This is a genomic window from Pseudomonas lini (assembly GCF_964063345.1).
Taxonomy (GTDB): Bacteria; Pseudomonadota; Gammaproteobacteria; order Pseudomonadales; family Pseudomonadaceae; genus Aquipseudomonas; species Aquipseudomonas lini_B.
Genome location: NZ_OZ061318.1, coordinates 5,790,478 through 5,847,592, shown reverse-complemented (window position 1 = coordinate 5,847,592; position 57,115 = coordinate 5,790,478). Strand labels below are relative to the sequence as shown.

Sequence of the window (57,115 nt, the reverse complement as noted above, 5' to 3'; positions counted from 1 at the left end):
GTTCTCGGCGAACTGGAAATTACCACCCGCCTGATGATCACCGGCGGCGAGGCCAAGGAAGAGGCGCGCCTGAGTCGAGCCGATCGCAGCTTGATCCGCGAGTGCATCCTGGATGCGGCACAGACCTGTATCGCAGCGGAGCGCCAGGTACTGACCCGCGACGTGCGCGACGCGTTGCTGCGCGTCGCCGCCGACACGCACTTGCCGGAGAAACGTCGTGAGCGTGCCCAGGAAATGGGCGAGTCCATGGACCTGTTTTGCCAGGGTTTCGAGGGTGAACTGTTCGATCGTGAAGGCACGCCTTGGCCCGAGAGCGATGTGACCATTGTCGATCTGGCCACCTACGCTCGCGAAGGCTACGAGGCACAGATGTCCATCAGCTACATCAGCCTGATGAACACCGTGAATAACCTTGCCGAACGAGACCAGTACCTGGGCCGACCGATCATCATGGTCACCGATGAGGGCCATATCATTACCAAAAACCCGCTGCTGGCGCCCTTCGTGGTCAAGGGCACGAAGATGTGGCGTAAGCTCGGCGCGTGGTTCTGGCTGGCGACGCAAAACCTTGCCGACTTCCCCACTGCGGCGCAAACCATGCTCAACATGATCGAATGGTGGATTTGTTTGAACATGCCGCCATCAGAAATCGAAGAGATCGCTCGCTTCAAGAATCTCACGTCGGCACAGAAAGCCCTGTTGCTGTCCGCCAGCAAGGAGCCGGGCAAATACACCGAAGGAGTGGTGCTGTCGAAGAAGCTCGAGACGCTGTTTCGGGCCGTGCCGCCAAGTCTTTATCTCGCCCTGGCCATGACGGAGCCCGAGGAAAAAGCCGAACGCTGGACACTGATGCAGAGCACCGGCTGCTCGGAATTGGAGGCGGCTTACCGGGTAGCTGAACGGATCGATAGGATGCGAGGAATTAAGTGAAACGGAGCTGATCCTAGGTTTCGATCAACCCGGCAGCAAATCCTTGAAAACCTTCTCCACGTAGGCTTGCATGAACCAGTCAGGGAGCTCATCAGCCCTGAATTCAAGGTCAGTCCCGTCTGTTACTTCAGCGAGCAGCACCAGATCAGCGCCGGAGTTATCAAATATATAAGCCCGGTTCGAGGCTGCGATGGCTGCTGGCAATAGGTTCAGGCAACGACCGTAGCGCTGCACAATTTTTTCCGTGGGGACTGGGTGCCCACCTGCCGCGACACGGTTCTTGACCCTGTTGATATTGATGTCAGGATCTTCAGTGGCGACAAAGTAGAGGTAGGTTCGATATCCCGACGCTTTTGCCTTAAGCATAAAAGCGACTTTGTCCTCGCTAGACATCACCGTTTCGAAGGTGAAAGACAACTGGGCTTCAAGGAGCTTGTGCCGCATGAAATCAGAGAGCACGGAAGCAAAATAGGAGTTCATCGCGACGGACTGGAAATTCAGGCCGTTATTGCTGAAGCCTATTTTGGCTGCCTCTTCAACGAGCTGGGTCGACCGAATCAGTCGGTGCGCCTTGATAAAGCCGAGAACCTCGTCACCTTCGACTTCCAGTTGAAAATCGCTGAACTCCAGGCGTCCGCCCTCTTTGGCAGCCTTTTCGATTTCATCCGGGTTGATGTAGATCCCGATCAGGTGGGAAGGGACGGCACTTTTCATTGTGCTTTTACCGGAACCATTAGGGCCGGCAAACACCCTCAGCCGAGGGACGGTCATGAGCAGCGGTGCACCTTGATAATCCCGCCCAAGGTCACTTTATGCTTGGGCTTGGCCACTCGAATAACCTTGTGCTTACCGTCGGCAGTCGTCTCAACGAGCTTGCCGTCCATGACTTCCATCACGCTGCGTCCGGCCGCCAGCGCGTTGATATAGGCCGTATTGATCGCACCTTCAGCCATGGCTGGGATTTTACCCTCCAGTCGGCTCACCAGATCGTCACTCAACACTTGGTCGGCTTTCATATCGCGCTCCACGTTCTCAGAGCGTGCAGAATCTGCACTTATCAGAATCCTAGCTACGTAAATCTGTTTATCACAGACCAACGCCATTTCTGTCAGATCTCCATTCTAGAGGAATGGAGCCTGGAACCATACCTTCCAATAAATTTTCCCGTGTAGGTCATATCGTCAGGGTTGGAGCCGCACGGCTACGGTGAAACGCCTTGAAGCCGTTGCTGAATTCTCAATAAAAATCCTGCTTCGAAAGCATCCTGAGATTCTCCTGCCGGACAAGTCTTCCGTGCCTGCGCCAGTTCCCACCACAGCGGTACGTCACCGGGTGTATTAAGCCAGGCCTGGGCGCATTGCACGCCACGTTCGATCATAGGCGCAAATTCGCTGCCCCACGGTGTCAAAAGGCTCGGGCAGCCGTCCGCCGCCGGAATTGAAACGTAATTTTCGTCCATAGACACCTTAGCTTTCGATTATTTATTAATGCTCGGTCTGTTCTAAGCAGCATAGAAACAAAATTGACACTCGGCTTAAGCATCAAAAAAGCCCGAATCAGAGCCAATGTAGACTATATCCCGTGGATTGAGAGTCCCTCAAGGCGCAGTTTGCGCGCATGACTCAAGACTACGAACAGCTTCGTCTGCAACTGGCGGAAAACATCCGCTCGATGCGGCGCGTGAAGAACCTTACCCAGGAGCAATTGGCGCTCATGGCCGAGGTGGATCGTACCTATGTGAGTCAAATCGAACGGGGGGTAGGAAATCCGTCGTTATTGGTCCTCTGCAAACTCGCCAACATTTTCGAGATCAAAACGGATCAGTTGCTCATCGAGCCTGACGCGCTTGCTCGTACGCTGAGCGCTGAATGACTATCTGCTGATCTAGAAGGTCGCTGTAAACCGACTATCCTGCGTTCGGCTTTCTCACTGACACCCCTCTTTCGATCATTGAACCTGTCCAGGCCATACACCCAGAGCCTGGATCATGTCTGCTGCCTGCCCGCATATTTCGCCCCAGAAGTTACATCCTTTGGTGCTGAGCATTCTGCTGGCATCCGGGTCAAGCGTGGCGCTGGATACCGGCAGCATTACCGCCTCCGTACTTTCTCCAGACTGCCTCGAGTACAAAGTCGTCGGCATCTGCTTCTGGTTACTCTGTACCCCCTTCGGCTGCACGGTTAAAACCTCGACCAAGGTTCGTCATTTCATTCCTGAACTGGTGGTCTCGAGCTATGCCACCACCGGTGCCAATCCTTGGACCGAGATGGCCGCACTCTCCTCTCCCATCAGCGGTGCGGAAGGTGGCGGTAACCTGATCACGCCGAACACCCAACGCGATAACCTGCCTCGTTTCAAAAATGTTGATGGCATCGGCCACCCCGGTGGCTGGGCCACCACGCAACTTGCCTCGCAATCCGGCTACGCCTGCGCCAGCGGCGCCACTGCGTTCATGCCCTACTACTTGAGCACTTTGGACTCACTGGCCTGGCGTCATGGCATCCCTGAAAGCCTTTATCCCGAGTCGCTCTTACCGGGAGTCCGTGAGATCGGTCGTCAGCTCGCGGGCAACATGTGGGGCAACGTCTATCCCCGGCAAGGATTTCTGGTACAACCCGACGACTTCAAAGCCGCTGCGGTGATGGCGCAGCGGGCAGGTGATTTCATTACTCGCAACTGGCAGCCGCATGTGTACTTACCGCTCACACCCGCGCCACGCGACGGTTACTGGCCTCCCGGCCCGATAATTGAAAACGATGCTTCGACTCACAAATGGCAGTTGCTCTACCCTCAGGTTCAACCCACATGTGCCATTTTCCCCAGCAATTCGGTGCAGAGCGCGGATGGCGGCTACGCCTGGTCGCTGTGGCGCCCCTATAGCTGCTGTAAGCGTGAGGGACAGACCTTCCTGTTTAGCATCGACTTCGAAGGCGGTGCTTCATGAGTGGGCTTTTTGCAGGACCATGGTTGGGCCCGAGGAGTTTGTTGCTCTGCGGACTGCTCGCCGTGGCCACGCATGCCCACACCGCCGAGGACGATTACCGTCTAGGCACTCAAGGCGAAGTGCTCGACGACAGGGTGATGTACACCATCGGTGGTGGCTCGGCAACGGGCTCGCCGAGCTCGCTCTATCGTCCCAACGGGCTCGGTGTCGGCGGATCCTGGCAAGCGAACATGATGTGCGGAAACATGAGCCTCACCAACACCCTGCAAAACCAACTAAACGGCGTCACCGAAGGCTTCCAGCAGATCATGGGCAGCATTGTGCAGAACGCGACCCAGGCGGTGATGTCGCTGCCGGCGTTGATCATCCAGCGCGCTAACCCCGGGCTTTATGAGCTGTTGAGTAACGGGGTGATGCAAGGGCGCATCGACTTCGACCGTTCCAAGCTGACCTGCCAGGCCATGGCCGAGAAGATGGCGGATAAGGTCGGTCAAGCCGGCTGGGGCGCATTGGCCAAGAACCAGGAGATGCAGGGCAACCTCGAACAAACCGGCGGTGATGCGGTGGCCGCGGTCAAAAAAACCGAGGCCCGTAACGGCAATAATGGAGTGTCTTGGGTCGGCGGGCAGAAGGCTGGAGGTAGCGGACAACCCCCCATCCGGGCAACCTCCGATGTGGTGCGCGCGGGCTACAACCTGCTGCATAACCGGTCGGTGGATGACAGCGCCTCGATCAGTAGCAGTGATTGCCTGGACGGCGCTATTTGCCAGGCATGGACCTCACCCCGAGAGGAATCCGAATGGGCTGTTCGAGTGTTGGGCGAGACCGAAGTCGCAACCTGCGACACCTGCGAAACTCTGCGGGCTACCGCTGGCAGCGGACTGACGCCGCTGATCCAGGAGGCCTACGGTGAACATCTCAAGACCCTGCAAGGATTGCTGTCCGGATCTCTGCCGCCGAACCCTGACAATCTGGGCAAAGCCTCCAGCCCGATGCTGCCGGTGACCCGTGGTGTGATCGAAGCCCTGCGCGACGATCCTGATCAGGAGCTCCTGGCGCGGCGCCTGGCCAGTGAGACGGCCCTGTCCAGCGTACTCGACAAAGCGCTCCTGCTATTACGCACGCTGCTGGCAGGCAGCCACGAACCTAACATCGCTTCCGCCGAACCGGCCCAAACGGCCTTGACGAAAAACATCGACACGCTGGAGCGTGAAATACGCCTACTGCAGACTGAGCTGCAGGTCCGACAAATGTTGGCTACCAATACCGCCAGCCTTGCACTCGATCGACATGCCGGAGGTGCTGATGCGTCGCGTACCGTCGAGCAAGGCGACCCTGAACCCGGCCGACTCAACGACGCTGACGCCAGGCGCAAGTGAGCCATGAAACGCTCACTGCTATTCACTTTGCTTTCAAGTCTCTGGGTTGCAGCAGTGATGATCCTGACCGCCGCACTGGTCGCCTGGATCGGCCGCACTGCGCTGGGCAGTTTCGAGGTCTGGCAGCAAACTTTGGAATCGATACGGCCTTATCTGCGGTTGTGGCGCGCCCTGCTCTACGGCGTCCTCTTTGCACTCTGGTGCGACCTGCTGAGGCGCTACCGACATCGACCACAGGACCGACTGCGCGTGAACCGCGCCGGGACATTCGGGCTCTTGCTCTTTACCTGCGTCGAGCTCACTCGATTGTGAGGTCACCACCATGCTCATGAGCACCAACAGCTACCTGGAGTTTTACCTCTCCCTGCTGGCATGGATCATCAACAACGGTATCTGGAACGTCCTGTCCGATACTGGCCTGTTCGCCGCCCCCTTTGGTGCAATCATCTTGCAAGAATGGTTGTCAGCCCGTCAGCAAGGCGCGGATGAAGGCAACAAAGGATTGCTCTCGGTACCTCGAATCGAGAACCGGCTTTGGCTGGCCTACATTGTCGTATTGTTCGGCTGCGCGCCGGTCTTTCCGCTAAACCTCGCTTCAATGGCGTTCGACGATGCAGCGAGCCAACGCTGCGGTGTCAGCGTGGCCAAGCCAGCGGAAACCGCCTGGGGTACCACTTTCAACACCATCGGAGAACGCTCTGCCAACGTGCCAATCTGGTGGTTTCTGGTGCACGCCTTGAGTAAAGGAGTGACCGCAGCGGCCACCGCCTCCATTCCCTGCGCACCGGACATCCGACAGATGCGCATGGAGATCGACAGTTCTCGCATTGATAACCAAGTGTTGCTACAGGAAGTCGCCGATTTTACTCGCGACTGCTACGGCTATTCCCGCTCTCGGCTGTTCACCAATCGCCCGCAGTTGGACAAGGCACAAAGTCATGATGCGTCCTGGGTCGGCTCAAGCTATTTTCTCGACACTCCGGGCTACTACGACACCGATCGCTCACGGACACCGCGTGTCAGCTGGCCCTATGATGAAACCCGCGATGTTTCATTGCCACGGCTGGAGAATGGCGCAGGCTACCCCACTTGCAAACAGTGGTGGAGTGATAGCGGTATCGGGTTGCGAGCGCGCTTGATCGAGCAAGTCGATCCTTCGCTGCTGACCCAGCTGAAAGGCTGGTTGACTGGCCGCTCAAGCAACGAGATCGAGGATGCCACCCTGCGCGAACTGGTCAGCCCACGCCAACAATCGATGTCCATGTCGCCCGGACAGGTGTACCAGGACTATGGCTCCCGTGCTCGCGGTGGGTCGATCAATCAGGGGCTCAATAACCTGGCCACCAACACTGGGCTGGCCCTTGGCTCGTTCAGCAACTTCCCGGCAATGAATGCACTACGCGCGGCCCTGCCGATGGTGCAGGCTTTCCTGATCATGGGCGTCATCATCAGCCTGCCACTGATCCTTCTGGTCAGTACCTACCAGCTAAAGACCGTCATGACGGTGACGTTCGCGCTGTTCACGCTGCACATGCTGACCTTCTGGTGGGAGTTGGCCCGTTGGGTCGACTCCAGCATGCTCGATACCTTGTACAACCAAGTGTCGGCGTCCAATCAGGTGCTGTTGTCGCTGCCCACATCCGGCTTTATGGACGGAACCGTCACGGCGCAGGTGATTGAGTATGTGATGGGGGCGATGTTCATCGTACTGCCGATGTTGTTCCTTGGAGCCATGAGCTGGACGGGATATGCAGTAGGAAATGGGATTCAAGGCATGTTGGCCAATGGCAGCAAAGCCGCAAGTGATTCAGCAAGCAAAGGTACAGATCAAATAATCGGGGCTGCTAAGCGCTCAGTTAGATGACTTGCTATCGCCGATGTAGTGCCCGTTGTCGTCGAAGTCACCGATGTAGAGGTCGGCACCGAGATAGTCTGGGCCTGTTTCCGCCTCTTTAAGATCCCCATCAATGGCAGCCTTGGACAACAGGAGACCAATCACAGCGATCATCGTTACGACAGAAGCTACCAACCAGAAACCGATAAAGAGCAACCCAAGGATGAGTGCCAGCTTCGTAACCAGAAAGCTCCCACGAACCAATAGCCCACCCAGAGGCATACCTGTCGCCACCGCACGTTTAGCCATACGAGATTCAAATCCTTTCAACCTACGATAAACACGTTTTACCGACATACCGCATGCATATGCCCAGCGGTGTGCGCGGGAGATTTGAACTGGCTGCTGAGCCGGCATGATTGGGCCCTCTTCTGAGCGTGTTCCTGTGGAAATTGAGACTACAGCCTACTACTGAAAATCGCCCATGCTTAACCGTTTATCAGCTTGCTCGGTCAAAAAACTCTTCACTGGAAGACAGAAGACGCAACTCGTGCACCAGCGCCTCTATGGCCGTTGACCCATCCATATCATCCAGCTACATAGAGGGTACGGATCGCTGTTATCGACAGCACCTTCCCAGGTAGCCAGAGCCTTCAAAGCTACGTCACTCCGGTGATGGTTCCCCCCAAGTGCGATTAGCGTTCGGTGGCTCGCACGATCACGTTTCACGGGTGATGAACGCCTACTGCTCTCCCGAGCTTCTTTCGAGCTCGGCTCGTCCCAAACCCTCTTGTTTTTCTTCAACCCACTGCGGGGAAATTCTTTCCCCTATGGGACAGGTTTCTTCGCGCTATCAACGGAGGCACACCATGTCCGACTCACTCACAAGCAAAGCACTGAACACTCTGCGCTTGCCCGTTGTGTTCACTCCAGACGCGTGGCAACACGCAGTATTGCTCGATGGTTCAAGTCATCCTGAAAAGCTGCAGCTCGATAGGCTGAGCAACGTCGTACGCGCAGCCTTCAAAGCTCACCTGGCCGATCCAAACACACCCTACGTGGTGTTCGAGGTAGCCAAGTTCGGCTCAGTGAGTGATGCAGAACATGAACCACTGCTGCGACTGAGCCTCAGCCTGCTTCAGGCATCAGACCAACCTAACGCCTTACTGATAGCGCTTGCGGAAGAGCAGCAACGCTAAACGCAAACGGCCATACCCGGCCACTGATCCAACTCAGGCTATACGCAGTCCTGCATCAATCCAATCAACACCCACCGGGGAACCCTCCCCGACGGGCAAGGCGTTCCTGCGGTTTTTCGAGGGAAATGCCATGCGCAATATCTACCAAGACGTGACAGACAAGATCGTTACCGCGTTAGACCAAGGCGTAGCGCCCTGGATCAAACCCTGGTCCTCAAATGGCTCAACTGACTTCGCTCATCACCAGCCCTATCCCATCAACGCCATCACGCAGCGTCCCTATTCGGGCATCAATTTACCGTTGCTTTGGGCCGAGGCCAGGTTGCAGGGGTTCACTCAAGATCGCTGGCTGACCTTCAATCAAGCCAAAAAAGCCGGCGGGCACATCCGTAAGGGTGAGCACAGCACTTTGGCAGCGCTCTACAAACCGATGGAGCGCGAGGAACAAACCGAAGCAGGCCAACCCGTACTCGATGAAAACGGTCAGCCAAAAGTCGCTCACTTTGGCATTCTCAGGACGCATTTTCTGTTCAACATCGAGCAAACGGAAGGGCTCGAAACGCTTAACGAAACCGTGCTCGAGACGGAACCGAGCGATCCCGTCTTCCCCAACGCTGCTGCGGAAAGTTTGTTGCTAAGTTCGGGCGCAAATATCATTCATCGATTTGCCGACGAAGCCTTTTACCACCCGATCAGGGATCTCATCCAACTGCCGACAAAATCGCAATTCCACGATCAAGGTGGATACTACGCCACCGCACTTCACGAGCTGACGCACTGGACCGGACACCACTCTCGGTTGCAGCGCGAAGGCGTGACCTCACCTTGCCCATTCGGCTCGCCAGATTATGCATTTGAAGAGCTGATCGCCGAAATGGGTGCCGCTTTTTTATGTGCCTACGCCGGTATACAGGGAGAGCTTCGGCACGAGGGCTATATCGACTCCTGGCTCGGCCTGCTCAAGTCTGACAACCGCGCGATTTTCCGCGCCAGTGGCCAGGCCCGATGCGCCTCGGAGTATGTGCTCGACCTGGAGCAGCAACAGAAGCAGACGGTAATGGATAATTCGCGATGCATGAACGATGGAGCTTGATCGTTACCTCACTGCTGCAATCGCTTCACAGGGTCCAACACGAGTTGGACCCTTTTTCTATGCCCAGAAAAATCCCCACACTGCGGAGCTCTGACGCAAAGAACATGAGGTAATCCCGTAACCGCAGTACACCGTTACGTATCCAGATTCTCAGCCAGGTAATCCACCAGCTCGAGTGGACTTCGGCTGTCGATCACCTTGTAGATCAGATCGCGTTTGCTGCGCGGCAGCTTCTTGACCACGCTCTTCGCCGAGGCCCTAACAGCTTCGTCTGTCCCATGGATACGTGCCGCGAGCAGCAGCACGAGCGTGGCGTCAGTGAGATTCATGACAAGACCCAATAAAATTCGCACCGCAGTGTACCGACACTTTCCTTTTTCGTACCAGCATGCACATCCAATAAAACGGCACCAGGACAAATCAATATTCCGATTGCCGCACAAAGGGACACACGGCAAAAGGACGGGTAAGGGTTGGAAGGGAATGGGGGAGTCAAGGGTAAGAGCCCTATCCGAAAAGGCTAAAAGGTCACTGACTTGCCAGTTCCCGGGAGGACCATGATGCTCAGTCTGTTTCGGCAAAAAAGGCAAAAGCCTCCTCCGCCACCCACCGGAAACGTCGCAGATGGGTACCTGTCCATCGAATCGTCCCAGGGCTTGTTAGCAGCCGAGCATCGCCGCCAGTTGCTTGATCGCATTTGGCAGTACACCGCCCTCTCCCATCCGCAATTCAGCCAGCTCTATTTAAATCCGATCCATCGCTACGCCGAGCTGGTCCAGCAGCTTCCAGCTAGCGAGACGCACCACCATGCTTATCTTGGCGGCATGCTCGACCATGGGTTGGAGCTGGTCGCTTGTAGTTTGAAATTGCGTCAGTCGTATCTGCTTCCCACCGGCGCCGCACCTGAAGACCAAGCCGCCCAGACCGATGCCTGGTCAGCTGGCATTGCCTATGGAGCATTGCTCCATGACATCGGTAAGATCGCCGTGGACCTGCTGGTCGAACGCCAGGATGGCCGCGTCTGGCATCCTTGGCAGGGTTCCCTGGATCAGCCGTATCGTTTCCGCTATCTCAAGGGGCGCGACTACCACTTGCACGGCGCGGCCGCAGGCTTGCTCTACAACCAGATTCTCGACCGGCCAATCCTCGATTGGCTCAGTGGATTTCCGCCACTGTGGGCCAATCTGCTGTATGTCCTGGCGGGTCAGTACGAACGTGCCGGCGTGCTGGGCGAATTGGTGATTCAGGCCGACCGCGTTTCCACCGCGCAGAACATCGGTGGCAATCCAAGTAAGGCGCTACAAGCGCCGACTCATTCGCTGCAACATCACTTGATCAGTGGATTGCGTCATCTGGTTCAGCACGAGCTGAAACTCAACCAGCCAGGTGCCGCCGGATGGCTGACTCAAGACGCACTCTGGCTGGTCAGCAAGACGGTTACGGACAAGCTGCGAGCCTATCTGCTGTCGCAATCGATTGAGGGCATTCCCTCTTCCAACCTCGCGGTGTTCGACGAGCTGCAATCGCATGGATTGGTTGAGTCCACTCCGGAAGGAAAAGCCATCTGGACCGCGCTTGTGGCACAGGGAAATTGGCAGCAGAGTTTCACCTTTCTGCGCCTTCAACCGGCACTGATTTGGGGGAACGAAGACCGGCCCGAGGCTTTCAGTGGAACGGTGAGCATTGCGGCTCATGAACACTCAGCTGACTCCCCGATACTAACGCTAACGCCCGAGACAGCCAGTGCAAAATCAGGTCAAAGTCAATCGCAGCCGGATACCTTGACGGTAGAGGATGCCGATTACCTTGGCACGCTGCTGGACATGTTCGAGCGGGATGAGCCTGAGGCCAGTGACACACTGTCAGAAAGCGCTGTCCAAGCTTCAACGCTTCAATCGGATAATCCAGGCCAGACATTCCTGAATTGGGTCAAGGAAGGCATTCTGAGCCATAAGCTGATCATCAATGACAGCAAGGCCAAAATCCACACGGTGGGTGGCAGCGTATTTCTGGTGACGCCTGGTCTCTTCCAACGCTATGCGCAGGAGTTTCCAGGCGTTTCGCAGGGTTCAGATCAGGAGGTTGAGGAATGGCGCTGGGTACAGAAGCAGTTTGAGAAACTAAAGATCCACAAAAAGCGTGACGACGGTTTAAATATCTGGGTCTGTCAGGTGGAAGGTCCCCGGAAGAAAGCAAAACTCAAAGGCTATTTGCTAGAAAAACCAGCACTATTGTTCGAAGCCGGGCCTGTGCCTGTCGGCAATCCTTTTCTGAAAATCGAAAGACATCAGATTCCCATAGCATCCCCACTGGACTGAGTCGACCTCCGTAGGGAAAAACCAACTCCACTTTGGAGCAAAATGGCGTATTCCCGGTCTGCAAAGTGTTGAAAATCGGACAGCAAGGGGCCCGGGCATCAGAGATTCAGATCAGATTAGGTCGGTAGAAACTGGATGCAATCATGGAAGCACTAGGAGAATGAACTTGCTATCTGGTGTTGCCCCGTCGCACTACTTGGAAGTCCTGCTCTACAACGAGCCGAGCGAGCAGTTTGGTCACAGTCATGCCGACTCTTCCGTTACGTAATGACTGGATTCAGCAGGAGGCGGCCAAGAGCGAGTTGGTGTGTACCAATGAGCAATACGACCTACTGCGAACTCGTAGGCCTACCTCATGGGAGGGCGATTATCAACGCCGCTATCAAGCTGTGGAATGTGTGGTGAGGTGCTTCGCCAATCATCTGTAGAAAGGTCAGCGCAATCAACAAACTGGAGAAGTTCTAATGGCAGGGCAAGTCATCTACCTTTTCATGTGGGGATATCAAGTTAGCTACAGAATTCACATTCGCTCGCTGGCTCGAAATGTTTTGAAGGAGCTGGGCGCACCGGCGGAGGCAGAAGTGCTTCTCGTCGGCGCTCGTAGCCCTGAAAGCAAAAACCCTAACCCGGTGTGTGTCGAGCCCGAAGATGGGAAATGGCCGCTTACTCTATTTGATGGCTTGCTCGATTCGGTCGAGTCGACTTATCGCGATCACAATCTGCAGACCATCTTTTACAGCGACGAGCCGAGCATGCGCGACAAGCCGGAATGGATCCGTCGCGACTCCGTACGCACATCGGTTGGCGAAGCACTCAAGGCCTTCGATTCCGCGCATGACGTGACATCGTTCTGCGGTGAGGTTAGGCGCATCGGTGATTACTACGTCACTCCGATCGTGCAGATTCCCAATGCAACCTTCAAGCAGTTCCCCCCGCTGCCTAACAAGCCGATTGAAAATCGGCAGCAGGGATATGGATTTCGCAGCTTGATACACGCGGCAGTGTACGCAGTTCTTCGGGAAGCAACTGAAGAGTTACACAACCCAGATCCCGGGCGTTTTACTCATCGCAGCATGAGAGATGCCGAGGAAGTCGTGCGTATGGCAGCAAAGGACTTTCTGCATACGCCGGGACTTTCGATCGAGCGGCGGTATTTTCATACCGATCTCTTCGATTCCTTGAACCTCATTTCCTCCCTCATGTACGAAGGTGCAAAAGGTGTCGGTCATCTCATCCTCGTCGACCCCAACAACGAAAGCGTCGAGTTCCTCGCTCAATTCTCTGCACCAGTTTCTTTTCGTGAGCCTCGATGGGTTCGAAAAGTTTTGCAGATGGCTACGCTAGGGGTTGGAATTATCGCGGACAGCCGCCACATCTATGGACTTGGGCAATTGAAGGGTTCGCATGACTACAGCGCACAAGATGCATTTACGGTTGCGTTCATCGATCACTATCTATGGGAGCTGCGCTACAGAGACCAAGTACTACTTCGCAGTCACTATGCGGTCCCAACACTTCCTCAGGAGCCTTTCGACAAGGCGGCCTTCCTCGCAAATTATGCTCGACTCTTTCCTTTGTCATCGCCAGAAGATGCACAGCACTTGTGGAATTTACTGATCGCGCAGATTAGTCAAGAGCGCGGCAGCATGATCGTCGTCGGGGAAGACGCTGCCAGCGAAGCACACCGTCTCAGCAAACAAGGGACCAGTATCGTGCCCACCCGCCTTACTGAAGCGCTTCTCAGGAGTTTCAGCGGCATTGATGGAACGATTTTGCTCGATCCCTCGGGGGTCTGCCACGCTATCGGAATTATTCTCGATGGTGAGGCCACAGAACAATGTACTCCCTCAAGGGGCTCACGATACAACTCAGGCGTGCGCTATGTACTGGCGCAGACTAATCGAAGGCTTGCAATTGTTGTGTCAGATGATCGTACTACCGACATCATTCCGCAGATCAGACGATTGGTCAGCCGTAAGCTAATCGAAGACCATGTTGCGGGATTGGAAGCAGCGACGCTAGACAACTACCACGACCATCGTAACTGGCTAAACAATCATCGTTTTTATGTCAATCCCGAGCAGTGCGCTCGACTTAACAAAACGATCGAGAGACTGGATGCGCTTCCGAAGGAAGTAGGCCTGATCTACCTTGGAACGGAAAAATTTGAGGCGCATCCTGACATGGAAGAGAGCTATCTCACTGACTGAATGCTGAGCTTCAGTGGCAACGCCAGCGCGACCAGATCAGTATGGCCTTACGAAATAATCACCTACTTAGGCGATCTGCATGATACTCACTGCTCGGCAGCATTACGTACCCTAGGTCAATCTATGTGTGTGGAGCTACTCAAACGGAAACCTGAGACTCTACGACAAACACAAGGACAAACAATTCTCCGTGGTTCCTGTGAATGTGCTTCTTGGAAGAATTAAGCGTCCCGCCAAGGTGCCTTGCTGATCCCAAACCTTATACTGGTCACTATGCGGACGAAACTCACTTCAAGCCGATTTCGAGCGCGTCAATGCCTGTATCGCGGGTAGCCGACGCGACATGAGGTAAGCAGAGATGTAAGCTGCACTACCCACAGACGTGGATATTCCACGAGTACACTGCCTCTCGAGTATGCAGCACCACTACAAACATGGACTCATCAGACGATCGGGTCGCCTCAGGTACACAGTTACTGACCATTGAAGGGGTACAAACGGTGCCTCACTCCATCCGACTGCATGTACTCCACACGTAAGTCCTGCCGCCCAACAATCGCCGCCAACATGGGCCTCCCATCTCGCCGAACAGCCGCAAGCTTCCGCCACTCGCTGAGATCTAAGCCAGATGGCGTCGGATGGTCTTCAGGGTGCGTGTGCCACTCCCCGACATACCTTACCAGCCCGTTGCTATCTCGCCACCGGCGTTCGGCGATACCTTGATGACCATCAAGCAAGCGCTCGAAAAAGTACTTCAGCCGACGATCCTTTGGCATGGGTATCGTGGCCTCTAATATCTCCAGATGGATACCACGAACATGACCAAGAAGGATGCCGCCCGCCTCTGCGTCATTCTCGCCTTGGATGTATCGCTCGAATACTTCGATCACCTGCGGAGCGAAATACACAACCCCTTCACTGAGCGGATCTGTCCACGTGTTTATGAACCGCATGCGGGACATCCGGGTCGGGGTAAGATAGTGACATCCCCTGTAGCAGGATCACGCGTACGGCTGATGACTCGAGTGGATAAGGAGCCCCACAACGTTGCTCCTACCCAAGCCAAAGCAGCATCCAGACCTAATGCTGCTGCCTGAACAGACACCGATGCAGGGTAAGCCACGTACTGTCCCTCACAGCCTCCTCCAGCGAGGACCGGACGCACACCACCGACTACTGAAAGAAATCGCTGCTCGATTTCGTAATCGCATAAGCAGCGGTAACATCCCTCAGACCGATGCTGCTTGAGAAGCGCCCGTACTGCCTCACCAGCACCTTCAATCCAGACATGAAGGAGCGGAGTCTGCCACTCGCCATTCGACAGACTACCATTCGCTTGTTGACCAGCTAGCCAGTTCCCGAGCCCCTGCTCACCGGTCGCATCAATGATCAGGTCAAATCCTGTAAGGTTGACCGAAAAGGCGTCCTCGGGAAGCGCTATGAGATTTGCTGAGGGCATACCGATCTTCAGTTCTGCGATTAAACCTTGTGCCTTGTTCAGTTCTAACCGATTGGCGCCGAGTCGGTGACGTCCAATATTCCCAGGAGCAAGCTTCTGATTGTCGATCAGTTGCAACTCACCTCCGCCCGTGCCGGCACCTGCCTTAACCAGCAAGTCCGCAAGGTAGCCACCAATAGTTCCGCAGCCAACCATCGCTATCCTCTTGCCTGCAAGAGTTGTCTGGCCGGGAATGTTGCGTCCTACAATATATCGATCGTCCATCCTGACCACCTGCATCAACTCAATAGGCGCTTCAAAGATCGGAGTGCCCTGATCCACCTTGGATGTGCGTTTGTACTTCTGAAGGTCCGTCACGAGGAACCCGTACTGCATCGTAGGCGCGTCAATCACAACGACGACGCCTTGCTTTCCAGCACGGTAGGTCTTGACGATTCGAGCCAGGATCTTTCGGCGACATGGAGGATCCAGTTTCGACTGCCAGTCTAGAAGCTCACCGACAGTCTTTGGCGGCCAGGCACCAATTAAAGGCCGAGGAGGAACCTTCGTCGTAATTTTCGCTGTAAGGCCAAGGAACACTTCGACGCGACCTGCTCGGTGAGCAAATTTTGACTCCGCGCGTGCCAGATCATCGGTGAAAACGAGCCCCTCCCTTTTACCCAGGCTCAATGCAGAAACCTCGCCAGATTCAGGCCTCTCGATATCGGTGTAGCAGTAGTCACCACGCCAGAACGCGAAGAACTCCTCCTCCAGATCATCCACCCGCTCCTTGGCCATGATCTGGTCAAGAACGACTGCCGCACGCTTCAGGGCAGCGATCGTTTGGCTGATCGGCCTGTATATGTCGAACACGACTGTCCCCTCCGCCACATAGCAAAGAATGCCATCCGGCCCAACATGCGGCGCAAAGGGAAGCAGGAGCTCTGGAAACGGTTGTCGGAGAATGATCGTCGGGAATGAACGAAACTCACGATCAATTAATACGTCGCACAGCACCAAACCAAACCGCGTTTCTAGCGAGCCCTCCACTGCCAGGTAGCCCGAAATGCTTTGGGATTCCTTGCGTCGAAATCCCAAAGGTTTAATGGATTGAAGAAGCAGAGGGATTACCATTGGCCATCAACCCGACTTCGAACGCTCCAGTATTTCCAGCTCGCCTGGCTCCGGTTCGACAGCCGCCATCGCGGCGGGTAGCGCGGCTACTGGCTTGTCATCAATCAGATCCGGCCGGTTCGGAAAGCGATCACCCAACATATCTCGCATCCAGCCACAAGCTGACACCTTTGCCTCGGAGCTTGCGTTGATCGCAGCCCCAAGGTAACTCTCGAACATTTCAAACTTCTTCACCGTGTCTTGGAGTTCATCCTGAGACAGCCCGGCAGTAAGGTAAACTTCAGAGTCAATCGGGCTCAAAACACCGTCTCGCAGGGCCTTTGGGATACCCTTCACTACGTTAAGCAGCGCCTCGTCATCACGCTTATTCTCAAATTCGAAGAGTGGGCAGGCGGCCGCCATCAGCAGAATCGAACTAGGTCCTTTCTCATCCCAATGTTGATCACGAAATCCCTTGATGTAACGAATCACCCGACGCAACTGTTCTCCCTTGTCCTGGACCTCCAATTCGAACCACTCTTTCATTGCCAGAGGGTCGGACTTGATCCAGCCACGGTCACACGCGAGCAAAATCTTGTCAGACGGGAGCTTCTTCCAGCTCTGTGTGGTGGCGGCGGCATTGATACCGTCCATGACTGGAATGCCACGCGCTTCCATACCGGCTTTCAAGAGCATGTACTGCACATCAGGAATCGCATAGAGCGGCAGGTCGATATGTGCGTAAGTCGAAATCACCACCCGCATACAGTTGGGTTTACGCTCCAGCGACCAACCGTTGTCATTGCACAATGGCTTCAACACCTCGTGCACCGCATCGAAGAAATCATCAATCGCTAGGTGAGGCTTCTCCTCCTCCTTCATGATGCTCAGCGGTAAATAAACCCCGTCGTCAACGTCAGACTGTTGCGGCGGAGTCTGGCACGGGCGATTCAGCGTTTTGTACGCCCAGGAACCTTGGATATAGAACTTCGGTTCACATGTGTCACCTTCGTAACCTTGGTCCCGCAGAGCTTGGGGTAGGCCATCACGTAGGGCTTGGCGAATGTCCTTCCGCGCCGCGTCTATCTTCTGCTTCTCGTCGGTCGTGAGATCCAAAGACTTCAGATACGTCGGGTGATCAGCGACCGCTCCGTCGCCATTGGGAAGGTCTTTGGTGGTGTAAAGCAAGGGGCTCAGGTTGGGCATGAAACATCTCCAGTCGATGGCTAGTGAGCACCGTGCCTGTCTTCATGCTAACCCTCGCGGTGGGAACCCTCCCCAACAACCAACCTCTTCCGTGCTGCCACAAATCGGCAATAGATTCGTAGCCAAATAGCGCGCAACTGTAGCGAAGCGGACACAAGCTGGATCCAATACTGACAGACACCTACATATTGTGCAATACATGGACGAATACAGATAGAAGACACTACATATTGTGCTATCGCTACTCAACAGCTGGACTAGCAGTGGCAGGGACCCTGGACCCACTGCGGTGGCGACAACACCCTAGCCAGGAAGCTTCAGGCGATGTATCAAAGGCGCCCGGGAATCTCCCCACACTTCGCGAATAGAATCTGCCCTGCTTAGAAGGAAGCTCCAGCAGAACTCGCTTCTTCTTGGAAATTGGCTCAAATAGTGGCAGGAAGGGAGGGATACCACATTTTATGATCGGCCCAACCTGAGCTAGCCAGCGAATGGCCGAGGCAGCAAGTGAATTACTTCAATCGCTCAAAGAAAATCATACCCGCTGTGTTTAAGCCCTTGTTCCAGTTCCGATTCGTCCAATACTCCCCATCAAGAGTTACCCCACCATCACCGTCATGAACCTCCAATCGCGCCGAACCGAGATGGCAGCCGCTATCCGTTACTTCCGGATTTCGGGTGACGTTAAGGTATGAATAGTTGAGTTCAATGGTTCCGTGCTCTGGATCGCGCCGTACCCCCACAATCGTGGTGCTCGACTTTGAGTATTTATCATCAGACTGAAACTTCATCCGTATGCCGAACAAGCGGGATGTAATGGTGACCTTGCCTTGCTTTTCAAAAAGCGCGTCGCCAGTTGGTTGGCCCGATAGCTGCCTGACCACGTTCCAGTTCGACCGGATGGTTACCAGCCAGTCTCCATCAATAGGTGGGAAAAAATTCCGAAGAAAGGGCAGCTTGCAGATCCAGGGGAACATAGGTGTCTGACCCACGCCAAGCAGGACAATCGTTGAAACGCCTACCGCCACCTTGGCTACTGACCAAAAAGCTGAAAAGCCACTGAACACTTCAGGCAGGCGCCAGAAGCTCAGCCCCCCGAAAACGATGAAACACAATAGAGCGAAGTAACCAAGACACTTTTGAATACCAAGCACCTGATACATGAAAACACCTCTACGACTAGCCAGCAGTCACAGTACACCGTTATGCATAACTGGCGCACACTCCACGGGAGTCATGGGGCTTTTTTGTACGGCAGCGACCTTCCGGTCGGGAAGGCCGCAAGCGTCCTGCTAAGTGACAGCGTCCGAACGCTCATGGCCGGTTCTGGTTTTGACTGCGTTGCTATATACAAGCACAGTCCTATCCGTTGTCACCGCTCGAAGACAGCACCTCAGCTTGGGCCCAGGGCGCTGCAAACTATTCGTGCAGTCACGTCGAAATTCTCCAGTGTGAGCACATCGATTGGCGAACGCCCCTTCAATCGCTCATGAGGCTCACAGACCGTACGATAAAGTCTCCAAGCATCGACATCCGGAAATCGCGCTAACGCAGCAAGTACCAACTTGTGCCGCAGTGGATCAAGCTGCCAATCGGGAAGGCGCTGACCTCGATTCCCCAGGCTAAGGGACAGCAGGCGCCGAGCCTTGATATCGCGGTTGATCTGATCTCGGGATTTGCCTGCCAACTTGGCGAAGACAAGCAGCGGCAGATTACTCGAAGCTTCATAGGTGGCGAGCATCTCGGCGCGCTGACGTTGTATGTCTGATACTTGGGGTTCGCGCAGCTGTTCAGTCTGCGCTGGAGCAGGTAGGACAGGTGAATACTGAGCCGCGTTAAGGACCGGTTCGTTGCTGACGGACATTTTGGAGGCTGGAACCGTCGTCGCTGGGAAACCCCCGCTGTACAGAACGGCGTTTGCGTTCGCGCTTTCCAACGAAGGTAACGAAGCTGCACCTTCTAAACGAATAGTAAGCGGAGAGCTAGCCGCTTTCAGCTGGCCTTGCCCCCAAAGATCCAGACGGTTCGCCCAATCCTGCATCATGGTCCGGCGCTGCTCCACGTATTCCGCGTGATTGTAGGCCGCACTCACCTTGTCCGGATCGGCATGAGAAAGCTGAGCATCCACCCAAACCTTCGGGTATCCGATCTCGTTCAACGCCGTCGAGATCGTCGCCCTCATCCCATGCCCGGTGAGTTGATCGGCGTACCCCATCCGACGCAACGCGCCATTCAGCGTGTTCTCGCTGATGCGTTTGCTCAGGTTGCTTCGATGCGCAAACAAGTAGCGCTGCGCGGGAACAACCTGGTCCAGCAAGTGACGCACAATCTCCAGCGCCTGAACCGATAGCGGGACAATGTAGGGCGGTACATTTTGAATCTGCTTACCTGGCTTGCGCATCGCTAGCTGGAGTTGTTTCACCAGTTCCGCCGGTATGACCCACAAGCGCTTCTCCAGATCGAACTGGTCGGGTGTTGCCAACCGCAATTCGCCCGTCCGGACACCGGTCAGCAACAACAACCGAAGGCCAAGCCGAGTTTGATTGGCGCCACCGTAGTTTCGAAGAGCAGCCATCAATGCCGGAAGCTCGTCCATTCGGAGAAATGGATTGTGCGTAACAGGCGGCTTGGGGAGTGCGACCACATCAAGGTCTGAAGCCGGGTTATGTTCCAGCCCCTCGATTTTCACCAGCGCATAGCGGAACAATTGGTTGAACCAGGTCCGGCATTTTTCGGCTGTCGTTAAGGCCTTGCGCTGCTCGATCCTGCTCAGTAAATCCAGCAGATCGTGACGATTGATATCATAAATGGACCTCCCACCCAGTACGGGCAGGACGTCTTTATTGAAGATTCTCAAGATCTGCGAGAGCGTGCTCTGGCGCCCTTCCTTCAGGCTTAGCCTTCGGAACTCCACCCACTGATTGAACACCGCCTCGAAGGTGTGCTCCTTCGCAGCATGAACAGCAAGTCGCTGTTGTTTACGATGCTCGTAGGGGTTGATGCCCTGGGCAACCAAGGTACGGGCTTCATCACGACGGGTACGGGCTTCTTTAAGCCCAATTTGGGGGTAACTACCGAGGGACATGCGCTTCTGCTTGCCTGCCCAGTAGTAGCGGAAGAGCCAGACTTTTCCGCCTCTGGCCGTCACATTGAGTGTGAGACCATCACTGTCACCGAGGGTGTAGTCGTTACCAGTGATTCGGGCATGCCGAACTGTCATTTCTGAGAGTGCCATCGCGAGCTCCTGAACAGAGTCAGGGCCAGATGCTCATCTCGCTACACAATCTGCTCCAGCATTTAACCGATTCAGTGCTTGTCAGAATCCTGGACTCAATTCTGGACTTAAACGCACCGGATAGTGCTGGATTTCAGTGGTGCCCGCTGGAACGAAAAAAGGGCCTAAAGGCCCTGATTTCAATCGCTTACAGAATTCACTGGAACTCTGTAGCGCAATATTTGGAGCGGGAAACGAGACTCGAACTCGCGACCCCGACCTTGGCAAGGTCGTGCTCTACCAACTGAGCTATTCCCGCGTCTTGGTGATGCGCATTCTATAGAATCCACATCCCCCGTCAACCCCTTGATTCAAAAAAGTTTATTTCTTTTCTACGTCCGTCTTCAGATGCGGCCAGGCAGCCCGCAAGTATTGGACCATGGACCACAACGTCAGGCCAGCAGACACCAGCAGCAAGGCGTAACCCATCAGGACCCAGAAAGTGAAGTCCGAAGGGTTGGCCAGCAGGATCACCAGCGCCAGCATTTGCGCGGCGGTTTTCCATTTGCCCAGGTTTGACACCGCTACATGGGCGCGGGCACCGAGTTCGGCCATCCACTCGCGCAGTGCCGAGACGACAATTTCGCGACCGATGATAACGGCGGCCGGCAGCGTGAGCCACAGGTTGCCATGCTCTTGCACCAGCAGAACCAGCGCAACGGCGACCATCAGCTTGTCCGCAACAGGATCGAGGAAGGCCCCGAACGGTGTGCTTTGTTCCAGACGACGGGCCAGATATCCGTCGAGCCAGTCGGTCGCGGCGGCAAATGCGAAGACCGAGGCGGACGCCAAATAGCTCCAGTGGTAAGGCAAGTAAAACAGCAAAATGAAGATCGGGATGAGCAGGACGCGTAGAACGGTAATCAGATTAGGGATATTCATCGGCACAACTGGCTACGAGGTGAGTTGGGCATTCTACTCGCTGTGCAGATTTGCATAAATCAACTCTGCGAGCTTTTTGCTGATTCCGGGTGCTTTGGCAATTTCTTCGATGCTGGCACGAGACAGCTCCTGCAATCCACCAAAATGTTTCAACAAATCGCGTCGACGTGTCGGTCCGACGCCGGCAACGCCCTCAAGCGTAGACGTGCGGCGAGTTTTTCCACGACGTGCGCGGTGCCCGGTAATGGCGAATCGGTGAGCTTCGTCGCGGATCTGCTGGATCAAATGCAGCGCGGGGGAATCGCCGCGCAAGGTGAATTCATGGGCCGCGTCGTTGAGGTACAGGGTTTCGAAACCGGCCTTGCGCGTCGCGCCTTTGGCCACACCCAAGAGAATCAGGTCTGGCACAGCCAGTTCGTTAAGCACGTCACGGGCCATGGACAGCTGACCTTTACCGCCGTCGACCAGCAAGATATCCGGTAACTTGCCCTCGCCGTCCTTCAATTTGCTGAAGCGTCGGGTCAGGGCCTGGTGCATCGCGGCATAGTCATCGCCCGGGGTGACGCCTTCAATGTTATAGCGGCGGTAGTCGGATTTGATCGGGCCTTCCGGGCCAAACACTACACAGGAGGCCACCGTGGCCTCGCCGCTGGAATGGCTGATGTCGTAGCACTCGAGACGTTGCGGCGGTTCGTCCAGTTTCAGCACTTCGGCCAAGGCATCGAAACGTGCCGCAACGTGTTGTCGGTTAGCCAGACGTGCGCCCAGCGCTTGCTCGGCATTGGTGACCGCCAATTGCTGCCAGCGCGCTCGTGTGCCGCGTACTCGATGGCTGATGGTCAATTCACGACCGCGCAGCTCTTCGATGGCTGCGATCAGAGTCGGAAAGTCTTCGTGAACCACGTTGACGATCAACTCGCTCGGCAAGTCGCGCTCGGGACTGCTGATGAAGTATTGGCCAAGAAACGCTGCCATGACTTCGGAAACGTCTTCCTCAATACCCACCTGCGGAAAGAAGTTCTTGCTCCCCAACACCCGGCCACCGCGCACGCTGATCAAGTGTACGCAGGCGCCACCTGGATTGACGAATGCCGCAATCACATCGACATCGCCCGTCCCGCCTTCCATGCTCTGCTGGTCCTGGACCCGACGCAGCAATGAGATCTGGTCACGCAGCTCGGCGGCGCGCTCAAACTCGAGGTTGACCGCCGCCTCCTCCATGGCCGCAGACAACTCGTCCGCCAGGGCGTTGCTGCGCCCTTCAAGAAACATCACCGAGTGGCGTACATCTTCGGCATACACCTCGGGTTCCACCAGCCCCACGCACGGCGCCTTGCAGCGTTTGATCTGGTATTGCAGACAAGGTCGCGCGCGGTTCTTGTAAAAACTGTCTTCACACTGACGAACAAAAAAAGCCTTTTGCAACAGACTCAGGCTTTCGCGAATCGCCCCTGCGCTGGGATAAGGGCCGAAATATTTGCCTTTGGCCTTTTTCGCCCCTCGATGAATGCTCAAGCGTGGGAACTGGCCATCCGAGAGAAAGACGTAAGGGTAGGATTTGTCGTCGCGCAGCAGGATGTTGTACGGCGGACGCCATTCCTTGATCAGCGTCTGCTCAAGCAGCAAGGCCTCGGTTTCGTTGGCCGTGATGGTGGTTTCGACCTGGGCGATACGGCCCACCAGCGCGGCGGTCTTAGGGGCAAGACCGGCTTTGCGGAAGTAGCTCGCCAAACGCTTCTTGAGATTTTTGGCTTTGCCGACATAAAGCAGCCGCGCATCGCTGTCGAACATGCGATAGACGCCCGGCCGCCCACTGACCGTCGACAGAAAAGCACTTGGATCGAAGATTTCAGTCATTTTCAGAGGCTGGCATCAACCATGCCGTGACGAACCGCCAGCAGCGTCAACTCGACATCGCTGCTGATCGAAAGCTTCTCGAAAATACGGTAACGGTAGGTATTCACTGTTTTTGGCGACAGGCACAGTTTGTCGGAAATGATCTGCACCTTCTGACAGCCGACAATCATCAACGCAATCTGGATTTCCCGCTCCGACAAGGCGTCGAAGGGCGAATCATTGGTTGGCTGGAACGACTTGATCGCCAGTTGCTGGGCAATCTGCGGGCTAATGTAGCGTTGCCCGGCAAACACCAGGCGAATGGCCTGGACCATTTCCGGCAATCCGGCCCCCTTGGTCAGGTAACCCGCGGCACCCGCCTGTAACAGCCGGGTAGGAAACGGATCTTCTTCGCACACGGTGACCGCGACGACTTTGATGTCCGGATGACTGCGCAATAATTTGCGCGTGGCTTCAAGACCGCCGATCCCGGGCATCTTGACGTCCATCAGCACCACATCAGGTTTCAACTCACGCGCTTTAAGCAGGGATTCCTCCCCTGACTCAGCCTGGCCGACTACTTGCAGGCCATCGATGTCAGCCAGCATTCGTGTAATGCCTGTACGAACGAGATCATGGTCATCGACTACTAGCACCCTAATCAAGCAGACACCTCGCGATTTGGTCTTATTGGGTTGTCGGACACCTTAGCAAAAAGCAACTGGCAGACCTAGCGGCAAGCCGCATATAAAAAGTATCAATTCATCTGGCAAGGCTTGCCACCTGTGTGTTTCAGCGATGCAGTCCATTGATATCACGTTGCATTCTCAGGAAACACTGGTCCTTGCCGACCACCTTCAGGCCCTTTCTCTCGTAAAGTATTTTTGCCGGATTATTTTCAAAAACGGTCAAACGCAATGCCGGGCGTCGCTCCTTGCACGCCATGGCGAATACCTGATCGATCGCCCAGGAACCGGCGCCCAGCCCCTGGTACGCTGCTAATAAATGCAATTCGCGGATATACAAGGCATTAGCGTCACGGCTCAGACTGACATACCCCATCAACGTGTCATCACGCACAATCAGCCAGTTTTCGCGGCCCTGCCAGGCGACATCAAAGGCCTCGTCCAGCCACAACAGCTCATGTTGAATGTAGTAGCGAAGCATATTTCGACAAGTCAGGCTACGAGCAAAGTCCAGATCCCGGGACGTTGCCGGACGCAATTCGAAACCCATTCAAGCCTCCGCCACAGCGACGATTTGCCCTTCCCAGCCGTCAGCATTGCGGCGAGCAACGACTAGATGGTTCCCCGTACCCGGCGCCGCCACAATCAACGTCCCGTCCTCCGCCCAGATTGCACTGCGCCCCGCCGATTCCCAGCCACCCGTTGCACCACCGTGGTTGGCCATCAGAACCGCCATCGAGTGAGTGCTAGCATAGCCTTGCAACAGTGCAGTATCTGGAGCGTAGCCGTTTTCTGTGATCAACACGCCCGCTGCATAAAGATCAGCGCCCTGCCGTGCCGCGGCTGCCGCGTGACTGGCGTGAGAAAAATCGGCGCATATCGCTAGTGCGACGGTGTCGCTACCGATCTTTAATGTCGAACCGCCCGCTCCCGGGGCAAACGCCATCTCCTCGCCCGGGTGTAGATGCTGCTTGCTGTAAACACCAAGCGAACCATCGGCACCCAATACCAGAGCACCGATCAATACCGGCGAATCGTCCGACAGACGAATCGGCACCCCAACGACACTGGTCACACCGACCTCCCGCGCGAAGTCGCGCAGCGGTTGCAGCACCCCGGCGTCTGGCGCTATGGCCAGATCCGCCGCCAGGCCGCGTTCGTACCCGGTCAGCGACAGTTCTGGAAACATCAGCAATTGCACGCCCTGCTCCGCAGCAACCTGCATGAAGCGCTGATGCCAAGCCATGTTGGCGGCAAGATCACCGGCGATGGAGATCGATTGAGCGGCGGCAATGATCAGTGTCGTCATGGTTCATCCTTGTGACGTTGTGGTAGTTGGGCGCAGCGCAAAGTGTGTCACAACCCCCGACGTACTCAAGCGATAGAAAAGCCCATGATCATCGATAGCATTTTCTGATTGAATCCGCGTACCGGCCTCTAGTAAGCTCGGCGCATTCATCGGAGACAGACCATGCTCAACGCCCTCTCACAGCTTCGTACCGCCAGCGCCCCGCGCTCGGTTGCGGCTGCCCGGGCGAACGACGTTTGTGCTTCGGTCAGCTTTTATTTTGGGTATTGGTTTAGCCACTGGCGCGCCTGATACCCACACGGCGCCCACTTTAAACGGGTCGCCACCAGAGAATTTTCAACCCCCGGTCGGCTCCCCGACCGGGGGTTTTGTTTTTTCAGCCCTGAACATTTTTAGCGTCAACCAGACAATTTGAGGATTCACGACATGAACTACGCCACTTATTACCGTTACGACAGTTTTACCGCCTGGCGATTTACCAGCCTCCGCTCGGGACAGCCTGCCGCCTCCGATCGGTCACCCATAGGTGGCAAGCACACACACGCAGCCAATCCGGCCAATTGTCGAACACCCCAGTAGGGCCGAGCGCGCGGAAACGAACCCGCCGCCAGCCCAGGAAGCCCGAATATGAACTCGTCCGTCTCTGCTCTGCCACTGTCCACCCTGAGCCCTGCCAATGAAGCGCTGACCTTGCGTCTGCCCAGCTCATTGCAGCTCAAACAGCAATTACCCCTCAGCAATGCCCTGACCCGGCAAGTCGCCGACCACCGTCAGGCAGTTCGCGCGATCCTCAACGGTGAAGACTCCCGTCTGCTGGTCATCGTCGGCCCCTGCTCGATTCACGACCCCCGTTCAGCCCTCGAATACGCCGCCAACCTGGCCCGGCTGGCCGCCGAAGTCAGCGATGAAATGCTGCTGGTGATGCGCGCCTACGTCGAAAAACCCCGCACCACAATTGGCTGGAAAGGGCTGGCCTACGACCCGCATCTGGATGGCAGCGACGACATGGCGAGTGGTTTGACGCTGTCCCGCGAATTGATGCGCGAAATGCTCCAACTGGGCTTGCCCATTGCCACCGAACTGCTGCAACCAATGGCCGCCGGCTACTTCGACGACCTGCTGAGCTGGGTCGCGATTGGCGCCCGTACCACCGAATCACAGATCCACAGGGAAATGGCCAGCGGCCTGAGCATGCCGGTAGGGTTCAAGAACGGCACCGATGGCGGTGTGACTGTCGCCAGCGACGCCATGCGCTCGGCCGCCCATCCGCATCGTCATTTCGGCGTCGATAGCCAAGGGCACCCTGCAATTATTCAGACGCCGGGCAACCCCGACACCCACTTGGTACTGCGTGGTGGCCATTGTGGGCCGAACTACGACCGCGAAAGCATCGCCCAAGTGCACAGTGATTTAACCAGACTCAAGATCCCGGCGCGGATCATGGTCGACTGCAGCCACGCTAACAGCGGTAAAGATCCATTGCGTCAGCCAGCCGTGTTCAACGACGTGCTTGAACAACGCCTGAAAGGTGATCGTTCGCTGGTCGGCATGATGATTGAAAGCCATCTGTTCGAAGGCTGCCAACCACTGAGTTCGTCCCTGCGTTACGGGGTATCGGTAACGGACGGCTGCCTTGGCTGGACCGGGACGGAACAATTGTTGCTGCAGGCAACCGAGCGACTTCGTGCACAGCACCCTACTCAACAGCCAAAGTGACCAGTGCCCGCCTTCCGGTTTTCAATCGAAAACCGGAAGGCGGTTGACGTTAATTCAGTTTATGACTGCACTTGCACCAACGTGGCTTCGGACTGCTGGCTCACATCGTCGAGACGCTCGACCGAATAGGCTACTCGGACCGTCAAATCCTGATGCTCGCGCCAAAACCTGTAGGGAACGATAAATACCAGCGGTTGACCGGCCATTTCCCTGGAAACTTCACGATCATCGCGATGACTGAAATGCTCCCCGTCACATTTCAGATAGACCAGTTCCCCCGCTTCGGCCTGGGCATTGTCGATCACGACGGTGACACCATCGATCGCATCTTGCAGATCCAGCCAACCCTCATCGGCTTCCAGCACGGTAGGTGGCAAAAGCGCTCCTCGTTCCAGCGGGCCGATCACCAGCGCTACAGGCTCCGAGAAGCGTGACGCCTGCCCCTCCTGCTCGACGCAATAGCTGATCGTGACGGTTGTTCCGAGATTGGGGGCGATACAGTCGGGACTTACCCAAAACGACAGTTCGCTGCCCATTGCAAAGGATTCGATTTTCAATGTGTCATTGAAACTCGCTTGTGGCGTAACACCTGCCCAGGACAGCAAGACCCGATCTCCAGCAGCCATCCGGGCATACGGCCTGATCGTTACGCGCGCGCCCTGCGCGACTCTGTCCGGATCGAGCGTGCTACCCACCGCATCGTCCACAATCACAGGCAACAAATCTGGCCGGGCATCACCGACGTTCAGGTACAAACGCACAGACTCCACAGGTTCACGAAGGCGCGCAGTGTAGAGGATGTAGTAAATCTCTAGTGACCCACCGTCCAGTGCGGCGATGTGTACGCCCGACACGCAAAAGACAATCGCCCTGCCCACCTGAGCTTCGCTGACAAAACGCGACACCTCATGCCAATACGCAACACCCTCTGAGTCGATACCTGACCAGAGTATTTCCAGCTTGTCTCCGCAAGCCATGTCCGGGTACGGCACGACGGTGATAATGGCCTTATTGTCGGACGGATCGAGCGTGGCGTTCTCCGCTTGATCCAGCTGTGGTGCCACCAGGCATTGCTCTACAACATTCAAGTTACCTGCTTCATAAGTAGCCATTCAACGCTCCAGTCCCTGGAATAAATGCCGCCTTGAGGTCGGCATCGAACGAAGCCTATTGAAACCCACGGTACTGATTCGCGCTGCCGGACAATCGCGTCGGCTTGCACGGTAAAAGGACGTTTCAGAGGTAGGTCATTGTGAAGAAACGTGCAGTCATCGTTAAAAAGATGTCCAAATATTCCGACCGATACCTCAGGCTCATCCGAACTTTCGTACCATTTCTATTCCGTTTTCATCAGGTTACAGCGGCTTTTTCATACATCGCCGAGCGGGTGGTGTGCTTTAGAGTGCCTCCTTGAGCACACACCTGACTTACTGCGAAAAAGGAAATGTACATGCTACGGAATGCAACCACTCAGTATCCGATCCTGCTGGTCCATGGGCTCTTCGGCTTCGATCGCATCGGCAATCTGGAACTGTTCCATGACGTCAAACTTGCCCTGAGAAGTGCCGGCGCGAGGGTTTTCATCCCACACCTGTCAGCCACCCACAGCAATGAAGCCCGGGGCGAACAACTGCTGGCCCAGATCGACCGGGTATTGCAAGGAACCGGTGCAAGCAAAGTCAACCTGATCGGTCACAGTCAAGGGGCACTGGCTGCACGGTATGCGGGGGCGCTGGCGCCGGAGACAGTCGCTTCGGTGACATCGGTCAGCGGGCCTAACCATGGCTCGGAGCTGGCCGACTTCCTGCGCAAGGCGCTGACGCCCGGGCGCCTGCCGGAGCATGTCGCCGGTGCGGTGGCTACCCTGTTCGCCGACTTCCTGTCGTTGCTCAGTGGCAACCGGGACCTGCCACAGAACGCCATCGCCGCGCTCAATGCATTGACCACTGAAGGCGTCGGCGCATTCAACGACAAATACCCGCAAGGATTACCGAAAACCTGGGGCGGCAAGGGTCGCGAGTTGGTGAACGGCGTGCGCTACTACTCCTGGAGCGGCACCCTGCAAGGAAACATTCTCGATGAGGGGCTCCATGCACTCAATCCGCTGCACGGACTCCTGCGGGCCTTCTCCCGCTATTTCACCACCGAAGCCGAGCAGAATGACGGCATGGTCGGTCGATTCAGCGCCCATCTGGGTAAAGTGATCCGCTCGGACTATCCGCTGGATCATTTGGACAGCCTGGGCCAGACAACCGGTCAGGTCCGCAAGGGCATTGACCCCATTTCCCTGTATGTCCAGCATGCCGAACGCTTGAGAAATGCCGGCCTTTGAGCAATGCCACGACGCCACGCGATATTCACGGAACTTTGAGAGAGAAATAGCCCACTGAATCCGGTAGGCTCCGCACTTTATTGAACATTGAATGGAGTATTTTCCCATGGCCAAAGCCACTGCCCGTCACATCCTGGTTGCCAGCGAAGCCAAGTGCAACGAACTCAAGGCCCAAATCGAAGGCGGCGCCGACTTCGCCGAAGTCGCCAAAGCCAACTCCACCTGCCCATCCAGCCGCCAGGGCGGTGACCTGGGTTCGTTCGGTCCAGGCCAGATGGTCAAGGAATTCGACACCGTGGTCTTCAGCGCGCCGATCAACGTGGTGCAAGGCCCGGTCAAGACCCAGTTCGGTTACCACCTGCTGGAAGTGACCAGCCGTCAGGACTGATCAACACTGAAGTTTGCTACATAACGGCCCGCCTTTTGGTGGGCCGTTGTGTTTTCGTTACGTGATACGGCTGGCGAGGGACGCGCCGCTAGCGTACAAATTGTGGTTATCAACCACCCGGCTCCAAGGCTGACAATGCGACTGGTTTTCCCCACTTTGTTGTTCACTGCCGTGGCCCTGTTATTGGGCGCCACGGGGGCGAACGCTGCACCGCAACATGCGTTGACCGTGTACGGTGAACCGGCGAAGTATCCCGCTGGCTTCAGCCATTTCGCCTACACCAACCCGCAAGCGCCCAAGGGCGGCACGATGCGTCGCTCGGCGATGGAAATCGGTCATTTCGACCATATCCTGCCGTACATCGACAAGGGCACGGGTGTCACGCAGATCGACGGCTTGATCTACTCGCCCCTGGCCCAGCGTTCGCTGGACGAGCCCTATAGCGTTTACGGCCTGGTCGCCCAACAGATGGAGCGTTCCGACGACGGACTGTCTCTGCGTTTCTACCTGAATCCAAAGGCCCGTTTCGCCGACGGCAAGCCGATCACCGCCGAAGACGTGCGCTACACCTTCGACCTGCTGATGACCCAGGGCAGCCTGCGCTATCGCACGCAATTCGCCGACGTCAAAGGCGTCGAAGTGGAGTCGCCGCGAACCATTCGGTTCGACTTCAAGAGCAACGAAAACCGCACCCTGCCCCTCGATATCGCCACCTTGCCGGTATTTCCCGAGCACTGGTGGAAAACCCGCGACTTTGCCAACGGCGGTGGTTACGAGCCACCGCTGGGCAGCGGGCCATATCGCGTGAACAAGGTCGACTCCGGGCGCAGCATCACCTTTGAGCGTAACGCCGACTGGTGGGGCAAGGATTTACCGGTCAGCCGCGGCCTCTATAACTTCGATCATTTCAGCATCGAGTACTTCGGCGATACCGACGTTGCCCGTCAGGTGCTGCGTGGCGGCGCCTACGATTACAACCGCGAATTCTCCGCCACCGCCTACTCCATCGGCTACGAAAGCCCGGCCCTGAGCGACGGTCGCCTGCAAAAGGCCCACTTGGCCAAAGAGGCACCGCAAACGGCCCAGGGGTTTGTGTTCAACCTGCAAAACCCGATGTTCCAGGACCGCCGTGTGCGCCAGGCCCTGGCCATGCTCTGGGATTTCGAATGGAGCAACCGGCAGATGATGCGCGACCTCTACATCCGCCAGCAGAGCTACTTTTCCAATACCGACCTTGCAGCCCGGCAACTGCCCGACGCCAGTGAACGGGCGATTCTCGAGCCGCTGCGCGGGCAGATTCCCGACGAAGTCTTCACCCAGGTCTTCGAAGCCCCGAAAACTGACGGTAGCGGTGTGATTCGCGACAAACAGTTGCAAGCCCTGGACTTGCTCGAACAGGCCGGCTGGAAACCCGATGGCGATCAACTGGTCAATGCCCAAGGCCAACCGCTGAGCTTCACTTTCCTGATCACCCAGAACGGCATGGACCGGCTACTGTTGCCTTATAAGCGCACCCTGAAACAAATCGGCATCGACCTGAATATTCGCCGCATCGACGCCTCCCAATACATAAACCGCCTGATGTCCCGGGATTACGACATGATCGTCACCGGCTACCCGGTTAGCACCTCGCCGGGCAACGAGCTGTACAACTACTTTGGCTCGGCGGCGGCCAACGATCCGGGCTCCAACAACTACATGGTGCTGAAGAACCCAGCGGTCGATACGCTGATCAACGGCCTGGTTCGCGCCACTACCCAGACTGACATGCTGCGCTACGCCCATGCCCTGGACCGCGTCCTGCAATGGAACTTCTATTGGATTCCCAATTATTACCCGCCAGGTAGCTCGACCGTGTGGTGGAACCGCTTCGGCATTCCCTCTGTGCAAGCGAGCAATGACGAAGCCATCGAGAGTTGGTGGGAAGTGAGTTCTACCTCGTTGACCAACCAACAGATGACCGCCGAACTCATCAAACGCGGCAAATCCGGAGGGTCGCACTGATGTGGGCTTATGTACTGCGGCGCTTGCTGCTGATCATTCCGACACTGGTGATTATTCTTCTGGTCAATTTCGTTATCGTCCAGGCCGCGCCGGGCGGTCCCGTGGAACAGGCCATCGCGCACTTGCAAGGCATCGGCGGCGCGAATGTCGGCGGGGGTTCCAGCGAAGCCCTGCAGGGCAGTTCGCGGGCCAGTCGCGGGCTCGATCCGCAGTTGATCAAGGAGATCGAAAAGCAATACGGCTTCGATAAGCCGGCACCCGAACGCCTGTGGCTGATGCTCAAGAGCTACGCCCGCCTCGACTTCGGCAAGAGCTTTTTCCGCGGCGCCACGGTCACCGACCTGATTCTGGAAAAAATGCCGGTGACCATTTCCCTCGGGCTCTGGGCCACATTGATTACCTACCTGGTGTCGATCCCTCTGGGCATCCGCAAAGCCGTGCACCATGGCAGCCATTTCGATATCTGGAGCAGCACCGCGATCATCGTCGGTTACGCCATGCCAGCGTTCCTGTTCGCGATGTTCCTGATTGTGGTCTTCGCCGGCGGTACTTCGTTGAACTGGTTCCCGGTGCGTGGCCTGGTCTCGGACAATTTCGAGTCGCTGTCGACCCTGGGCAAAATCGCCGATTACTTCTGGCACCTGGTGCTGCCAGTGACGGCACTGGTGGTCGGCGGTTTCGCGACCCTGACCATCCTCACCAAGAACTCCTTCCTCAATGAAATCACCCGCCAATACGTGGTCACCGCCCGGGCCAAGGGCTTGAGCGAACGCCGGGTGCTTTACGGCCATGTGTTTCGCAATGCGATGCTGCTGGTGGTGTCGGGGATTCCGCAGGCCTTCATCAGCGTATTTTTCGCCGGCTCGCTGCTGATCGAAGTGATTTTCTCCCTCGACGGGTTAGGTCGCATGAGTTACGAAGCTGCGGTGTCACGGGACTATCCGGTGGTATTCGGTTCGCTGTTCATCTTCACCTTATTCGGCCTGCTGATAAAAATCATTGGCGACCTTTGCTACACCCTGGTCGACCCGCGTATCGACTTCGCCGCGAGGAACGCCTGATGTTCAAGCTCTCGCCGCTGGGCCGTCGCCGTTTCGAACGTTTCAAGAAAAACCGCCGGGGCTGGTGGTCGCTGTGGTTGTTTATCGGCCTGTTCCTGCTGACCCTGGGCGGCGAGCTGATCGCCAACGACAAACCGCTGATGGTCAGTTATCAGGGCTCGCTGTATTTCCCGGCGCTCAAACGCCACACCGAGCAGGAGTTCGGTGGGCAATTGCCATTCCAGGCCGACTACCGCAGTGATTACGTGCAGAAGCTGATCCACAAGGACGGCGGCTGGATGCTGTTTCCTCCGATCCCGTTCAGCGACGACACACCCAATTACGACCTCAATCAACCCGCACCAAGCCCGCCGTCGAAGGTCAACTGGCTGGGCACCGACGATCAGGCTCGCGACGTGTTGGCCCGGGTGATTTTCGGCGCGCGGGTGTCGATTTTGTTTGCGTTGGCGCTGACCTTCATCAGTGCGTTGATCGGCATCGCCGCCGGTGCGCTGCAAGGCTATTACGGTGGTTGGGTCGACCTGATCGGTCAGCGCTTGCTGGAAGTCTGGTCGGGGCTGCCGGTGCTGTACCTGCTGATCATTCTGTCGGGTTTCGTCGAGCCGAATTTCTGGTGGCTGCTGGGGATCATGGCGCTGTTTTCCTGGCTGGCCCTGGTGGACGTGGTGCGCGCCGAGTTCCTGCGCGGGCGCAACCTGGAATACGTCAAGGCCGCCCGTGCGCTGGGCCTGAGCGATCGCAAGGTGATCGTGCGGCACATTCTGCCCAACGCGATGAATGCGACCCTGAGTTATTTGCCGTTCATTTTGACCGGGGCGATTTCCACCCTCACGGCGCTGGATTTTCTCGGCTTCGGCATGCCCGCCGGCAGTGCGTCCCTGGGCGAATTGATCGGTCAAGGCAAACAGAACCTGCAAGCACCATGGCTGGGGCTGACGGCGTTTTTTACCCTGGCGCTGATTCTTTCTTTATTAGTGTTCATCGGCGAGGCGTTGCGCGATGCCTTTGACCCACGATCTTGACGCGGACAGTTGATATGAGTGACAACCTGATCGAAATCCGTGACCTCAACGTGGCCTTCAGCGGCCAGACCGTGGTGCGCAACCTGTTCCTGGACATCCGCCCCGGCGAATGCCTGGCGCTGGTCGGCGAGTCGGGTTGCGGCAAGTCGGTGACCGCCCACTCGATCTTGCAACTGCTGCCCGAGACCGGCACTGAAACCACCGGCAGCATTCGCTATCGCGGCCAGGAGCTGATCGGCGCCGACGTCAAGGTTTTGCGCGAGCTGCGCGGCAACCGGATTGCGATGATCTTCCAGGAGCCGATGACCTCCCTCAACCCGCTGCACACCATTGAAAAGCAGATCGGCGAAACCCTGCTGCTGCATAAGGGGCTGGGCGGCAAAGCGGCGCAAGCGCGGATTCTCGAGTTGCTGCAATTGGTGGGCATCCAGAAACCCGAAGAGCGGCTCAAGGCCTATCCCCATCAACTGTCCGGCGGCCAACGGCAACGGGTGATGATCGCCATGGCCCTGGCCTGCGAGCCGGAATTGCTGATCGCCGATGAGCCGACCACCGCGCTGGATGTGACAGTGCAACGCAAGATCCTGCTGCTACTCAAATCCCTGCAACAGCGGCTCGGCATGTCGCTGCTGCTGATCAGCCACGACCTCAATCTGGTGCGCAGTATTGCTCAGCGAGTGTGTGTGATGCACGCCGGGGAAATCGTCGAGCAGGCACCTTGCGAGACACTGTTCACCGCGCCTAAACATCCTTACAGCCGCGTACTATTGAACGCCGAACCGGAAGGCGAAGCCCTGCCCCGAGACGAAAGGGAAAAAGTGCTGGAAGTGGATAATTTACAGGTGCAGTTCGTCATCGGTGGCGGCCTGTTTCAGCGTAAAACCTACCTGCGCGCGGTGGATGGCATCAGCCTGAATGTTCAGCGCGGCAAGACGTTGGGCATCGTCGGCGAGTCCGGTTCGGGCAAGTCCACGCTGGGTCAGGCGATCCTGCGCTTGCTCGATTCCGAAGGCAGCATTCGCTTTCAGGGTGAGGCGCTGGATGGCTTGACGCAAAAGCAGCTGCGACCGTGGCGCAAGAAGATGCAAGTGGTGTTCCAGGACCCCTTCGGCAGTCTCAGCCCGCGGATGTCGGTGGCGCAGATCATCAGTGAAGGCCTTGAGGTGCACAGCCAGTTGACCGCTGACGAGTGCAATAACGAAGTGATTCGGGCGCTGACGGAAGTCGGCCTCGACCCGCAAAGCCGTCATCGCTACCCGCACGAATTCTCCGGCGGCCAACGCCAGCGCATCGCCATTGCCCGCGCGCTGGTACTGAAACCGGCGCTGATCCTGCTCGACGAACCGACCTCGGCGCTGGATCGCACGGTGCAAAAACAAGTGGTCGCCCTGCTCCGCCAGCTTCAGGAGAAACATGGCCTGACCTACCTGTTCATCAGCCACGACCTGGCGGTGGTGCGCGCCCTGGCCCACGACATGATCGTGATCAAGGACGGCAAAGTGGTGGAAAGCGGCGCCAGTCACGACGTGTTCGATTCGCCGCAGCATCCGTATACCAAAGAGCTGTTGGCAGCGGCGCATCCGGGGTAGGCATAATCCCGTGTACGCCGATGAACCGCGTCGCGGCCATCGCGGGCAAGCCCGGCTCCCACAGGTTTTATGTCGTACCTAAATTCAGCGGCAACCCAAATCCTGTGGGAGCGGGCTTGCCCGCGATTGGGCCAGCACAGGCAATACTTAATCAGGATCAGCCCCCATGGACACCACCGAAAGCCTCAAGGACTACCAGCGCGTTCGCACCCTGGCGATCCGCTCGCTGTTCGAAATCATCGAGCAATCGAGCGAGGGCACGGTGATTGTCGACCGCGATGCGAACATCGTCTGGATGAATGAGCGTTATGCCCGGCGCTTCGGTCTCGAATCGGCCGCAGGTGCGATCGGCAGGGCCTGCGAAAGCGTGATCCCCGGCAGCCTGTTGCGTGAGGTGGTACGCACCGGACGACCCATCCTGCTGGACATGCAGGACACCCCCAAGGAACCGCTGGTGGTGATGCGCCTGCCGATTCACGACGATGCCGGCGCGGTGATCGGCGCCATCGGCTTTGCCCTGTTCGATGAATTGCGCAGCCTGTCACCGATGCTCAAGCGCTACCTGAGCATGCAGGAAGAACTGGCATCGACCCGCTCGCTGCTGCGGGCGCGGCAGACCAAGTACAACTTCGCCCATTTCATCGGCACCAGCGCCGCCAGCCTGGAAGTCAAACGCCGCGCCCGGCGCAGCGCCAGTGCCGAGTCACCGGTGTTGTTGCTCGGCGAAACCGGTACCGGCAAAGAGCTGCTGGCCCAGGCGATCCACGGCGCCTCGCCTCGGGCGCACAAAGCCTTCGTCAGCATCAACAGCGCGGCAATTCCCGAAGCGCTGCTGGAAGCCGAGTTCTTTGGCACCGCACCCGGCGCATTCACCGGCGCCGATCGCAAGGGCCGCACCGGCAAGTTGCAGATCGCTCAGGGCGGCACGCTGTTTCTCGATGAGATCGGCGACATGCCGCTGCCACTGCAAAGCAAATTGCTGCGAGTGTTGCAGGAAAAGGAATTCGAGCCGGTGGGCTCCAACGAAGTGATCCAGAGCGATGTGCGAGTGATCGCGGCCACCTCCACCGATCTGGAAGCAGCGATCAAACGCGGGGAGTTTCGTGCCGACTTGTATTACCGCCTCAACGTGCTGCCGATTCAGGTCCCGCCCTTGCGTGATCGCCTCGACGACCTGCCGGCCCTCAGCGAAGCGATCCTCGAAGAGCTGCGCAGTCAGCACGAACTGAACCCCGAAGCCCTGGATTTGTTGGGTCAACACGCCTGGCCGGGGAACATCCGCGAACTGCGCAACGTTCTGGAGCGCGCCGCGTTACTCAGTGATGATTTGATGCTGAATGCAGCGGATATCCGCGCGGCGATTGGCAGTTTTACCCCGGTGCAGCGTGTGGCGCCCTTGGCCATTGAGCCGGTTGCCCATGAAACCTTCAGTGAGGCTCGCGAACGGTTTGATCGGCAGTTGATTGAATCCGCCCTCGCGCAATGCGGCGGGAAGGTTATCGAAGCGGCGGCGCGGTTGGGGCTGGGGCGGTCGACGTTGTACAAGAAGATGGTGGCGTTGGGGATTGCGGAGTCTACATAAAGAGACATGGATCTCCATTGGTAGATATGACCTCCTGAGCGCTGCGCACTCTTCGCGAGCAAGCCCACACACACATTCGACCGCATTCCTCTGAGCGATTCGGTCAAACTGTGGGAGCGGGCTTGCTCGCGAAAGGGCCAGACCAGCCAATAGAAATCTCAAAATAGAGATAAATAATTTGAATTCAACCCTAAAAACCAACAATTCCCTTAAGTTTCAATAACTTAAATATCTGGCACGAAACTCGCTATAGCCCTCCCAACAAAGCTTCACCTACAAAAATAACAATCCAGGAGACACACCATGAGTGTGATCATTGCCTTGGCAGCCCTCACGCTGTTGATGGTGGCTGCTTACCGTGGCTACAGCGTTATCCTCTTTGCCCCGATCGCCGCCCTCGGCGCCGTCCTGCTCACCGACCCTTCCGCCGTTGCCCCAGTCTTCACCGGGGTGTTCATGGAAAAAATGGTCGGCTTCGTCAAACTGTATTTCCCGGTGTTCCTGCTCGGTGCCGTATTCGGCAAGCTGATCGAGTTGTCGGGCTTCTCCCGCTCCATCGTCGCAGCGGCCATTCGCTTGCTCGGCACTCGCCAGGCAATGCTGGTGATCGTGCTGGTCTGCGCACTGCTCACTTACGGCGGCGTGTCGCTGTTTGTGGTGGTGTTTGCGGTCTACCCGTTTGCCGCCGAGATGTTCCGTCAGAGCAATATTCCCAAGCGCCTGATCCCGGCGACCATCGCCCTCGGCGCGTTCTCGTTCACCATGGATGCCCTGCCCGGCACCCCACAGATCCAGAACATCATCCCCAGCACCTTCTTCAACACCACCGCCTGGGCGGCACCGTGGCTGGGTGTGATCGGCACGATTTTCGTGTTCTGCGCCGGCATGCTGTTCCTTCAGCGCCAGCGCAACAAGGCCCAGCGCACGGGTGAAGGTTATGGTTCGGAGCTGCGCAACGAACCGGAAACCGCGCCGGACATCAAGCTGCCCAACCCGTGGATCGCGCTCTCCCCGCTGTTGATGGTGGGCCTGATGAACCTGCTGTTCACCCGCTGGATTCCGCTGTGGTACGGCAAGACTCACAGCCTCTCGTTGCCAGGCATGGCAGCACCGGTGACCACCGACATCGCCAAACTGACGGCGATCTGGGCGGTCCAGGCGGCCTTGCTGGTGGGCATCGTCATGGTGCTGGTGTTCGCCTTTCAGACGATTCGCGGCAAGTTGGCCGAAGGCAGTAAAAGTGCGGTCAGCGGCGCACTGCTGGCGGCGATGAACACCGCGTCGGAATACGGTTTCGGTGCAGTAATCGCCTCGCTGCCGGGTTTCCTGGTGCTGTCCGGCTGGCTCAAAAGCATTCCCGACCCGCTGGTCAACGAAGCGATTACCGTGACCCTGCTGGCCGGCATCACCGGTTCGGCGTCGGGCGGCATGAGCATTGCCCTGGCGGCGATGTCCGAGACGTTCATCAGCGCCGCCCACGCCGCCAATATTCCGCTGGAAGTGCTGCACCGGGTCGCCGCGATGGCCAGTGGCGGCATGGACACTTTGCCGCACAACGGCGCGGTGATTACTTTGCTGGCGGTTACCGGTTTGACCCACCGCGAGGCCTACAAAGACATTTTCTGTATTACGCTGATCAAGACACTCGCTGTTTTTGTGGTGATCGGCACTTTCTACGCCACTGGCATTGTGTGAGGTATTCATGACGACTCTTTCGGGCAAGACCGCACTGGTCACCGGTTCCACCAGCGGCATCGGTCTGGGAATCGCCCTGAGCCTGGCCAAGGCTGGCGCCAACCTGATCCTCAACGGTTTCGGCGATGCGTCTTCAGTGGTTGCTGAAATCGAAAAATTCGGCGGCAAAGTCGGCCATCACCCCGCCGACGTCAGCGACCCGGCGCAGATCGCCGAGATGATTGAATACGCCGAGCGTGAGTTCGGCGGCGTGGATATCCTGGTCAACAACGCGGGCATTCAGCATGTGGCGTCGGTGGAAGATTTTCCGGTGGAGCGCTGGGATTCGATCATGGCGATCAACCTGTCGTCGGTGTTTCACAGCACCCGTTTGAGCTTGCCGGGGATGCGCGCCAAAGGCTGGGGACGGATCGTCAACATCGCTTCTGTGCATGGCCAGGTCGGTTCGGTGGGCAAGGCGGCGTACGTTGCGGCCAAGCATGGCGTAATCGGCCTGACCAAAGTGGTCGGTCTGGAAACCGCTACGACAAACGTCACCTGCAACGCCATCTGTCCGGGTTGGGTGCTGACGCCGCTGGTGCAAAAGCAGATCGATGATCGCGCCGCAACCGGGATCGACCCGCAGCAGGCGCAACATGATTTGCTGGCCGAAAAGCAGCCGTCGCTGGAATTCGTGACACCGCCGCAACTGGGTGAGTTGGTGCTGTTTTTATGCAGCGAAGCCGGTAGCCAGGTGCGTGGCGCAGCGTGGAATATTGATGGCGGGTGGTTGGCGCAGTAACCCTGTGGCGAGGGAGCTTGCTCCCGTTCGGCTGCGAAGCAGTCGTAATTAGGTTTTGGGACAGCTGCGCTGTCCAGCGGGAGCAAGCTCCCTCGCCACAAAAGCCTGTGTTATGCATAAATAAGAAGAGGCCAAGCCATGTCCGACATCCTCTGGCAACCCGGCACCGAGCGCATCGGCAAGACCCGCATGGAGGCCTTCCGGCGCTTCGTCAATCAGCGACACTCCCTTGAAATCACCGACTACCCTGCCCTGCACCAGTGGAGCATCGATCAGCGGGAAGCTTTCTGGCAGGCCATTGTCGATTTCTTCGACATCCGTTTTCACGATCAGCCGGATGCGGTGCTGATAGAAGGCGCACAAATGCCCAGCGCCCAGTGGTTCCCCGGCGCCACGCTGAACTTCGCCGAACACCTGCTGCGCCGTCGCGACGATGCCGTGGCGGTAGTGGCCATCGGCGAAAACGGCCAACGGGAACAACTGACCTGGGCCGAACTGGCGAGCCATGTCGCCGGCTTTCAAAACGGCCTGATAGCCGCCGGTGTCGGCCTCGGCGACCGCGTGGCCGCGTGCATGCCGAACACCTGGCAAACCCTGGTGGCCATGCTCGCCACCACTAGTCTGGGTGCGATCTGGTCCTGTTCTTCACCCGACTTCGGTACCCACGGGGTGATCGACCGTTTCGGCCAGATCGAGCCGAAAGTACTAATCACCTGCGCCGGTTACCGCTACGCCGGAAAAGAAATCGACCAGACCGACAAGGTCAATGAAATCCTCGGGCAACTGCCGTCCTTGCAGCAGTTGATCGTTGTGCCTTACGCGCGACCCCAGGCACGCATCGAAGACTTCCGCAGCCAAGCCAGCATGACGCTATGGGGCGATTTCTACGACCCGGGCGGCGAGCCGCAATTCGTTCCCGTGCCCTTCGCTCATCCGCTGTACATCCTTTATTCCAGTGGCACTACCGGCGTGCCGAAGTGCATTGTTCACAGCACCGGCGGCGTGCTGCTGCAACACGTCAAGGAACATGGTCTGCACACCGATCTCGGCCCTGGCGACCGCTTGTTCTACTACACAACGTGCGGCTGGATGATGTGGAACTGGCTGGTCTCGGCCCTGGCAGTCGACAGCGCCGTGGTGCTTTACGACGGCTCGCCGTTTCATCCAGGCCCGGAGCGCTTGATCGATCTGATCGACGACGAACGCATCAACGTCTTCGGCACCAGTCCCAAGTTCCTCACCGCGCTGGAAAGCAACGGCGTGAATCCTTGCGAAAGTCATGACCTGAGCAGTCTCAAAACCGTGCTGTCCACCGGTTCCGCGCTGTCGCCGCAAAGCTTCGATTACGTCTACCGCGCGTTCAAGTCCGACCTGTGCCTGTCCTCGATGTCTGGCGGCACCGACATCGTGTCGTGCTTTGTGATTGGTAACCCGGTCCTGCCGGTGCGCCGTGGCGAGATGCAGTGCAAGAGCCTGGGCATGGCGGTGGAAGTCTGGAACGACGCAGGTACGCCTGTGATCGGTGAAAAAGGCGAGCTGGTGTGCACCCGACATTTTCCGGCGATGCCCATCGAGCTGTGGCATGACCCTGACGGGGAGAAACTGCGAAAGTCCTATTTCAGCCTGTTCCCCGGCGTCTGGGCTCAGGGCGATTACGCCGAAGAATTGCCCCATGGCGGCATGCTGATCCACGGTCGATCGGATGCGGTGCTCAACCCCGGCGGCGTGCGCATCGGCACGGCGGAAATCTATCGTCAGGTGGAGAAAGTCCCGCAGGTGCTGGACAGTGTTGCCATCGGTCAGCAATGGCAGGATGACGTGCGGGTGGTGCTGTTCGTGAAACTGCGCGACGGCGTTGAGCTGGACGACGCGCTGCAACAACAGATTCGCCAAGTCATCCGCGCCAACACTACGCCACGGCATGTGCCGGCGAAGATAGTTGCGGTGACGGACATTCCACGGACTATCAGCGGCAAGGTGGTCGAGCTAGCGGTGAGGAATGTGGTGCATGGCCAGAAAGTGAAAAACACCGATGCACTGGCCAATCCCGAGGCGCTGGAACAGTTTCGTGACCGCTCTGAATTGAACGATTGAAACACGCCACCCCTAACTGGACGACTGAAATGCGACTCCTGTAGGAGCTGCCGAAGGCTGCGATCTTTTGATCTTTAGCGATTCGTCTGACGCCAAAGTCAAAAGATCGCAGCCTGCGCCAGCTCCTACCGGGTATGCGTCAGTCCATTAATTCCCATTGAGTATGCGTCAGTCCACTAATCCCCACTCACCCGGCGGTGTATGGGGCCCGGGCGTAGCCTCAGCGTGCATTTTCAGCCGCAGGCGCAAGTTGTTCACCGAGTCCGCATGTTTCAACGCCTCTGCCTCATCGATCGCGCCCTCGGCAAACAGCTCGAACAGCGCCCCATCAAACGTCTGCATCCCCGCCTCAGAAGACTTCTCCATGATCCCCTTGAGCTCGGAAAATTCGTTGCGCCGGATCAGGTCGCCGATGGTCGGCGTTCCCAGCATGATCTCCACCGCCGCCCGGCGCTGCCCATCGCGGGTACGCACCAAACGCTGGGAAACAAAGGCCTTGAGGTTATTACCCAAGTCATGGAGCAGTTGCGTCCGGCGTTCTTCGGGGAAGAAGTTGATCACCCGGTCCAGCGCCTGATTGGCGTTGTGCGCATGCAAAGTGGAAATTACCAGATGACCGGTATCGGCAAACGCCAGCGCGTGCTCCATAGTCTCGCGATCGCGAATTTCGCCGATCAGCACCACGTCCGGCGCCTGACGCAGGGTGTTTTTCAACGCAGCATGGAAACTGCGGGTGTCTACGCCGACCTCACGCTGGTTGATGATCGACTTCTTGTGCCGATGGATAAACTCGACCGGGTCTTCGATGGTGATGATATGGCCGCTGCTGTGGCGATTGCGGTAATCGATCAGTGCCGCCAGCGATGTCGACTTGCCCGAGCCGGTCGAACCGACGAACAATATCAGCCCTTGTTTGAGCATCACGGTTTCGAGCAGTACCGGCGGCAGTTTGAGGTCTTCGAAGCGTGGAATGTCGAGTTTGATGTTGCGCGCCACGATGGACACATCGTTGCGCTGCTTGAAGATATTGAGCCGAAAGCGCCCGACCCCGGCCAGGGAAAGCGCCAGGTTCATTTCCAGTTCGCGATCGAACTCCAGGCGCTGTTCGGCGTCCATGATGGACGCCGCGATGGCCGCGATTTCTCCGGGCTTGAATGGTTGCTCGGCCAAGGCTTTGAGCACACCGTCAAATTTCGCGCTGGGTGGCGCGCCGGTGGACAGGTAAAGATCGGAGCCATTGCGGCTGGCCAGAATTTGCAACAGTGCATCGATTTCCATGGCAAAAAGCACCCGCGAAGCATTCAATTGAAAAAATGACCCAAAACGGGTCATCCAGCGTCTACCGCCCTGCAAGGATAGTAGACGCAGCCACACCGACTGACGCGCAGGACATTGTAATGAACGCACCACCGACCGCCAGCGACGCCCAAGCCTTGATTGCTCGACTGGACTGGACAAACAATCCGCTGGGCGCCGCCGAGCACTGGCCACAGAGCCTGCGCACCGCCGTGGACATTGTGATTCACTCGCCAATGCCGATGCTGTTGCTGTGGGGCCCGCAGCTTACGCAGATCTACAACGACGGCTTCGCCTTCCTCGCCGGCAGCAAGCACCCATACGCTTTCGGACAACCGACGCACCAGATCTGGCCAGAACTGAAAGACTTCACCGACCCGATTTACAGCGCCGTCCTACAGGGCCAGGTGCGGACCTACAGCGAACAGCGCTTTACCTTGCAGCGCGACGGTCAGGATTCCGACTTCTGGCTGGATTTGACCTACAGCCCCATTCGCAATGAAAGCGCCGAGGTCGCCGGGATTCTGGTCACGGCCATCGAAACCAACGAACGCCGCCGCATCGCCCTGGAACTCGAACAACGCTCCGCCGCGAGCCTCAAGGCCCAGCAGGAAACCGAGCAGCGCCTACAATTGGCGCTGGCCGCCACCGATGCGGTCGGCACCTGGGACTGGGACATCGGCGAAGACCGTTTCATCGCCGATGCCCACTTCGCCCAATTGCATGGCATCAATCCGGCCATGGCCAGCCAGTTGCCCATCAGCGAATACCTCCACGGCGTGCACCCGGAAGACCGCGCCATGATTGCCCGCAGCATCAAGCACTGCATCACCCATGGCAGCGAGTACGCCGAGGAATATCGCTTGCTGCAGCCCGACGGCCAATTGCGCTGGGTGTTTGCCCGCGGCCGCTGCTACAAGGACCATCATGGCCGGCCGATCCGTTTCCTTGGCGCAGCACTCGATCTGACGGAACGCAAACACATCGAACAGGCCTTGCGCCAGAGCCAGACCGAGCTGCAACTGATCATCAACGCCATGCCGATCCTGATCAGTTATGTCGACAGCGAGGAGCGCTTTCGACTGAACAATGCCGCCTATCTGGAATGGTACGGCCTGACGCCCCAAGAGCTTTACGGCCGCACCATCCGCGAAGTGCTGGGCGACGAAGCCTATGCCTCGCGCGCCGAATACATTGCCGAGGCGCTGAAAGGCAAGGCCTGCAGTTTCAGCATCAGCGCCGCGCACCGCGACGGCAGCCCCCGTCAGGCCTTGATGAACTACCTGCCCCGTCATGGCCCGGACGGCGCGGCAAATGGTTTTTACATCTTCGTAATCGACGAAACCGAGCGCAAACAGACCGAAGAAGCCCTGCGCAATCTCAACGAAACCCTTGAAGAACGCGTCAGCGCCCGCACTCAACAATTGGCCGAAGCCAACCAGCGACTGCAGAACGAGATGTTCGAACGCGAGCGCGCCGAAGACGCCTTGCGGCACGCGCAGAAAATGGAAGCGGTGGGACAACTCACCGGCGGCATCGCCCATGACTTCAACAACATGCTCACCGGGATTATTGGCAGCCTCGATCTGATGCAACGCTACATTGCCGACGGGCGTGCCGCCGAGATCGGTCGCTTCACCGAAGCCGCGGTGTCCTCGGCCCACCGCGCGGCCGCCCTGACCCATCGCCTGCTGGCGTTCTCCCGGCGTCAGTCGCTGGATCGCAAGCCGCTGAATGCCAACCATCTGGTGCATTCCCTGGAAGATTTGTTCCGCCGCACCAAGGGCGACCATATCGAGCTCAAAATGCAATTGGCCGATGAAGTCTGGCCGGTCAGTACTGACGTCAGTCAACTGGAAAATGCCTTGCTCAACCTCGTCATCAATGCCCGGGATGCGATGCCCGAAAGTGGCGAGCTGCTGATCGAAACTGCTAACGTTCACCTCGACGGCAGCGACATCACCCCCCTGGAACCGGTCAGGGCCGGGGATTACCTGATGATTGCCGTCAGCGACAACGGCACGGGCATGACCCCGTCAGTGCTGGCCAAGGCTTTCGATCCGTTCTTCACCACCAAACCCATCGGTCAGGGCACCGGTCTTGGGCTGTCGATGATCTATGGCTTCGCCCAGCAGTCGGGCGGGCACGTCAGTCTTCACAGCCTGCCGGGCCAGGGCACCAGCGTTCGCCTGTATTTGCCACGGCTGCACGTCGCGGTGCCGGAACTTACTTTGATGCCGCTCACCGGTGAAACACCGGCAGCAGTTGCCGGTGAAACCGTGGTGTTGGTGGAAGACGATCCGGCGGTGCGCATGCTGGTGCTCGACCTGCTTAATGAGTTGGGTTATCACGCCCATGAAGCCGAAGACGCGAAAGCCGCCCTGCCCTTGCTGGAATCCGACTTGCGGGTCGATCTGCTGGTGACCGATGTCGGGCTGCCGGGCATGAACGGTCGGCAACTGGCGGAAATCGCGCGTCAACATCGCCCGGGTCTGAAGGTACTGTTCATGACCGGTTATGCGGAAAAAGCCGCCGAACGCCAGGGTTTCCTGGAGGAAGGCATGGACATGGTGGCCAAACCCTTTTCCATTGACCTGCTGGCCAACAAGATTCGCACGATGATCGGCCAAGCGGACTGAGTTAAGGCATAATCGCGCGCCCCACGCTGGCACCAACATAGCCACCACCGTTGCAAGGTACTGCCAATGAAAGCCCAAGCCCGCCATATTCTGGTGAAAACCTCGGAAGAAGCCGAGCAGCTAAAACAACGCATCGCCAAGGGCGAAGCCTTCGATGTGCTGGCCAAGAAATACTCCACGTGCCCGTCCGGAAAACGCGGCGGCGACCTGGGCGAAGTGCGGCCCGGGCAGATGGTCGGCGTGATCGATGCGGTGATCTTCAAAAAACCGCTGCGGGTGGTGCATGGGCCGATCAAGAGCAAGTTTGGTTATCACCTGGTGCAGGTGTTTTACCGGGATTGATCGGTTGGCTTCAGGGCCTCATCGCGGGCAAGTCGGATCGCCGCACCGCCGCTCCCACAGGGGTTGTGAATTGCCATAGATTGCAACCACACCAAAAAACCTGTGGGAGTGGTGATGTGACTGCAATCGTGGGTAACTCACAAATCCCTGTGGGAGCGGTGATGTGACTGCAATCGTGGGCAACTCACAAATCCCTGTGGGAGTGCTGATGTGACTGCAATCGTGGGCAACTCACAAATCCCTGTGGGAGTGGTGATGTGACTGCAATCGTGGGCAACTCACAAATCCCTGTGGGAGTGGTGATGTGACTGCAATCGTGGGCAACTCACAAATCCCTGTGGGAGCGGGCTTGCCCGCGATCCGGTTGCGCAGCAAGCGGCCATCCGCTTACCTTGGGATCAACGCCCCGGGCACCTGAATCACCCGACTCGCCAACCGATGCCCGGCCTCGGCAGCCTCAACCGGGCTACCGCCCTTAAGCCGACAAGCCAAATACGCCGCGCTGAACGAATCCCCCGCCGCCGTGGTGTCCACTACCCGTTCGACCACCTGCGCCGGCACTTCGAACGACTCCCCGTCACAACGAATCAGACACGCCTCGGCGCCGCGCTTGAGCACCACTTCCGGCGTGCCCATTTGCTCGTAAGCAGCAAACACCGCCGCGCAATCGGAAAAGTGGAACAGCGCCTGCTCGTCGTCAACCGTCAGCAACGCCAGGTCGATATAGGGTAGAACGCTGCGATAAGCCGCCCGAGCCTCTTCAATCGACGCCCACAACCGTGGCCGGTAGTTGTTGTCGAACACGATCCGCGCATCCCGCTGCCGGGCTTCGATCAGGGTTTCCAGAAGTTTTTCCCGCCCCTGCACACCGAGCACCGCCAGGGTGATGCCGCTGAAATACAACACGTCGTAATCCGGCAGCGCCGCCAGAATCGGCGCGGCGGCCGGTGTGGTAAAGCAATCTCGCACTGCCGCTTCGTTGCGCCAGTAGAGAAAACGCCGCTCGCCGGCCGCATCGGTCTGGATGCAATACAGACCGGGCAAGCGACCGGGCAAACGCTGGACCATGTCCAGGCCAATGTTTTCGCTGGCCCAGCTCTGGCACATCGCGTCGCTGAAACTGTCATCGCCCAGGGCGGTGACGTAATCCACCGTGCCGCCATCGCCCAGTTCGCGGGCCAGGTAGACCGCGGTGTTCAAGGTATCGCCGCCGAAACTTTGTTGCAGCGTGCCATCGGCGCGCTGCTGCAATTCGATCATGCATTCGCCGATCAGGGCGATGCGCGGGGTGTTGGGGCCAAGTGGGCTGATGCTGCTCATCGTTGTGGGGTCTCTGGTATTGCGATGTTGTTTGGTAGGCCGTCATCGCGGGCAAGCCCGCTCCCACAGGGTTGTGAATTGCCACAGATTGCAGCCACACCAAAATACCTGTGGGAGCGGGCTTGCCCGCGATGGCGGCACCTCGGTCTGGAACCTTAAAAACAGGTTTCCATGGTCTCTATCACCTGCAACTGCTCATCCACCAAACACCCAATGCGCCACTTGTCGAACGTCAAACACGGGTGCGAAGTACCGAACGAAATGATATCCCCCACCCGCAACTCAACCCCCGGCGCCACGGTCATGAACGCATGCTGGTCCATCACCGCCGTCACTTTGCAGGCACTCACATCATCGCCGACTGCTGGCACCACACCGGCCTTGTAACGCAGCAACGGCACCGGCAAACCGGCGTCGTAGGCAACGTCGCGTTTGCCTAGGGCGATCACCGCAAAACCGGGTTCCGGCAACGACTGCACATGCGCCCATACTTCCAGCGCCGGGCGCAAACCTTCGTGCAGGTCGCTGCGACGGTCGAGCACGCAGCATTGTGCTTCTTTGTAGATGCCATGGTCGTGGGCCACGTAACTGCCGGGGCGCAGCACGCTGAGGAAACGCCCACCGGCGTTCTGCGCTTCGAAGGACTCGGCGATCAGGTCGTACCAGGCCGAACCCGACGCCGTGATGATCGGTTTGGCAATGGCGAACGCACCGCTGTCCTGCAACTGCACCGCCAGACGCACCAGAGAATCGGCGAACTCACGGATCCCGCTCACCGCGTGATCGCCGTGAATCACCCCTTCGTAACCCTCGATGCCGGTCAATGCCAGCGCCGGTTGAGCCGCGATCGCCTTGGCCAGCGCAAGTACTTCGGCTTCGGTACGGCAACCGCAACGACCGCCGACCACGCCGTACTCGATCATCACGTTCAGCCGCACACCGCGCGAGGCGAAATACGCGCCGAGGTCCGCGACGTTATCCGGGTGATCGACCATGCAATAGAAATCGAAGGTCGGGTCTGCCAACAGATCGGCGATCAGCGCCATGTTCGGCGCGCCGACCAATTGGTTGGCCATCAGCACCCGATGCACGCCATGGGCGTAAGCCGCGCGGGTTTGCGTGGCGCTGGCCAGGGTGATGCCCCAGGCACCGGCGTCCAGTTGGCGACGAAACAGCGCCGGGGTCATGCTGGTTTTACCGTGCGGCGCCAGTTCCGCGCCGCTGTTGCTGACGAAGTCCTGCATCCAGCGAATGTTGTGTTCCAGCGCTTCGCGGTGCAGCACCAGCGCCGGCAGGCTGACGTCGCGCACAAGATTGGCGCCTGTGTGGGCAAAGCCCTTTTCCACGGCGGCAGTATTTTTGGCAGAAGACATGGTCGAACTCCTCACACTCGCGGCCGCAGGCAGCCGCTGTTATTCGTTGATACGCCGGGCGAGACTGTTGGCGCTGTCGATCAGTACCCGGCGATAGTCGTTGTAATTGTTCTTCGCATCGGCCCGTGGGGCGACGATGCACAGGGTCGCGATGGCCACGCCGTTCGGGTCTTTGACCGGGGCGGCGAAGCAATGGGTAAAGGTGTCGGCAACGCTATCGAAGGAAAAGAACCCATCGATACCGGCCTGGCGGATCTCCTCGATAAACCGCTCCAGCGGCAGACGTTCGCCATCGGGCAGGATGAAGTCGTCGGGGTCGATCAAATCGACGATCTGCTGATCGCTCAGGTGCGCCAGCAGCAAGCGCCCGGAAGCGGTCCAGGGGATCGGCGCGTTCTCGCCGATGTCCGAGGAAATGCGGAAATGTCGCTCGCCCTCTTTCATCAACGCCACGGTGTATTTGCGCCCGTTGAGCAGGCACATCTGCGCGGTTTCACGGGTCTGGCTGACGATCTCTTGCAAGGCAAGATCGGCCTCGCGGGTCAAGTCGAAGTGGCGCAAATGCGCCTGCCCGAGAAAGTACAGCTGACGACCGAGGTAAACGTGACCGTCCTTGCCCACAGGTTCAAGAATGCGCCGTTCCAACAAGGACGCGACCAGTTCGTAGACCGTGGATTTCGGGCTGCCGATGCCGCTGGCGATTTCATTCGGGCGCAGGGGCTGGCCGATTTCCTTGAGGAAATCGAGAATGTCGAACGCCCGGTCCAGACCGCGAGCCCGGCGCTTGATGGTGTCTTCGGTCATGTCAGTGGTTCCCATTAATATGCCGGGAGTTTACCCAGGGTGCTGCGGCGACTGTTAGGCCGCCATCGCGGGCAAGCCACGCTCCCACAGGGTTCTATGTGCCGCCACAGATTGCAGACACACCTTCCATCCCTGTGGGAGCGGGCTTGCCCGCGATGGGCGCGCCTCGGTTCAGGCCTTTTTCTTGTACGCGACACAGTCAATCTCAACCTTGCAATCGACCATCATGTTCGCCTGTACGCAAGCCCTCGCCGGTGCGTGTTCGCTTTTGAAGTACTCGGAAAACACCTTGTTGAAACTCCAGAAATCCCGTGGATCTTCCAGCCACACGCCGGTACGGACCACGTCTTCCAGACCGTAACCGGCCTCCTCCAGAATCGCGATCAGGTTTTTCATGGTCTGGTGAGTCTGCTCGACAATGCCGCCCACAATGATTTCGCCATCCAGCGCCGGCACCTGGCCGGACACGTGCAGCCAGCCATCGGCTTCGACGGCGCGGGCGAAAGGACGGGGCTGGCCGCCACCGGCGGTGCTGCCGGTGCCGTAACGAGTAATGCTCATGGGTGTTTCTCCTGATTGAAAAAGTTAAAAGCGAGTGTTCTTGAGAAATTCCGCCAGACGCGGCGATTGCGGGCGTTCGAACAGTTCCTTGGGTGGCCCCTGCTCTTCGATCCGCCCCTGATTCATGAACACGATCTTGTCCGACACCTCAAAGGCAAAACGCATTTCGTGGGTCACTAGCAGCATGGTCATGCCGTCTTCGGCCAGACCCTTGATCACGTTCAGCACTTCACCCACCAGCTCCGGGTCGAGGGCCGAGGTGACCTCATCGAACAGCATCAGGCTCGGGTTCATCGCAATCGCCCGGGCAATCGCCACGCGCTGTTGCTGGCCGCCAGACAACTGACCGGGGTAATGGTCGCGGCGCTCCAGCAGTCCAACCCGCTCCAGCCATTTTTCCGCCAGCGCCACGGCTTCATCCTTGTGCAGCTTTTTGACCTTGAGCAACCCGAGGGTGACGTTCTGCAACGCGGTGAGGTGCGGGAACAGATTGAATTGCTGGAACGCCATGCCGGTCATCGCTCGATGGCGGGCGATGACTTTTTCTGCATGACGCACGCGCTTGCCGTTGACCTCGTGATAGCCGATGGATTCGCCATCGAGCAGAATCTGCCCGCCCTGGAACTCTTCGAGCATGTTCACGCAGCGCAGCAGTGTGGTCTTGCCCGAGCCGCTGGAACCGATCAGCGTGACCACGTTGCCGCGCTGCATGGTCAGGTCGACGCCTTTGAGCACTTCGAGCTGGCCGTATTGTTTGTGCAGGCCACGGATGTCCAGCAGCGCTTGATCCTGTGTCGAAACTTGAGCTTGTGTCATGGCAAGGCCACCCGCTTTTCAATGTGCCGGCCGAGTAATTCGATGGCGTAATTGATGATGAAAAAGAGCAAACCGGCGAACAGGTAAAACTCCAGGGTCATGAACGTCCGGGCGATGATCTGCTGGGTGCTGAGCAGCAATTCGGCAACGCCGATCACCGACAACAGCGTCGAGGCCTTGACGATCTCGGTGGACGAGTTGACCCAGGTCGGCAGAATCTGCCGCAATGCCTGGGGCAACAACACGTAGCCCAGCGCCTGGTAAAACGTCAGGCCGATGGCCTTGCTCGCTTCCATCTGGCCACTCGGCAACGCCTGCAATGCACCGCGCACAATCTCGGCGACGTGGGAGCCGCAAAACAGCGTCAGACCCAAGGTGCCGGCCCCGAATGCGCTGATTTGCCAGCCCAGTGCCGGCGCCATGTAGAAACAGGCCAACACCAATACAAACACTGGCGTGCCGCGAATGATGTCGACGTAAAACCGGAACGGCGCGCGCATCCAGAACGTGCCATAGGTGAGCACCAGACCTGCAACGATGCCGACCAGCGTGCCCAACAAAATCGCCAGCGCCGAGCACTGCACACTGGTCAGAAAGCCCTGCCACAGGACGTCCCGCGCCACCCATAACTCATGCAACCAACTGGGGGATTCGTACATGGGGGGCCTCCTATCGGCGAATCGCCAGACGCTGTTCGAGGTAACGCAGCATCATGGCAATGAGGTAACAGGCCGCAACATAGAGCGCTGTGGTCACCAGCCAGGTTTCAATCACCCGGTAGCTCTCGACATTGATCTTGCGCGCGTAATAGGTCAGCTCCGGCACGGCGATCGCCGCCGCCAGCGAGGTGTCCTTGAACAGCGAAATGAAGTTGTTCGACAGGGCCGGCAGCACGTTGCGCAGCATCACCGGCACGGTGATGTACGCCTTGACCTGCCACTCACCGAGCCCGATGGCCAGGCCAGCTTCACGTAGCCCCTTGGGAATGCTCAACAATCCGCCGCGAAACACTTCGGTCAGGTACGCCCCGGCATACAGCGACAGGGTGATGATGAACGACGGGATCTTGTCCAGACGAATGCCAAGGCTCGGTAACGCGAAGTAGATCAACAGAATCAACACCAGAATCGGCGTATTACGGATCACCGTCACATACACCGACGCCAGCACCCGCAATGCGCGATGCTTTGACAGCAACGCAAACGCCATCAGCAGGCCGATCACGCAGCCGATGGCGATCGACACCAGCGCCAGCTCAAGGCCCAGACCGAGCCCCGCCAGCAAGGTGTCGAAGTCGCGCCAGACGGCGGCAAAATTCAACTGATAGTTCATGGTCAGCAGTACCTTGAGCGGGGCGATTTAAAACCGCCCCGCTCCTCATTCAAAAATTGGAAACGTCGCGAGCGAAGGAAAGACAAGGCGAAAACAGACGAGAAAGCGGAGTTGACTTTAGTCAATGAGCATTTCGAGTCTGTTTTCAACGCAGTATTTCTGAGCGCAGCAGTTTTCATTTGAATTCGACGGGGAAACCGATCGTAGGTGTCGGCAGGTCTACACCGAACCACTGCTTGAACGACGCCGCGTAAGTCGGGAACTCAACGCCAGTCATGGCTTCATGCAGCACGGTATTGACGAAGTTCAACCAGTCCTGATCGCCGCGTTTGACCGCGCATGCGTAAGTCTGCGGACTCCAGGCATAGGCCGGGCTGCGATAACGACCAGCGTTCTGCACCATCAGGTATTTCACCGACGACTGATCGGTGGCCGCCGCATCGGCACGGCCGGAGTTCACCGCCTGATACATCAAATCCACGCTGTCGTACTGATCGACCTTGGCCTTGGGCAACGCCTGATGCACCAGCTCTTCGGCGTACACGTTCTGCAGCACCGCCACGATCACACCGTCACCGGCAGCTTTCAGGTCGTCGATTTCCTTGTACTTGCTGTTGGCCGGCAACAACAGGCCCACGCCTTCGCGGTAGTACGGCAGGGTGAACGCCACTTGCTGGGCGCGGCTGGCGGTCACGGTGATGAACTGGCAACTCATGTCGACCTTGTCGGTCAGCAGATTCGGAATCCGCGCATCGGACGACTGCACCACGAACTCGACCTTGCTCGGATCGTTGAACAACCCTTTGGCCACCATCCGCGCGATATCAATATCAAAACCCTGCAACTTGCCATCCGCTCCCTGGAAGTGCCACGGCGCATTGGTGCTGCCCGTACCCACGATCAACTTCCCACGGGCCAGCACGCTGTCGAGCTTGCTGTCTGCCGCTTGGGCGACACCCATGACAGCGGCCGAAGCCGCGAGAACGAAAACACACGCTTTAAACAACGAAGGTCGGCGATGCATGGCAAGCACTCCAGAGTCATGTTTATTCCGCTATACCGGAAACAGGTATGTAACAACGGAATAGACAGCAGAAAGTGTGCCACAGGTAGTGAGCGGAATCTCGGGGGAATTGAAAAGTGTTTTGAATCAGCCGGATGCGCGTTAGCGCGAGGAAGGTGTTACGAAATGGACAATGGAATGAACGCTACCGTTGGCCACAACGCTCGAGTATTTGCACCACATCTGAAGCCATAGCGATTCAAAATGAAGCAGAGCCCTACCTGTAATTTCTGACAGTAGACTCACCGCCTCCTCTCCTTTACCGTCAATAAGCCTCGATGCCCGTGTGAAAAGGGAGATTTCAATGAACTCGATCATCACCCACGTACAGTCCCCCTCGGACTACCGCAAAGCCCTTAAAACCTGGCGCCCGGTGATCCTGTATTTCGGCCACCCGAGCTGTTATGCCTGCGAAATGGCCGGACCGATTTTCCTGTCCATTGCGCAGACGTATGTGGAACACGCACACATTTACATGCTCAGCACCCACGTATCCCCCCGGCATCCGGAAGTGACCGGCACCCCCACGGTGCTGTTTTATAAAGATGGAAAATTGCTGGAGAAACTCAAAGGCTTTGGTAGCAAGCAGACGCTGAGCGAGGTGTTTGCCAAGCACGTCACTAAACGACGTCCAAAACCTGTCGCACGGGCCGCATGCCACGATTTACCTTGGCTGCATCGCACACTCCATACCCTTTGCACTCCGTCACGTGCGCGTAAACTTTTGAATCGCAGGCTTTTCCTGGGCGCTATCAGCAGATAGCATGTAGCCACTAGCCCACCATTCTGGCGGACAAAATAGGGAAGTTTTACATGAGTGCGATCGGCAATTTTCTCTGGTTCATCCTCGGCGGCGTCATCATGGGCCTGAGTTGGTGGCTGTTGGGTGCAGTCGCGTTCCTGACTATCGTCGGTATCCCATGGGGTCGCGCGTGCTTTGTAATCGGCACGTTCTCGTTTTTCCCGTTTGGTAAGGAAGCGGTCAACCGCAAAGACCTGTCGAACAAGGAGGACCTGGGCACCAGCGGCCTGGGCGTAGTCGGCAACGTGATCTGGTTTTTGTTCGCCGGTATCTGGTTGGCCATCGGTCACGTGATCTCGGCCTTGATGTGTTTCATCACTATCATCGGCATCCCGTTCGGTATCCAGCATTTGAAACTGGCCAGCATCGCCCTGGCGCCGATTGGCAAGACCATCGTCAGCAAAGAGGTGGCCGCCGCGTCGCGCAAACTCAACGCAGAAGAACTCGCTATGAAACTGCGTCAGCCAAGCTGATCGCTTGTCCGGGAGGCCAGCTCTGGGCCTCCCGGTTCGGTAAAAGGCAATTAAAGCTCAACACAAAATGAACAACCATCTCCTTCCAGGCATGAGTCCTTATTGACTGGAAATCACTTCCAGAACTATTGCTTGGAAAAGGCCGGTTTCACCGGGGTGCAGATTCACGCTGCGCACGGTTACCTGATCAACCAGGAATCACCGGGCTGTTTATCGTCCGGCAAAGCGCAGCCGTGACAGCATGCGCAAATCCCCCTGGAGGTAATAGTCATCGGTCCAGCTGTCATCCGGAGCCAACGGCCGGACCTGCTTGAGTTGCAGTTTTTTTGCGAAGTAGCGGAACCGGTAATGCTCGTAAAAGCGCAGCAGTTCCAGCCCGTAACGATCGGCCAGGTCGGTGTCGCCACGGATGATCAGGTAGTTCTCGTCATTGCCGTTGCTGGCTGCGGCGCTTAGGTTGTGGCTGCCACTGATGATGGTCGGTGTGTCGGTGGTGAAGTCGACGACGATGGCTTTGGTGTGCACCAGCAGGTTGCCCTTCTGGCCTTTCATGTTTTCCTTGAGCCAGCCTTCCAGGCCCGTATTGAGCAGCGCGGTGGCGGCAAATTGGGCGGTGCGGTCGGCGTGGAAACCGGTGATGCTGCTAACGGTGTTTTGCAAGCCGTAACGCAAGATGTCGTCGTGGGGCTGGCCGAGCAAGGCGTTGAGTATTTCGTCCGGCAAGGTGAACGCCGTGACAAACAGCAGGTCTTTTTTGGCGGCATTGATGACCTCGACAAATTCACGCAAGTCGCCCTGACCCGTGCGCGGTGAGAACCCTGCGAACAGCGCCTGGTCCGACTGCATCGGATTGTTTTCCGTGAGCCATTCCCGGGTGGCGCCGACGTCCGCCGGTGTGGACCAGACTTGCTCGAAGGTTTGCAGGTAACTGGCGCCGATTCGGGCGTCGTCCAGCACATGCACAACGTTAGCCTGACGATAAACACCGTTAGCTGTGAAGTTGGTACTGCCGCAGAGCACCGCTTCGGGCTGAGGGTGCCCCGCTGCATCGAGCCGACTCAGGACCATGAATTTGTTGTGGAAAATGTTGTGGGTGACTCGCCCGCGTTTGTTCGCCGCCGGGATTTTTTCCAGGCTGGCTTCGTTCAGCGCAGTGGTGTCTTCGTCCGGTTGGGCATGGTACAGAACCCGAACCTTTACGCCGCGCTGGAAAGCGGCATTCACCGCATCGACGATCACTTTCAACTGATATTCATAGATCGCGATGTCCAGCGCCCATTGGCCATCCTCGGCCCGTTCGATGAACCCCAGCAAGCGTGCGAGCAGACCGTTTTCCAGCCATTGCCGTGGGGCGTAGGGCCATTCTTCGATGGGCAGTTTCTTGTTGACGCTGAGCAGCGCATCAACGTCGGCGAACTTACGCTGGAAAGCCTGACTGGCGGCCACCGCCCGATTGAAAATGACGTTTTGGCCTTTGGGCAGGCCATTGTCGGTGCTGATCGTCACTTCCAGAAACTCACCCAACTGCGGCGCATCGGCGGTGCCGTAGGCCAGGTGAATCCGATAATGGATCGTCACGCCCGGATTGACTGCGTAATCGGCCCAACGAAACTTCTGCAACGGCGCGGTATCGCTGGGGGTGGCGTGAAACTGGGGGAATGTATGAGCCTTGCCGGGGAAGGTCAGGCTGTTGAACAGAAACAGCCAGGGTTTGCTGCCTTGCTGCTTTTCGATGGCGAAACCCAGCAGGCCTTTGCGGCGGGGTTCGGCCACGTCGATCGCCAGCAACACGCCGTTGGTGCCAGCGTAGGCTTTGACGCGAAAATCGTCTTGATCGTTGCGGGCTAGAACGCGCATGGGTCACTCCTGTGATGGCTTGCTTACAGCAGCATAGGGCAGCGATGTGGGGTCGCCGTGATTATCCGATACCCAAGTGATGCCATCGCGAGCAGGCTCGCTCCCACAGGAGAACGCATTCCAATGTGAGGAGCGAGCCTGCTCGCGATGGGGTCAATACTGTCAGTACAGAACTCAACCTGAAATCAGCTCATCGATATGTCGATAATCAACCTGCAACTGCGCTGCCAACACCTTTGCCCGGCCAAGATGAATCGGGCCGCGCTCAATGTCGATCAGCAACCCCGGACACTCCAGCGCCGGCAACGTTGACCACTCCTTCACCCGTCCATCCGTCACCAGCAACAGCCGTTGCTGCTCTGCCGGAAAGCGCTTTTGCCGTGCCGCCAGCCAGTGCCCTGCTTCACCCAGCGCCGCCAGCATCGGCGTTCCGCCGCCGGCACCGAGTCCGTCGAGCCAGTCACGCAAGCCAGCCGAGGCTTTCAACCCTTGCACCTGCCACTTCGGCACATGGCCGCTGGC

General features: G+C 57.7%; 52 protein-coding genes and 1 tRNA gene (2 of these 53 running past the window's edge). 25 read left to right on the top strand and 28 right to left on the bottom strand.

The window, feature by feature from the left end; all coding sequences use genetic code 11:
- Nucleotides 1-930, top strand: partial view of a conjugative transfer ATPase gene (locus tag AB3226_RS26730; protein ID WP_315866003.1) — the 3' portion only. Its footprint begins 1,818 nt before the window's first position; only the last 930 of its 2,748 coding nucleotides appear in the window; the start codon falls outside the window, past its left edge; the stop codon is at nt 928-930.
- 24 nt (nt 931-954) lie between these two features.
- Here AB3226_RS26730 and AB3226_RS26725 read toward each other — a convergent pair whose 3' ends face one another.
- From AB3226_RS26725 to AB3226_RS26715, 3 genes are all read right to left on the bottom strand, one after another.
- Nucleotides 955-1,701 (bottom strand): zeta toxin family protein, encoded by a 747-nt coding sequence (locus AB3226_RS26725; protein ID WP_095973822.1) that lies wholly within the window; start codon nt 1,699-1,701, stop codon nt 955-957.
- Nucleotides 1,698-1,946, bottom strand: a complete 249-nt coding sequence (locus AB3226_RS26720; RefSeq protein ID WP_017529804.1) for a hypothetical protein — start codon at nt 1,944-1,946, stop codon at nt 1,698-1,700. Before AB3226_RS26720 ends, AB3226_RS26725 begins: the two co-directional genes overlap by 4 nt.
- Nucleotides 1,947-2,131: 185 nt before the next feature.
- Nucleotides 2,132-2,389: a LasR-specific antiactivator QslA gene (locus AB3226_RS26715; protein WP_082339956.1), complete on the bottom strand. Its 258-nt coding sequence runs from the start codon at nt 2,387-2,389 to the stop codon at nt 2,132-2,134.
- A gap of 158 nt (nt 2,390-2,547) precedes the next feature.
- Here AB3226_RS26715 and AB3226_RS26710 point away from each other — a divergent pair, with 158 nt between their 5' ends.
- The 5 genes from AB3226_RS26710 to AB3226_RS26690 all read left to right on the top strand — a co-directional run bounded on the left by AB3226_RS26710 (nt 2,548) and on the right by AB3226_RS26690 (nt 7,117).
- A complete protein-coding gene (locus AB3226_RS26710; protein WP_315866004.1) occupies nt 2,548-2,802 on the top strand; it encodes a helix-turn-helix transcriptional regulator in 255 nt (84 codons plus the stop codon).
- Nucleotides 2,803-2,917: 115 nt separating this feature from the next.
- Nucleotides 2,918-3,874, top strand: coding sequence for a TIGR03756 family integrating conjugative element protein (locus AB3226_RS26705; RefSeq protein ID WP_315866005.1), 957 nt, complete (start codon nt 2,918-2,920; stop codon nt 3,872-3,874).
- Nucleotides 3,871-5,253: an integrating conjugative element protein gene (locus AB3226_RS26700; RefSeq protein WP_315866006.1), complete on the top strand. Its 1,383-nt coding sequence runs from the start codon at nt 3,871-3,873 to the stop codon at nt 5,251-5,253. The genes AB3226_RS26705 and AB3226_RS26700 overlap by 4 nt, the downstream gene beginning before the upstream one ends.
- 3 nt (nt 5,254-5,256) lie before the next feature.
- On the top strand, nt 5,257-5,565 hold the full coding sequence (locus AB3226_RS26695; RefSeq protein WP_281111760.1) for a hypothetical protein: 309 nt from the start codon (nt 5,257-5,259) through the stop codon (nt 5,563-5,565).
- A 10-nt stretch (nt 5,566-5,575) separates the two neighbouring features.
- Nucleotides 5,576-7,117 carry a conjugal transfer protein TraG N-terminal domain-containing protein gene (locus tag AB3226_RS26690; protein WP_315866007.1) on the top strand — a complete coding sequence of 514 codons (1,542 nt, stop codon included), beginning with the start codon at nt 5,576-5,578 and terminating at the stop codon, nt 7,115-7,117.
- Here the strand turns inward: AB3226_RS26690 and AB3226_RS26685 are convergent.
- Nucleotides 7,106-7,504, bottom strand: coding sequence for a DUF3742 family protein (locus AB3226_RS26685; protein WP_124324815.1), 399 nt, complete (start codon nt 7,502-7,504; stop codon nt 7,106-7,108). The two genes, AB3226_RS26690 and AB3226_RS26685, sit on opposite strands and share 12 nt — an antisense overlap.
- Nucleotides 7,505-7,956: 452 nt before the next feature.
- Between AB3226_RS26685 and AB3226_RS26680 the strand changes: the two genes are divergently transcribed.
- A complete protein-coding gene (locus tag AB3226_RS26680; protein WP_315866008.1) occupies nt 7,957-8,286 on the top strand; it encodes a hypothetical protein in 330 nt (109 codons plus the stop codon).
- Nucleotides 8,287-8,416: 130 nt separating this feature from the next.
- Nucleotides 8,417-9,379, top strand: a complete 963-nt coding sequence (locus AB3226_RS26675; protein ID WP_315866009.1) for a zincin-like metallopeptidase domain-containing protein — start codon at nt 8,417-8,419, stop codon at nt 9,377-9,379.
- A gap of 134 nt (nt 9,380-9,513) precedes the next feature.
- Here AB3226_RS26675 and AB3226_RS26670 read toward each other — a convergent pair whose 3' ends face one another.
- A complete protein-coding gene (locus AB3226_RS26670) occupies nt 9,514-9,708 on the bottom strand; it encodes a hypothetical protein (RefSeq protein ID WP_025214500.1) in 195 nt (64 codons plus the stop codon).
- A gap of 231 nt (nt 9,709-9,939) precedes the next feature.
- Between AB3226_RS26670 and mobH the strand changes: the two genes are divergently transcribed.
- Together mobH and AB3226_RS26660 are read left to right on the top strand one after the other, a co-directional pair.
- Nucleotides 9,940-11,697, top strand: a complete 1,758-nt coding sequence (gene mobH / locus AB3226_RS26665) for a MobH family relaxase (RefSeq protein ID WP_315866133.1) — start codon at nt 9,940-9,942, stop codon at nt 11,695-11,697.
- A 464-nt stretch (nt 11,698-12,161) separates the two neighbouring features.
- Complete coding sequence (locus AB3226_RS26660) at nt 12,162-13,907, top strand: hypothetical protein (RefSeq protein WP_315866010.1); 1,746 nt, start codon at nt 12,162-12,164, stop codon at nt 13,905-13,907.
- 473 nt (nt 13,908-14,380) lie between these two features.
- Here AB3226_RS26660 and AB3226_RS26655 read toward each other — a convergent pair whose 3' ends face one another.
- From AB3226_RS26655 to AB3226_RS26605, 11 genes are all read right to left on the bottom strand, one after another.
- Nucleotides 14,381-14,860 (bottom strand): Mov34/MPN/PAD-1 family protein, encoded by a 480-nt coding sequence (locus AB3226_RS26655; RefSeq protein ID WP_315866011.1) that lies wholly within the window; start codon nt 14,858-14,860, stop codon nt 14,381-14,383.
- Nucleotides 14,848-16,479 (bottom strand): ThiF family adenylyltransferase, encoded by a 1,632-nt coding sequence (locus AB3226_RS26650; RefSeq protein ID WP_315866012.1) that lies wholly within the window; start codon nt 16,477-16,479, stop codon nt 14,848-14,850. The genes AB3226_RS26655 and AB3226_RS26650 overlap by 13 nt, the downstream gene beginning before the upstream one ends.
- Nucleotides 16,480-16,485: 6 nt before the next feature.
- A complete protein-coding gene (locus tag AB3226_RS26645; protein WP_315866013.1) occupies nt 16,486-17,664 on the bottom strand; it encodes a CBASS cGAMP synthase in 1,179 nt (392 codons plus the stop codon).
- Between the two features lie 512 nt (nt 17,665-18,176).
- Nucleotides 18,177-18,827, bottom strand: coding sequence for a hypothetical protein (locus tag AB3226_RS26640; RefSeq protein WP_315866014.1), 651 nt, complete (start codon nt 18,825-18,827; stop codon nt 18,177-18,179).
- Nucleotides 18,828-19,057: 230 nt separating this feature from the next.
- The gene (locus tag AB3226_RS26635; protein WP_315866015.1) at nt 19,058-20,899 is read right to left on the bottom strand and encodes an integrase arm-type DNA-binding domain-containing protein; all 1,842 of its coding nucleotides are present in this window, start codon (nt 20,897-20,899) and stop codon (nt 19,058-19,060) included.
- Nucleotides 20,900-21,121: 222 nt separating this feature from the next.
- Nucleotides 21,122-21,197 (bottom strand) — tRNA-Gly (locus tag AB3226_RS26630).
- A gap of 62 nt (nt 21,198-21,259) precedes the next feature.
- The gene (pgsA, locus tag AB3226_RS26625) at nt 21,260-21,820 is read right to left on the bottom strand and encodes a CDP-diacylglycerol--glycerol-3-phosphate 3-phosphatidyltransferase (protein ID WP_052964322.1); all 561 of its coding nucleotides are present in this window, start codon (nt 21,818-21,820) and stop codon (nt 21,260-21,262) included.
- A 33-nt stretch (nt 21,821-21,853) separates the two neighbouring features.
- On the bottom strand, nt 21,854-23,677 hold the full coding sequence (gene uvrC, locus AB3226_RS26620; RefSeq protein WP_008066868.1) for an excinuclease ABC subunit UvrC: 1,824 nt from the start codon (nt 23,675-23,677) through the stop codon (nt 21,854-21,856).
- A 2-nt stretch (nt 23,678-23,679) separates the two neighbouring features.
- On the bottom strand, nt 23,680-24,321 hold the full coding sequence (gene uvrY / locus AB3226_RS26615) for a UvrY/SirA/GacA family response regulator transcription factor (protein ID WP_008015884.1): 642 nt from the start codon (nt 24,319-24,321) through the stop codon (nt 23,680-23,682).
- Between the two features lie 127 nt (nt 24,322-24,448).
- Nucleotides 24,449-24,892, bottom strand: coding sequence for a GNAT family N-acetyltransferase (locus AB3226_RS26610; RefSeq protein WP_367375291.1), 444 nt, complete (start codon nt 24,890-24,892; stop codon nt 24,449-24,451).
- Complete coding sequence (locus AB3226_RS26605) at nt 24,893-25,651, bottom strand: carbon-nitrogen hydrolase family protein (protein ID WP_367375290.1); 759 nt, start codon at nt 25,649-25,651, stop codon at nt 24,893-24,895.
- A gap of 627 nt (nt 25,652-26,278) precedes the next feature.
- On the opposite strand from AB3226_RS26605, the gene AB3226_RS26600 reads away from it, so the two are divergent.
- The gene (locus AB3226_RS26600; protein ID WP_367375289.1) at nt 26,279-27,367 is read left to right on the top strand and encodes a 3-deoxy-7-phosphoheptulonate synthase; all 1,089 of its coding nucleotides are present in this window, start codon (nt 26,279-26,281) and stop codon (nt 27,365-27,367) included.
- A gap of 59 nt (nt 27,368-27,426) precedes the next feature.
- On the opposite strand, the gene AB3226_RS26595 is transcribed toward AB3226_RS26600, so the two are convergent.
- Nucleotides 27,427-28,479, bottom strand: coding sequence for a hypothetical protein (locus tag AB3226_RS26595; protein WP_367375288.1), 1,053 nt, complete (start codon nt 28,477-28,479; stop codon nt 27,427-27,429).
- A 338-nt stretch (nt 28,480-28,817) separates the two neighbouring features.
- On the opposite strand from AB3226_RS26595, the gene AB3226_RS26590 reads away from it, so the two are divergent.
- The 10 genes from AB3226_RS26590 (at nt 28,818) to AB3226_RS26545 (ending at nt 41,915) form a co-directional block, all read left to right on the top strand.
- Nucleotides 28,818-29,699 (top strand): esterase/lipase family protein, encoded by an 882-nt coding sequence (locus AB3226_RS26590; RefSeq protein WP_367375287.1) that lies wholly within the window; start codon nt 28,818-28,820, stop codon nt 29,697-29,699.
- Nucleotides 29,700-29,805: 106 nt separating this feature from the next.
- Nucleotides 29,806-30,087, top strand: coding sequence for a peptidylprolyl isomerase (locus AB3226_RS26585; RefSeq protein ID WP_008150918.1), 282 nt, complete (start codon nt 29,806-29,808; stop codon nt 30,085-30,087).
- Between the two features lie 135 nt (nt 30,088-30,222).
- Entirely contained in the window at nt 30,223-32,091 is a 1,869-nt protein-coding gene (locus AB3226_RS26580) for an extracellular solute-binding protein (protein WP_367375286.1), read from the top strand.
- Nucleotides 32,091-33,152, top strand: coding sequence for a microcin C ABC transporter permease YejB (locus AB3226_RS26575; RefSeq protein WP_367375285.1), 1,062 nt, complete (start codon nt 32,091-32,093; stop codon nt 33,150-33,152). Before AB3226_RS26580 ends, AB3226_RS26575 begins: the two co-directional genes overlap by 1 nt.
- Complete coding sequence (locus tag AB3226_RS26570) at nt 33,152-34,174, top strand: ABC transporter permease (protein WP_367375284.1); 1,023 nt, start codon at nt 33,152-33,154, stop codon at nt 34,172-34,174. The genes AB3226_RS26575 and AB3226_RS26570 overlap by 1 nt, the downstream gene beginning before the upstream one ends.
- 14 nt (nt 34,175-34,188) lie before the next feature.
- A complete protein-coding gene (locus tag AB3226_RS26565; RefSeq protein WP_367375283.1) occupies nt 34,189-35,763 on the top strand; it encodes an ABC transporter ATP-binding protein in 1,575 nt (524 codons plus the stop codon).
- A 166-nt stretch (nt 35,764-35,929) separates the two neighbouring features.
- A complete protein-coding gene (locus tag AB3226_RS26560) occupies nt 35,930-37,345 on the top strand; it encodes a sigma-54 interaction domain-containing protein (RefSeq protein WP_367375282.1) in 1,416 nt (471 codons plus the stop codon).
- A 303-nt stretch (nt 37,346-37,648) separates the two neighbouring features.
- Nucleotides 37,649-39,040 carry a GntP family permease gene (locus AB3226_RS26555; protein WP_367375281.1) on the top strand — a complete coding sequence of 464 codons (1,392 nt, stop codon included), beginning with the start codon at nt 37,649-37,651 and terminating at the stop codon, nt 39,038-39,040.
- Nucleotides 39,041-39,047: 7 nt separating this feature from the next.
- Entirely contained in the window at nt 39,048-39,821 is a 774-nt protein-coding gene (gene hbdH / locus AB3226_RS26550; protein WP_367375280.1) for a 3-hydroxybutyrate dehydrogenase, read from the top strand.
- 138 nt (nt 39,822-39,959) lie between these two features.
- On the top strand, nt 39,960-41,915 hold the full coding sequence (locus AB3226_RS26545; protein ID WP_367375279.1) for an acetoacetate--CoA ligase: 1,956 nt from the start codon (nt 39,960-39,962) through the stop codon (nt 41,913-41,915).
- A gap of 168 nt (nt 41,916-42,083) precedes the next feature.
- Here AB3226_RS26545 and AB3226_RS26540 read toward each other — a convergent pair whose 3' ends face one another.
- Nucleotides 42,084-43,193 carry a PilT/PilU family type 4a pilus ATPase gene (locus AB3226_RS26540; protein ID WP_367375278.1) on the bottom strand — a complete coding sequence of 370 codons (1,110 nt, stop codon included), beginning with the start codon at nt 43,191-43,193 and terminating at the stop codon, nt 42,084-42,086.
- 119 nt (nt 43,194-43,312) lie between these two features.
- Between AB3226_RS26540 and AB3226_RS26535 the strand changes: the two genes are divergently transcribed.
- Nucleotides 43,313-45,850, top strand: coding sequence for a PAS domain-containing protein (locus AB3226_RS26535; RefSeq protein ID WP_367375277.1), 2,538 nt, complete (start codon nt 43,313-43,315; stop codon nt 45,848-45,850).
- Between the two features lie 66 nt (nt 45,851-45,916).
- Complete coding sequence (locus tag AB3226_RS26530) at nt 45,917-46,192, top strand: peptidylprolyl isomerase (protein ID WP_007898282.1); 276 nt, start codon at nt 45,917-45,919, stop codon at nt 46,190-46,192.
- A gap of 387 nt (nt 46,193-46,579) precedes the next feature.
- On the opposite strand, the gene AB3226_RS26525 is transcribed toward AB3226_RS26530, so the two are convergent.
- From AB3226_RS26525 to AB3226_RS26490, 8 genes are all read right to left on the bottom strand, one after another.
- Nucleotides 46,580-47,512 carry a sugar kinase gene (locus tag AB3226_RS26525; RefSeq protein WP_367375276.1) on the bottom strand — a complete coding sequence of 311 codons (933 nt, stop codon included), beginning with the start codon at nt 47,510-47,512 and terminating at the stop codon, nt 46,580-46,582.
- Nucleotides 47,513-47,667: 155 nt separating this feature from the next.
- Nucleotides 47,668-48,885, bottom strand: coding sequence for an amino acid deaminase (locus AB3226_RS26520; protein WP_367375275.1), 1,218 nt, complete (start codon nt 48,883-48,885; stop codon nt 47,668-47,670).
- Nucleotides 48,886-48,924: 39 nt separating this feature from the next.
- Nucleotides 48,925-49,689 (bottom strand): IclR family transcriptional regulator, encoded by a 765-nt coding sequence (locus AB3226_RS26515; protein WP_367375274.1) that lies wholly within the window; start codon nt 49,687-49,689, stop codon nt 48,925-48,927.
- 171 nt (nt 49,690-49,860) lie between these two features.
- A complete protein-coding gene (locus tag AB3226_RS26510) occupies nt 49,861-50,250 on the bottom strand; it encodes a RidA family protein (RefSeq protein ID WP_038982964.1) in 390 nt (129 codons plus the stop codon).
- 24 nt (nt 50,251-50,274) lie between these two features.
- Complete coding sequence (locus AB3226_RS26505) at nt 50,275-51,066, bottom strand: amino acid ABC transporter ATP-binding protein (protein ID WP_050681225.1); 792 nt, start codon at nt 51,064-51,066, stop codon at nt 50,275-50,277.
- Nucleotides 51,063-51,725 carry an amino acid ABC transporter permease gene (locus tag AB3226_RS26500; RefSeq protein ID WP_052964342.1) on the bottom strand — a complete coding sequence of 221 codons (663 nt, stop codon included), beginning with the start codon at nt 51,723-51,725 and terminating at the stop codon, nt 51,063-51,065. The genes AB3226_RS26505 and AB3226_RS26500 overlap by 4 nt, the downstream gene beginning before the upstream one ends.
- A gap of 10 nt (nt 51,726-51,735) precedes the next feature.
- On the bottom strand, nt 51,736-52,398 hold the full coding sequence (locus AB3226_RS26495; RefSeq protein ID WP_105341167.1) for an amino acid ABC transporter permease: 663 nt from the start codon (nt 52,396-52,398) through the stop codon (nt 51,736-51,738).
- 175 nt (nt 52,399-52,573) lie between these two features.
- A complete protein-coding gene (locus AB3226_RS26490) occupies nt 52,574-53,422 on the bottom strand; it encodes a transporter substrate-binding domain-containing protein (protein WP_367375273.1) in 849 nt (282 codons plus the stop codon).
- A 343-nt stretch (nt 53,423-53,765) separates the two neighbouring features.
- Between AB3226_RS26490 and AB3226_RS26485 the strand changes: the two genes are divergently transcribed.
- Entirely contained in the window at nt 53,766-54,224 is a 459-nt protein-coding gene (locus AB3226_RS26485) for a thioredoxin family protein (protein WP_367375272.1), read from the top strand.
- Nucleotides 54,225-54,274: 50 nt separating this feature from the next.
- The gene (locus AB3226_RS26480) at nt 54,275-54,736 is read left to right on the top strand and encodes a YccF domain-containing protein (protein ID WP_367375271.1); all 462 of its coding nucleotides are present in this window, start codon (nt 54,275-54,277) and stop codon (nt 54,734-54,736) included.
- A 210-nt stretch (nt 54,737-54,946) separates the two neighbouring features.
- Here the strand turns inward: AB3226_RS26480 and AB3226_RS26475 are convergent, their stop codons facing one another.
- Both AB3226_RS26475 and AB3226_RS26470 read right to left on the bottom strand, forming a co-directional pair.
- Nucleotides 54,947-56,593: a phospholipase D-like domain-containing protein gene (locus AB3226_RS26475; RefSeq protein WP_367375270.1), complete on the bottom strand. Its 1,647-nt coding sequence runs from the start codon at nt 56,591-56,593 to the stop codon at nt 54,947-54,949.
- 174 nt (nt 56,594-56,767) lie between these two features.
- Nucleotides 56,768-57,115 carry the 3' portion of a VWA domain-containing protein gene (locus tag AB3226_RS26470; RefSeq protein WP_367375269.1) on the bottom strand. Its footprint extends 198 nt past the window's final position, so 348 of the gene's 546 nt are visible here — the last part of the coding sequence; the start codon falls outside the window, past its right edge; the stop codon is at nt 56,768-56,770.

What these genes read in the sequence shown, in the direction of transcription:
- AB3226_RS26600 (WP_367375289.1), top strand. Translation starts at nt 26,279, where the DNA reads ATGAACTCGTCCGTCTCTGCTCTGCCACTGTCCACCCTGAGCCCTGCC.
- AB3226_RS26670 (WP_025214500.1), bottom strand. Translation starts at nt 9,708, where the DNA reads ATGAATCTCACTGACGCCACGCTCGTGCTGCTGCTCGCGGCACGTATC.
- AB3226_RS26720 (WP_017529804.1), bottom strand. Translation starts at nt 1,946, where the DNA reads ATGAAAGCCGACCAAGTGTTGAGTGACGATCTGGTGAGCCGACTGGAG.
- AB3226_RS26635 (WP_315866015.1), bottom strand. Translation starts at nt 20,899, where the DNA reads ATGGCACTCTCAGAAATGACAGTTCGGCATGCCCGAATCACTGGTAAC.
- AB3226_RS26685 (WP_124324815.1), bottom strand. Translation starts at nt 7,504, where the DNA reads ATGCCGGCTCAGCAGCCAGTTCAAATCTCCCGCGCACACCGCTGGGCA.
- AB3226_RS26695 (WP_281111760.1), top strand. Translation starts at nt 5,257, where the DNA reads ATGAAACGCTCACTGCTATTCACTTTGCTTTCAAGTCTCTGGGTTGCA.
- AB3226_RS26590 (WP_367375287.1), top strand. Translation starts at nt 28,818, where the DNA reads ATGCTACGGAATGCAACCACTCAGTATCCGATCCTGCTGGTCCATGGG.
- AB3226_RS26520 (WP_367375275.1), bottom strand. Translation starts at nt 48,885, where the DNA reads ATGTCTTCTGCCAAAAATACTGCCGCCGTGGAAAAGGGCTTTGCCCAC.
- AB3226_RS26570 (WP_367375284.1), top strand. Translation starts at nt 33,152, where the DNA reads ATGTTCAAGCTCTCGCCGCTGGGCCGTCGCCGTTTCGAACGTTTCAAG.
- AB3226_RS26640 (WP_315866014.1), bottom strand. Translation starts at nt 18,827, where the DNA reads ATGTATCAGGTGCTTGGTATTCAAAAGTGTCTTGGTTACTTCGCTCTA.
- AB3226_RS26575 (WP_367375285.1), top strand. Translation starts at nt 32,091, where the DNA reads ATGTGGGCTTATGTACTGCGGCGCTTGCTGCTGATCATTCCGACACTG.
- AB3226_RS26485 (WP_367375272.1), top strand. Translation starts at nt 53,766, where the DNA reads ATGAACTCGATCATCACCCACGTACAGTCCCCCTCGGACTACCGCAAA.
- AB3226_RS26530 (WP_007898282.1), top strand. Translation starts at nt 45,917, where the DNA reads ATGAAAGCCCAAGCCCGCCATATTCTGGTGAAAACCTCGGAAGAAGCC.
- AB3226_RS26680 (WP_315866008.1), top strand. Translation starts at nt 7,957, where the DNA reads ATGTCCGACTCACTCACAAGCAAAGCACTGAACACTCTGCGCTTGCCC.
- AB3226_RS26605 (WP_367375290.1), bottom strand. Translation starts at nt 25,651, where the DNA reads ATGACGACACTGATCATTGCCGCCGCTCAATCGATCTCCATCGCCGGT.
- AB3226_RS26545 (WP_367375279.1), top strand. Translation starts at nt 39,960, where the DNA reads ATGTCCGACATCCTCTGGCAACCCGGCACCGAGCGCATCGGCAAGACC.
- AB3226_RS26555 (WP_367375281.1), top strand. Translation starts at nt 37,649, where the DNA reads ATGAGTGTGATCATTGCCTTGGCAGCCCTCACGCTGTTGATGGTGGCT.
- pgsA (WP_052964322.1), bottom strand. Translation starts at nt 21,820, where the DNA reads ATGAATATCCCTAATCTGATTACCGTTCTACGCGTCCTGCTCATCCCG.
- AB3226_RS26565 (WP_367375283.1), top strand. Translation starts at nt 34,189, where the DNA reads ATGAGTGACAACCTGATCGAAATCCGTGACCTCAACGTGGCCTTCAGC.
- AB3226_RS26705 (WP_315866005.1), top strand. Translation starts at nt 2,918, where the DNA reads ATGTCTGCTGCCTGCCCGCATATTTCGCCCCAGAAGTTACATCCTTTG.
- AB3226_RS26610 (WP_367375291.1), bottom strand. Translation starts at nt 24,892, where the DNA reads ATGGGTTTCGAATTGCGTCCGGCAACGTCCCGGGATCTGGACTTTGCT.
- AB3226_RS26535 (WP_367375277.1), top strand. Translation starts at nt 43,313, where the DNA reads ATGAACGCACCACCGACCGCCAGCGACGCCCAAGCCTTGATTGCTCGA.
- AB3226_RS26490 (WP_367375273.1), bottom strand. Translation starts at nt 53,422, where the DNA reads ATGCATCGCCGACCTTCGTTGTTTAAAGCGTGTGTTTTCGTTCTCGCG.
- AB3226_RS26645 (WP_315866013.1), bottom strand. Translation starts at nt 17,664, where the DNA reads ATGCCCAACCTGAGCCCCTTGCTTTACACCACCAAAGACCTTCCCAAT.
- AB3226_RS26700 (WP_315866006.1), top strand. Translation starts at nt 3,871, where the DNA reads ATGAGTGGGCTTTTTGCAGGACCATGGTTGGGCCCGAGGAGTTTGTTG.
- AB3226_RS26560 (WP_367375282.1), top strand. Translation starts at nt 35,930, where the DNA reads ATGGACACCACCGAAAGCCTCAAGGACTACCAGCGCGTTCGCACCCTG.
- AB3226_RS26595 (WP_367375288.1), bottom strand. Translation starts at nt 28,479, where the DNA reads ATGGCTACTTATGAAGCAGGTAACTTGAATGTTGTAGAGCAATGCCTG.
- AB3226_RS26580 (WP_367375286.1), top strand. Translation starts at nt 30,223, where the DNA reads ATGCGACTGGTTTTCCCCACTTTGTTGTTCACTGCCGTGGCCCTGTTA.
- AB3226_RS26660 (WP_315866010.1), top strand. Translation starts at nt 12,162, where the DNA reads ATGGCAGGGCAAGTCATCTACCTTTTCATGTGGGGATATCAAGTTAGC.
- AB3226_RS26505 (WP_050681225.1), bottom strand. Translation starts at nt 51,066, where the DNA reads ATGACACAAGCTCAAGTTTCGACACAGGATCAAGCGCTGCTGGACATC.
- AB3226_RS26710 (WP_315866004.1), top strand. Translation starts at nt 2,548, where the DNA reads ATGACTCAAGACTACGAACAGCTTCGTCTGCAACTGGCGGAAAACATC.
- AB3226_RS26725 (WP_095973822.1), bottom strand. Translation starts at nt 1,701, where the DNA reads ATGACCGTCCCTCGGCTGAGGGTGTTTGCCGGCCCTAATGGTTCCGGT.
- AB3226_RS26585 (WP_008150918.1), top strand. Translation starts at nt 29,806, where the DNA reads ATGGCCAAAGCCACTGCCCGTCACATCCTGGTTGCCAGCGAAGCCAAG.
- AB3226_RS26690 (WP_315866007.1), top strand. Translation starts at nt 5,576, where the DNA reads ATGCTCATGAGCACCAACAGCTACCTGGAGTTTTACCTCTCCCTGCTG.
- AB3226_RS26515 (WP_367375274.1), bottom strand. Translation starts at nt 49,689, where the DNA reads ATGACCGAAGACACCATCAAGCGCCGGGCTCGCGGTCTGGACCGGGCG.
- uvrC (WP_008066868.1), bottom strand. Translation starts at nt 23,677, where the DNA reads ATGACTGAAATCTTCGATCCAAGTGCTTTTCTGTCGACGGTCAGTGGG.
- AB3226_RS26510 (WP_038982964.1), bottom strand. Translation starts at nt 50,250, where the DNA reads ATGAGCATTACTCGTTACGGCACCGGCAGCACCGCCGGTGGCGGCCAG.
- AB3226_RS26525 (WP_367375276.1), bottom strand. Translation starts at nt 47,512, where the DNA reads ATGAGCAGCATCAGCCCACTTGGCCCCAACACCCCGCGCATCGCCCTG.
- AB3226_RS26475 (WP_367375270.1), bottom strand. Translation starts at nt 56,593, where the DNA reads ATGCGCGTTCTAGCCCGCAACGATCAAGACGATTTTCGCGTCAAAGCC.
- AB3226_RS26500 (WP_052964342.1), bottom strand. Translation starts at nt 51,725, where the DNA reads ATGTACGAATCCCCCAGTTGGTTGCATGAGTTATGGGTGGCGCGGGAC.
- AB3226_RS26675 (WP_315866009.1), top strand. Translation starts at nt 8,417, where the DNA reads ATGCGCAATATCTACCAAGACGTGACAGACAAGATCGTTACCGCGTTA.
- AB3226_RS26715 (WP_082339956.1), bottom strand. Translation starts at nt 2,389, where the DNA reads ATGGACGAAAATTACGTTTCAATTCCGGCGGCGGACGGCTGCCCGAGC.
- AB3226_RS26540 (WP_367375278.1), bottom strand. Translation starts at nt 43,193, where the DNA reads ATGGAAATCGATGCACTGTTGCAAATTCTGGCCAGCCGCAATGGCTCC.
- hbdH (WP_367375280.1), top strand. Translation starts at nt 39,048, where the DNA reads ATGACGACTCTTTCGGGCAAGACCGCACTGGTCACCGGTTCCACCAGC.
- AB3226_RS26480 (WP_367375271.1), top strand. Translation starts at nt 54,275, where the DNA reads ATGAGTGCGATCGGCAATTTTCTCTGGTTCATCCTCGGCGGCGTCATC.
- AB3226_RS26655 (WP_315866011.1), bottom strand. Translation starts at nt 14,860, where the DNA reads ATGCGGTTCATAAACACGTGGACAGATCCGCTCAGTGAAGGGGTTGTG.
- AB3226_RS26495 (WP_105341167.1), bottom strand. Translation starts at nt 52,398, where the DNA reads ATGAACTATCAGTTGAATTTTGCCGCCGTCTGGCGCGACTTCGACACC.
- AB3226_RS26650 (WP_315866012.1), bottom strand. Translation starts at nt 16,479, where the DNA reads ATGGTAATCCCTCTGCTTCTTCAATCCATTAAACCTTTGGGATTTCGA.
- mobH (WP_315866133.1), top strand. Translation starts at nt 9,940, where the DNA reads ATGCTCAGTCTGTTTCGGCAAAAAAGGCAAAAGCCTCCTCCGCCACCC.